The 57,035-nt window shown below is 70.1% G+C and carries 47 protein-coding genes and 3 tRNA genes (2 of these 50 running past the window's edge); 21 read left to right on the forward strand and 29 right to left on the reverse strand.

The annotated features are described in order from the left end of the window. The 4 genes in view from AC3AOF_RS14295 to AC3AOF_RS14310 are tightly spaced (at most 5 nt apart) and all read left to right on the forward strand, a layout consistent with a single transcriptional unit that may run on beyond the window. A protein-coding gene (locus AC3AOF_RS14295; protein ID WP_488348877.1) for an STM4014 family protein crosses the window boundary here: on the forward strand, positions 1-1,005 show its 3' portion. The gene continues 138 nt to the left of window position 1, outside the view; the window shows 1,005 of its 1,143 coding nt (coding positions 139-1,143); the start codon falls outside the window, past its left edge; it ends in the stop codon at positions 1,003-1,005. Further along, a complete protein-coding gene (locus AC3AOF_RS14300) occupies positions 1,002-1,808 on the forward strand; it encodes an STM4013/SEN3800 family hydrolase (RefSeq protein WP_488348878.1) in 807 nt (268 codons plus the stop codon). The genes AC3AOF_RS14295 and AC3AOF_RS14300 overlap by 4 nt, the downstream gene beginning before the upstream one ends. Further along, on the forward strand, positions 1,805-3,136 hold the full coding sequence (locus tag AC3AOF_RS14305; protein WP_488348879.1) for an STM4012 family radical SAM protein: 1,332 nt from the start codon (positions 1,805-1,807) through the stop codon (positions 3,134-3,136). Before AC3AOF_RS14300 ends, AC3AOF_RS14305 begins: the two co-directional genes overlap by 4 nt. Positions 3,137-3,141: 5 nt before the next feature. Then, positions 3,142-4,032 carry an STM4011 family radical SAM protein gene (locus AC3AOF_RS14310; RefSeq protein ID WP_488348880.1) on the forward strand — a complete coding sequence of 297 codons (891 nt, stop codon included), beginning with the start codon at positions 3,142-3,144 and terminating at the stop codon, positions 4,030-4,032. Positions 4,033-4,056: 24 nt separating this feature from the next. Here AC3AOF_RS14310 and AC3AOF_RS14315 read toward each other — a convergent pair whose 3' ends face one another. The 3 genes from AC3AOF_RS14315 to AC3AOF_RS14325 all read right to left on the reverse strand — a co-directional run bounded on the left by AC3AOF_RS14315 (position 4,057) and on the right by AC3AOF_RS14325 (position 6,895). After that, positions 4,057-4,839 (reverse strand): ABC transporter ATP-binding protein, encoded by a 783-nt coding sequence (locus AC3AOF_RS14315; protein WP_488348881.1) that lies wholly within the window; start codon positions 4,837-4,839, stop codon positions 4,057-4,059. A gap of 239 nt (positions 4,840-5,078) precedes the next feature. After that, positions 5,079-5,909 (reverse strand): ABC transporter permease, encoded by an 831-nt coding sequence (locus AC3AOF_RS14320; RefSeq protein WP_488348882.1) that lies wholly within the window; start codon positions 5,907-5,909, stop codon positions 5,079-5,081. Between the two features lie 5 nt (positions 5,910-5,914). Then, the gene (locus tag AC3AOF_RS14325; protein WP_488348883.1) at positions 5,915-6,895 is read right to left on the reverse strand and encodes an aliphatic sulfonate ABC transporter substrate-binding protein; all 981 of its coding nucleotides are present in this window, start codon (positions 6,893-6,895) and stop codon (positions 5,915-5,917) included. A gap of 254 nt (positions 6,896-7,149) precedes the next feature. Between AC3AOF_RS14325 and AC3AOF_RS14330 the strand changes: the two genes are divergently transcribed. Together AC3AOF_RS14330 and grpE are read left to right on the forward strand one after the other, a co-directional pair. After that, positions 7,150-9,987: a [protein-PII] uridylyltransferase gene (locus AC3AOF_RS14330; RefSeq protein WP_488348884.1), complete on the forward strand. Its 2,838-nt coding sequence runs from the start codon at positions 7,150-7,152 to the stop codon at positions 9,985-9,987. Between the two features lie 59 nt (positions 9,988-10,046). Beyond that, positions 10,047-10,640 carry a nucleotide exchange factor GrpE gene (gene grpE / locus AC3AOF_RS14335; protein WP_236990169.1) on the forward strand — a complete coding sequence of 198 codons (594 nt, stop codon included), beginning with the start codon at positions 10,047-10,049 and terminating at the stop codon, positions 10,638-10,640. A gap of 218 nt (positions 10,641-10,858) precedes the next feature. On the opposite strand, the gene AC3AOF_RS14340 is transcribed toward grpE, so the two are convergent. The 4 genes from AC3AOF_RS14340 to AC3AOF_RS14355 all read right to left on the reverse strand — a co-directional run bounded on the left by AC3AOF_RS14340 (position 10,859) and on the right by AC3AOF_RS14355 (position 16,444). Beyond that, the gene (locus tag AC3AOF_RS14340) at positions 10,859-11,965 is read right to left on the reverse strand and encodes a microcin C ABC transporter permease YejB (protein WP_488348885.1); all 1,107 of its coding nucleotides are present in this window, start codon (positions 11,963-11,965) and stop codon (positions 10,859-10,861) included. 4 nt (positions 11,966-11,969) lie between these two features. Continuing rightward, positions 11,970-13,811, reverse strand: coding sequence for an extracellular solute-binding protein (locus tag AC3AOF_RS14345; RefSeq protein WP_488348993.1), 1,842 nt, complete (start codon positions 13,809-13,811; stop codon positions 11,970-11,972). Next, positions 13,811-15,721, reverse strand: coding sequence for an extracellular solute-binding protein (locus AC3AOF_RS14350; protein WP_488348886.1), 1,911 nt, complete (start codon positions 15,719-15,721; stop codon positions 13,811-13,813). The genes AC3AOF_RS14345 and AC3AOF_RS14350 overlap by 1 nt, the downstream gene beginning before the upstream one ends. 183 nt (positions 15,722-15,904) lie before the next feature. After that, positions 15,905-16,444, reverse strand: a complete 540-nt coding sequence (locus AC3AOF_RS14355; RefSeq protein ID WP_236990166.1) for a c-type cytochrome — start codon at positions 16,442-16,444, stop codon at positions 15,905-15,907. Positions 16,445-16,726: 282 nt separating this feature from the next. On the opposite strand from AC3AOF_RS14355, the gene AC3AOF_RS14360 reads away from it, so the two are divergent. Together AC3AOF_RS14360 and AC3AOF_RS14365 are read left to right on the forward strand one after the other, a co-directional pair. After that, positions 16,727-17,470 carry a 3-deoxy-manno-octulosonate cytidylyltransferase gene (locus tag AC3AOF_RS14360; RefSeq protein WP_236990165.1) on the forward strand — a complete coding sequence of 248 codons (744 nt, stop codon included), beginning with the start codon at positions 16,727-16,729 and terminating at the stop codon, positions 17,468-17,470. 20 nt (positions 17,471-17,490) lie between these two features. Next, entirely contained in the window at positions 17,491-18,345 is an 855-nt protein-coding gene (locus AC3AOF_RS14365; protein ID WP_488348887.1) for a prephenate dehydratase, read from the forward strand. Positions 18,346-18,569: 224 nt separating this feature from the next. Here AC3AOF_RS14365 and AC3AOF_RS14370 read toward each other — a convergent pair whose 3' ends face one another. From AC3AOF_RS14370 to AC3AOF_RS14390, 5 genes are all read right to left on the reverse strand, one after another. Further along, positions 18,570-18,866, reverse strand: a complete 297-nt coding sequence (locus AC3AOF_RS14370; protein WP_488348888.1) for a GIY-YIG nuclease family protein — start codon at positions 18,864-18,866, stop codon at positions 18,570-18,572. A gap of 238 nt (positions 18,867-19,104) precedes the next feature. Further along, positions 19,105-19,830 (reverse strand): SOS response-associated peptidase, encoded by a 726-nt coding sequence (locus AC3AOF_RS14375; protein WP_488348889.1) that lies wholly within the window; start codon positions 19,828-19,830, stop codon positions 19,105-19,107. 11 nt (positions 19,831-19,841) lie between these two features. Then, a complete protein-coding gene (gene corA, locus AC3AOF_RS14380) occupies positions 19,842-20,837 on the reverse strand; it encodes a magnesium/cobalt transporter CorA (RefSeq protein ID WP_236990161.1) in 996 nt (331 codons plus the stop codon). A 146-nt stretch (positions 20,838-20,983) separates the two neighbouring features. Then, positions 20,984-21,484, reverse strand: coding sequence for a YbaK/EbsC family protein (locus AC3AOF_RS14385; protein WP_488348890.1), 501 nt, complete (start codon positions 21,482-21,484; stop codon positions 20,984-20,986). Positions 21,485-21,680: 196 nt separating this feature from the next. Continuing rightward, positions 21,681-21,977, reverse strand: coding sequence for a hypothetical protein (locus tag AC3AOF_RS14390; RefSeq protein WP_236990159.1), 297 nt, complete (start codon positions 21,975-21,977; stop codon positions 21,681-21,683). Between the two features lie 196 nt (positions 21,978-22,173). On the opposite strand from AC3AOF_RS14390, the gene hrpB reads away from it, so the two are divergent. The 5 genes from hrpB to AC3AOF_RS14415 all read left to right on the forward strand — a co-directional run bounded on the left by hrpB (position 22,174) and on the right by AC3AOF_RS14415 (position 29,556). Then, a complete protein-coding gene (gene hrpB / locus AC3AOF_RS14395; protein ID WP_488348891.1) occupies positions 22,174-24,678 on the forward strand; it encodes an ATP-dependent helicase HrpB in 2,505 nt (834 codons plus the stop codon). A 108-nt stretch (positions 24,679-24,786) separates the two neighbouring features. Next, on the forward strand, positions 24,787-25,383 hold the full coding sequence (locus AC3AOF_RS14400; protein ID WP_236990157.1) for a hypothetical protein: 597 nt from the start codon (positions 24,787-24,789) through the stop codon (positions 25,381-25,383). Next, positions 25,383-25,631, forward strand: a complete 249-nt coding sequence (locus AC3AOF_RS14405) for a helix-turn-helix domain-containing protein (protein ID WP_236990156.1) — start codon at positions 25,383-25,385, stop codon at positions 25,629-25,631. Before AC3AOF_RS14400 ends, AC3AOF_RS14405 begins: the two co-directional genes overlap by 1 nt. A gap of 61 nt (positions 25,632-25,692) precedes the next feature. Continuing rightward, a complete protein-coding gene (locus AC3AOF_RS14410; RefSeq protein ID WP_236990155.1) occupies positions 25,693-26,976 on the forward strand; it encodes a peptide-binding protein in 1,284 nt (427 codons plus the stop codon). A gap of 141 nt (positions 26,977-27,117) precedes the next feature. After that, entirely contained in the window at positions 27,118-29,556 is a 2,439-nt protein-coding gene (locus tag AC3AOF_RS14415; RefSeq protein ID WP_488348892.1) for a putative bifunctional diguanylate cyclase/phosphodiesterase, read from the forward strand. A gap of 86 nt (positions 29,557-29,642) precedes the next feature. Here the strand turns inward: AC3AOF_RS14415 and AC3AOF_RS14420 are convergent, their stop codons facing one another. From AC3AOF_RS14420 to aroA, 3 genes are all read right to left on the reverse strand, one after another. Beyond that, complete coding sequence (locus AC3AOF_RS14420; RefSeq protein WP_488348893.1) at positions 29,643-31,265, reverse strand: ABC-F family ATP-binding cassette domain-containing protein; 1,623 nt, start codon at positions 31,263-31,265, stop codon at positions 29,643-29,645. Between the two features lie 185 nt (positions 31,266-31,450). Next, positions 31,451-32,083: a (d)CMP kinase gene (gene cmk, locus AC3AOF_RS14425; RefSeq protein WP_488348894.1), complete on the reverse strand. Its 633-nt coding sequence runs from the start codon at positions 32,081-32,083 to the stop codon at positions 31,451-31,453. Between the two features lie 8 nt (positions 32,084-32,091). Further along, a complete protein-coding gene (aroA, locus tag AC3AOF_RS14430; protein WP_488348895.1) occupies positions 32,092-33,441 on the reverse strand; it encodes a 3-phosphoshikimate 1-carboxyvinyltransferase in 1,350 nt (449 codons plus the stop codon). 169 nt (positions 33,442-33,610) lie between these two features. Here aroA and AC3AOF_RS14435 point away from each other — a divergent pair, with 169 nt between their 5' ends. The 6 genes from AC3AOF_RS14435 to AC3AOF_RS14460 all read left to right on the forward strand — a co-directional run bounded on the left by AC3AOF_RS14435 (position 33,611) and on the right by AC3AOF_RS14460 (position 36,165). Continuing rightward, positions 33,611-34,000 carry a TIGR02300 family protein gene (locus tag AC3AOF_RS14435; protein WP_236990150.1) on the forward strand — a complete coding sequence of 130 codons (390 nt, stop codon included), beginning with the start codon at positions 33,611-33,613 and terminating at the stop codon, positions 33,998-34,000. Between the two features lie 213 nt (positions 34,001-34,213). Further along, positions 34,214-34,289, forward strand: a tRNA-Ala gene (locus tag AC3AOF_RS14440). A 94-nt stretch (positions 34,290-34,383) separates the two neighbouring features. After that, positions 34,384-34,459 (forward strand) — tRNA-Ala (locus AC3AOF_RS14445). 94 nt (positions 34,460-34,553) lie between these two features. Further along, positions 34,554-34,629, forward strand: a tRNA-Ala gene (locus tag AC3AOF_RS14450). Between the two features lie 768 nt (positions 34,630-35,397). After that, a complete protein-coding gene (locus AC3AOF_RS14455) occupies positions 35,398-35,763 on the forward strand; it encodes a transposase (protein ID WP_488348896.1) in 366 nt (121 codons plus the stop codon). Between the two features lie 252 nt (positions 35,764-36,015). Further along, positions 36,016-36,165 (forward strand): hypothetical protein, encoded by a 150-nt coding sequence (locus tag AC3AOF_RS14460; protein ID WP_236990149.1) that lies wholly within the window; start codon positions 36,016-36,018, stop codon positions 36,163-36,165. A gap of 1,019 nt (positions 36,166-37,184) precedes the next feature. Here the strand turns inward: AC3AOF_RS14460 and AC3AOF_RS14465 are convergent. The 10 genes from AC3AOF_RS14465 to AC3AOF_RS14510 form a co-directional block, all read right to left on the reverse strand. Further along, a complete protein-coding gene (locus tag AC3AOF_RS14465) occupies positions 37,185-40,367 on the reverse strand; it encodes a multidrug efflux RND transporter permease subunit (protein WP_488348897.1) in 3,183 nt (1,060 codons plus the stop codon). Position 40,368: 1 nt separating this feature from the next. Continuing rightward, positions 40,369-41,574, reverse strand: a complete 1,206-nt coding sequence (locus AC3AOF_RS14470) for an efflux RND transporter periplasmic adaptor subunit (protein ID WP_488348898.1) — start codon at positions 41,572-41,574, stop codon at positions 40,369-40,371. Between the two features lie 413 nt (positions 41,575-41,987). Beyond that, a complete protein-coding gene (locus AC3AOF_RS14475; RefSeq protein ID WP_488348899.1) occupies positions 41,988-42,962 on the reverse strand; it encodes an HpcH/HpaI aldolase/citrate lyase family protein in 975 nt (324 codons plus the stop codon). A 348-nt stretch (positions 42,963-43,310) separates the two neighbouring features. Continuing rightward, a complete protein-coding gene (locus tag AC3AOF_RS14480; RefSeq protein WP_488348900.1) occupies positions 43,311-46,070 on the reverse strand; it encodes a phosphoenolpyruvate carboxylase in 2,760 nt (919 codons plus the stop codon). Between the two features lie 271 nt (positions 46,071-46,341). Continuing rightward, entirely contained in the window at positions 46,342-47,241 is a 900-nt protein-coding gene (sucD, locus tag AC3AOF_RS14485) for a succinate--CoA ligase subunit alpha (RefSeq protein WP_488348901.1), read from the reverse strand. A 14-nt stretch (positions 47,242-47,255) separates the two neighbouring features. Beyond that, the gene (locus tag AC3AOF_RS14490; protein ID WP_488348902.1) at positions 47,256-48,425 is read right to left on the reverse strand and encodes a malate--CoA ligase subunit beta; all 1,170 of its coding nucleotides are present in this window, start codon (positions 48,423-48,425) and stop codon (positions 47,256-47,258) included. Between the two features lie 131 nt (positions 48,426-48,556). Beyond that, complete coding sequence (fchA, locus tag AC3AOF_RS14495; protein ID WP_488348903.1) at positions 48,557-49,186, reverse strand: methenyltetrahydrofolate cyclohydrolase; 630 nt, start codon at positions 49,184-49,186, stop codon at positions 48,557-48,559. After that, on the reverse strand, positions 49,186-50,046 hold the full coding sequence (locus tag AC3AOF_RS14500; protein ID WP_488348904.1) for an NADP-dependent methylenetetrahydromethanopterin/methylenetetrahydrofolate dehydrogenase: 861 nt from the start codon (positions 50,044-50,046) through the stop codon (positions 49,186-49,188). The genes fchA and AC3AOF_RS14500 overlap by 1 nt, the downstream gene beginning before the upstream one ends. A gap of 83 nt (positions 50,047-50,129) precedes the next feature. Next, positions 50,130-51,068, reverse strand: coding sequence for a D-2-hydroxyacid dehydrogenase (locus tag AC3AOF_RS14505; RefSeq protein WP_488348905.1), 939 nt, complete (start codon positions 51,066-51,068; stop codon positions 50,130-50,132). A 325-nt stretch (positions 51,069-51,393) separates the two neighbouring features. Continuing rightward, entirely contained in the window at positions 51,394-52,581 is a 1,188-nt protein-coding gene (locus AC3AOF_RS14510) for an aminotransferase class V-fold PLP-dependent enzyme (protein WP_488348906.1), read from the reverse strand. Between the two features lie 430 nt (positions 52,582-53,011). Here AC3AOF_RS14510 and AC3AOF_RS14515 point away from each other — a divergent pair, with 430 nt between their 5' ends. Together AC3AOF_RS14515 and AC3AOF_RS14520 are read left to right on the forward strand one after the other, a co-directional pair. Then, entirely contained in the window at positions 53,012-53,353 is a 342-nt protein-coding gene (locus AC3AOF_RS14515; protein ID WP_236990138.1) for a hypothetical protein, read from the forward strand. Between the two features lie 87 nt (positions 53,354-53,440). Further along, positions 53,441-53,731 carry a hypothetical protein gene (locus AC3AOF_RS14520; RefSeq protein WP_488348907.1) on the forward strand — a complete coding sequence of 97 codons (291 nt, stop codon included), beginning with the start codon at positions 53,441-53,443 and terminating at the stop codon, positions 53,729-53,731. A gap of 157 nt (positions 53,732-53,888) precedes the next feature. Here the strand turns inward: AC3AOF_RS14520 and AC3AOF_RS14525 are convergent, their stop codons facing one another. From AC3AOF_RS14525 to AC3AOF_RS14540, 4 genes are all read right to left on the reverse strand, one after another. Continuing rightward, a complete protein-coding gene (locus tag AC3AOF_RS14525; protein WP_488348908.1) occupies positions 53,889-54,677 on the reverse strand; it encodes an ATP12 family chaperone protein in 789 nt (262 codons plus the stop codon). Positions 54,678-54,721: 44 nt separating this feature from the next. Beyond that, positions 54,722-55,384: an HAD-IA family hydrolase gene (locus tag AC3AOF_RS14530; RefSeq protein ID WP_236990135.1), complete on the reverse strand. Its 663-nt coding sequence runs from the start codon at positions 55,382-55,384 to the stop codon at positions 54,722-54,724. Between the two features lie 90 nt (positions 55,385-55,474). Then, positions 55,475-55,861 carry a hypothetical protein gene (locus AC3AOF_RS14535; protein ID WP_236990134.1) on the reverse strand — a complete coding sequence of 129 codons (387 nt, stop codon included), beginning with the start codon at positions 55,859-55,861 and terminating at the stop codon, positions 55,475-55,477. Positions 55,862-56,101: 240 nt separating this feature from the next. Continuing rightward, on the reverse strand, positions 56,102-57,035 hold the 3' portion of the coding sequence (locus AC3AOF_RS14540; protein WP_236990133.1) for an RluA family pseudouridine synthase. The gene runs 584 nt beyond the window's last position; the window shows 934 of its 1,518 coding nt (coding positions 585-1,518); its start codon lies off the right edge, out of view; its stop codon occupies positions 56,102-56,104.

Raw genomic sequence — 57,035 nt, forward strand, 5'->3', positions numbered from 1 at the left:
GCCGAGGCGCCGGACCGGCTCGCCGGCTTTTTCCCGGAGGGAAGCGGCCTGCTGCGCCTCGACTCGCCCGGCGGCGCCTCACGCATCCGCCGGGCGCTCCTGCGCCTCGCCGGCGCCGAGGAAGAATCAGGTGGCGATACGGGCACGCGGCTGCGCCCCGACCATGCCGTGCAGAATGGGCTGTCGGCGGCGATTCGCCTTGCCCGCCGGATCCTGCCGCCCGGAATCGTCGCGACCCACGACGCCGCTGCAGTCGCCCTGCTCTACGACAAGCGCGCCTGCCACGACGCCATGCTGGCGGCGGGACTGCCGGTGCCGCGGGCGCTGCCGCCGGTGGACGATTTCGAGGCCTTGCGCGCGGCGATGCGGGCGGGCGGGCTCTCCCGGGTCTTCGTCAAGCCGCGCTACAGCTCGGGGGCGGCGGGCATCGTCGCGCTCGCGGTCGCCGGCAACGACATCGTGGCGCTCTCCTGCGCCGAGCACGCGCCCGGCGACGGCACGCTGCACCACACCCACCGGCTGCGGCGCCTGCGCGGGCCGCAAGCCGTCGCCCTCGTCGACGCGATCCTGGCGCAGGACACGCATGTCGAGCGATGGGTGCCCAAGGCGGCGATCGGCGGGCGCCCGTGCGACCTGCGGGTGCTGGTGGTGGCGGGCGAGCCGGCCCACATCGTCCTTCGCCTCGCTGGCGGGCCGATCACCAACCTCGATCTCGGCGGGCGCCGGGCCGATGCGGAGGTGTTGCGGGCGCTCGCCCCGCCCGCCGCCTGGGAGGCGATGCTGGCGGATTGCCGCCGCTTCGCCGCTCGTCTTCCCGGCAATCTCCACGTCGCCTTCGACGTCGCGCTCACGGTGGGCTTGCGCCGTCACGTCTTCTTCGAGGCGAACGCCTTCGGCGACCTGATCCGCCGCGTCGCCTTCGCGGGGCACGACCCCTATGGCTGGCAGGTCGCGTGCCTGCCCGCCTGGATCGCCGGGCGCCGCTCGCTGGGGCTTGCCGCGTGATCCGGGCCGCCGACCTTGTGGGCACGCACGACATCCTGCTCGTGACACTCGATTCGCTCCGCTACGACGTGGCGGAGGCCGCGCTCGCGGCGGGCCGGACGCCGAACCTCGCGCGCCTCCTGCCCGGCGGGGCCTGGGAGCGCCGCCATGCGCCGGGCAGCTTCACCTACGCCGCCCACCAGGCGATCCTCGCCGGCTTCCTGCCGACGCCCGCCGCACCTGGGCCCCATCCGCGCCTGTTCGCGCTGGCCTTCGAGGGCAGCCGTACCACCGGGCCGGACACCGCCGTGTTCGACGCGCCCGACATCGTCTCGGGGCTTGCCGGGCGCGGCTACCACACGCTCTGCATCGGCGGCGTCGGCTTCTTCAACCAGCGGACGGCCCTGGGACGCGTGCTGCCGGGCCTGTTCTTGGAAAGCCACTGGCGTCCCGGCTTCGGCGTGCAGGCGCGCGACTCGACCGGCGCGCAGGTCGGCCTCGCGGTCGAGCGGATCGCGGCCCTGCCCCCGGAGCGGCGCCTGTTCCTGTTCGTCAACGTCTCGGCGACCCACGCCCCGACCCGCCACTACCGGCCCGGGGCGAGCCGGGAGAGCCCGGAGACGCAAGAGGCCGCGCTCGCCCATGCCGACGGCGCCCTGGGCGCACTCTTCGCGGCCCTCGGGCGGCGGGCTCCCGCCCTCTGCATCGTCTGCGCGGATCACGGCACCGCCTTCGGCGAGGACGGCTATCACGGGCACCGCCTCGCCCATCCGTCGGTCTGGGACGTGCCCTACGCCGAATTCATCCTGGAGGGCATGCGATGAGCCACGCGGCGGCGATCCTCGCCGGGCCGGTCTATGGCGGTTACCAATATGCCTATCCGCACAAGACCGCCTACCGGCCGCTGACCCGGCCGGTGCCCCTGCGCGAGGTGTGGGCGGAGGAGCCGAAGACCGGACTGTTCCTCTACGTCCACATTCCGTTCTGCCCGATGCGCTGCGGCTTCTGCAATCTGTTCACCCTGACCCGGGGCGAGGGACGTGTCGGACCCTATCTCGATGCCCTGCGGCTCCAGGCCGAGACCGTCGCCGAGAGCCTCGGCCCCCTGCGGGTCGCCCGGATGGCGATCGGCGGCGGCACCCCGACCTTCCTCGATCCGCCCGACCTCGACCGGCTGTTTTGCGACCTGCGGGCCACCTTCGGCGCCTCGCCGGCCCTGGTCCCGACCTCGGTCGAGACCGCGCCCGGCACCACCACGCCGGACCGCCTCGCCGTGCTGCGGGCGCACGGGGTCGAGCGCATCAGCATCGGGGTCGAGTCGTTTCGCGGCGACGAGACCCGGGCGATGGGCCGGCCGCAATCGCGCGACGCCGTCGAGGCAGCGCTCCGGGCGATCCGCGACGCCGGCATCCCGGTGCTCAACATCGATCTGATCTACGGCGCCGCCGGGCAGACGCCCGCGCGCTTCCTCGACTCGGTAGAGGCGGCGCTGGCCTGGGAGCCGGAGGAGCTTTTTCTCTATCCCCTCTACGTTCGGCCGCTGACCGGGCTCGGCCGGCGCGGCGGCTCCACGGAGGACGACCGGGCCTGGGATGCGCGCCGCCTCGCGATCTACCGCGCCGCCCGCGACCGGCTTCGCGCCGCCGGCTATGCCCAGGTCTCGATGCGGATGTTCCGGCGCGAGCCCGAGGCGGTGTGGGGCCCCGCCTATGATTGCGCCCGCGACGGCATGGTGGGACTGGGCGCCGGGGCGCGCTCCTACACCGCCGCCCTGCATTACTCGACGGCCTACGCGGTGGGACAGGCCGGCATCGCCGAGATCGTCGCCGATTACGTCGCCCGCGAGGCCGGCCGGCACGGGCGGGCCGATTACGGCGCCTGGCTCGACGACGAGGACCGGCGCCGCCGCTTCGTGCTGATGCACCTGCTCCAGTGTTCCGGGCTCTCCGTGGGAGCCTATGCCGAACGCTTCGGCACCCCGCTCCTCGACGACCTGCCGGAGCTGGCGGGCCTGATCGAGGCGGGGCTCGCCACGCTGGAGGCCGGCACCCTCGCGCTCAATGAAGCCGGCCTCGAACGCTCGGATGCGATCGGCCCCTGGCTCCAGGCCGCGGGCACGCGCGAGCGGATGCGCGCCTTCGCGCTCCGGTGAACGCCGTGAGCGCCCCTCTCGACATCCTGTACCGGGGCCCGCTCGCGAGCTGCAACTACGCCTGCCCCTACTGCCCCTTCGCCAAGAGGCGCGACAGCCGCGAGACCCTGCACCGGGATGCCGCGCAGCTCGCCCGCTTCGTCGAGTGGGTGGCGGGGCAGAGGCAGCGCAGCCTCGGCATCCTGTTCACGCCCTGGGGCGAGGCCCTGATCCGCCCCGCCTACCGGCGGGCGATGGCCGAGTTGAGCCGGATGCCGCAGGTGCGCCGGGTCGCCGCGCAGACCAACCTGTCCTGGCCGACCGGCTGGCTCGATGCCTGCAAGCCTTCGCGCATCGCGTTCTGGTGCACCTTCCACCCGGGCGAGACCTCCCTCGACCGCTTCCTTGCCCGCTGCGCCGCCCTCGACGGGCGCGGCGTCAGCTACAGCGTCGGAGTGGTGGGCAAGCGCGAGCACTTGCCAAGCATCACGGCGCTCCGCGCGGCCTTGCGCCCCGAGATCTATCTCTGGATCAATGCCTATCGGGACGAGGGCCCGAACCATTACGCCGAGGACGACCTGGCGCTCCTCCAGGCGATCGACCCGCTGTTTGGCATCAACCGGGCCGGCATCCGCAGCCGCGGCCGGGCCTGCGCCACCGGCGAGAGCGTCATCAGCGTCGACGGCGATGGCGAGGTCCGCCGCTGCCACAGCGTCAAGACCCGGATCGGCAACCTCTACGACCCGGATTTCGACGCCGTCCTGGCGCCGCGCCCCTGCCCGCTCGCCCAGTGCCGCTGCCATATCGGCTACGCCCACATGCCGCATCTGGGGTTTCGCGACCTGTTCGGCGACGGGCTGCTGGAACGGGCGCTGCCGATCAGGCCGGCGGGCCCGCGCGCGGCGTCGAAGCCCTGACCGGCGGCATCGGCGGCGGCGATCTCACCACCACATCGCGGCGGCATCCGGCCTCGCGCGGTCGGGCTCGCCTTCCGGGCGCAAGGAGCGGTCGAGGCTCGCCAGGATCGTGCGGGCAGCAGCCTCGCTGCCTGGCGCCGAAGGCTGGCGCGGGCGGCTCAAGGGGAGCGGGATCGTGTCGTCGATCCGGCCGGGCTTCGGGCGCAGCACCACGGCCCGGTCGGCGAGCGCCACCGCCTCGGCGACGTCGTGGGTGACGAGGAGCACGGTCGGCCGGCTCTCCTCCCAGAGCGCCAGGAGGTGGCGATGCAGTCCGGCCCGGGTCAGGGCATCGAGAGCCGAGAAGGGTTCGTCGAGGAGCAGCACCTTCGGGGCGGCGACGAAGGCGCGGGCGATCGCGACGCGCTGTTGCTGGCCTCCCGACAGGTCGCGGGGCCAGCGCCCGGCATGCTCGGCGAGGCCGACGCGCTCCAGGGCGTGGGCGACACGGGTCCGGCGCTCGGCCTTCGCCAGGTCGGCGAGGCCGAAGGCGACGTTGTCGGCGACGTTGAGCCAGGGTAGGAGCCGCGGCTCCTGGAACACGATGCCGACCCCCGGATGCGGCGCCGTGATCGCCTCGCCGTCCAGGCTGATCCGGCCGGCGCTCGCCCGGTCGAGCCCGGCGATCAGGCGCAGCAGGGTGGTCTTGCCGCAGCCCGAGCCGCCGATCAGCGCCACGATCTCGCCGGCCCGGACCTCGAGCGAGAGGTCGGCGAGCGCCCGCGTGCCGTCGGCATAGGTCTTCGACAGGCGATCGAGGATCAGCATGGCGCCTGCGTGGTCTGCGGCGGCGGCATCACGAGGACCTCGTCTCTCCCATTCGCGACCTCATCCTGAGGTGCTGGCGATCGTAGATCGCAGACTGACAGGAGCCTCGAAGGAGGGCTCCAGAAGTCTCTGCGCGCACTGGAGCCCTCCTTCGAGGCTGCTGCGCAGCACCTCAGGATGAGGTCGTGGGTGGGAGTGAACGGGTCGATCACGGCGGACAGTCTCTCGTCATCAGCCTATCAGAGCGCGTCCCGCGCGGTGTCTTGCCAGCGGGCGAGCGGCTGCGTCAGCCCGACCAGTACCGCGTCGCACAGCTTGCCGAGGGCGGCGAAGGCCAGGATCGCCGCGACGATCTGGTCCGGCTTGCCGAGCTGCTGGCCGTCGAGGAGGAGGTAGCCGAGGCCCTCCGAGGCGCCGAGCAGCTCGGCCGCCGCCACGAACATGAAGCCGAGCCCCAAACCCGTGCGGAGCGCCACCAGGGTCGCCGGAAGGACCGCCGGCAGCAGGATCCGCCGCGCCAGCGCGAGACGCGAGAGCCGAAAAACCCGGCCGACCTCGACGAGCTTGCGGTCGACCCCCGCGATGGCGCCCGCCACCCCGAGATAGACCGGGAAGAACACGCCGACCGCGATGAGGGTGATCTTCGAGGCCTCGAAGATGCCGAACCACAGGATGAACAGCGGCACCCAGGCGATCGAGGGGATCGCCCTGAGCGCCTGGAGGCTCGGATCGATCAGGCGCCGGACGAGCGGCAAGGTGCCGGTGAGTGCCCCGACCACGATCCCCGCGACGGCACCGAAGCCGAAGCCTGCCGCGACCCGGGTGAGACTCGCGAGCACGTGGGTCCAGAGTTCGCCGCTCTCGGCCAGGCCCCACAGCGTGGCCAGCACCCGGCTCGGCGGCGGCACCAGCCGTCCCTGCGCCAGCCCCGCCCGCACCGCCGCTTCCCAACCGAGGGCCAGCACCAGCGGCAGGACGAGCCCGGTGAGCATCCGGCCGCCGGGCAAGCGAAAGGATCGGCGCGCGGGACCGGCCGGCGCGGCCGCGAGGGGCAGCGAACTCGCCTCCATCGCCGTTACGGGGCCGCCGGGCCGAAGCGTGGATCGATCAGGGCCTGGACCGCCGCGCCGACATCGGTACCGGCCGGGATCACCCCGGCATCGAGAAGGGCGGTGCCGGCATCGAGGATCGTCTCGGTTTGGCGCTTGCCGATGACCGGCTGCGACAGGTCGGTGCGCTCGAGCTGGCGCGCCACCACCGGCTCGGGGAGCTTCGTCGCCGCCACGAGGATGCGGGTCAGTTCCTTCGGATCCGAGAGAGCGAGTTTTCGCGCCTCCTCGTAGGCGGCCAGCACCTTGCGGGTCAGGTCGGGATTCTGCTTGGCGAAATCCTCGCGGACGTTGAGCACGCCCCAGGTATTGGCGGCGGGATCGCGGTGGAACAGCACGTCGCCGTTCTCGATCTCGGCCGCCGCCATGATCGGGTCGAGCCCGGCCCAGGCATCGACGTCGCCGCGGTCCAAAGCCGTGCGGCCGTCCGGATGCTGGAGCAGCACCAGCTTCACGTCGCGCTCGGTCAGGCCGGCGCCGCGTAAGGACCGGATCAGGAAGATGTGCGGGTCGGTGCCGCGGGTGACGGCGACGCGGCGGCCCTTCAGGTCCTTCACCGCCGTGATGCCGGTGTTGGGGCGCGTCACCAGGGCGGTCCATTCGGGCCGCGAATAGGCGTAGACCGCCTTGATCGGGTTGCCGTTGATCCGCGCCAGCAGGGCCGCGGCGCCGGCGGTCGAGCCGAAATCGATCGAGCCGGCATTGAGGAATTCGAGCGCCTTGTTCGAGCCCAGCGACTGGACCCAGCGCACCGTGATGCCCTCGGGCGCGAGCGCCTTTTCGAGCAGGCCCTTGTCCTTCAGGACGAGGCTGACGGGATTGTAGGTCGCCCAGTCGAGGCGCACTTCCTTCGCGGGTTCCTTGGCGGCTTGCGCGAGGGCCGGACCGGCGGCGAGGCCGATTGTCCCGAGGGCGGCGCCGATGAGCGCGCGGCGATGGATGCGCATCGTCTCTCCCCTTGTCGACCGCGCCGTCACTCCAGGCGGGGCGGATCGGCGCCATAGCTAGGGCGCGGCGTTCGGAGTGTCAAACGATCCGGCCGATGAAGCGGATCAGCCTTTCGGACCGAACGCGTCGTACTGTGGGAGCCTGTGCGCGGCGCGGAAGCGTTGGCTTTCCGCTTGCCGTGATGCGAAACAGGAATCGACGCGACGGGACCCGGCCGCGCTCGCCCCCCGCTCCAGGCCCGAACCCGGCTACCATGTCCGAACCCGTCATCGACCCGTCCGACACCAACGCCGCCCTGAAAGCTCTGCTCGCCGGCATCGACCAGTCCCTGAGCGACCCCACGCGCCTGCGCGAGCGGCTGGTGCCGGAATTGCGCCGCATCATCGAGGCCGGCCGCGCCGAGGCGGAGCGGCGGCTCATGGCCGAGCGCGACGGCCATGCCTGCGCCGGGCTGATCTGCGCCCAGATGGATGCGGTGATCCGGGCGATCTACGACGCGGTGGTCAAGCGCCTCTACCGCTCCGACAACCCGACCGCCGCCGAGCAGATCGCCGTGGTGGCGACCGGCGGCTACGGCCGCGGCCTGCTGGCGCCGGGCTCCGACATCGATCTCCTGTTCCTGCTGCCCTACAAGCAGACCGCCTGGAGCGAGAGCGTCGTCGAGGCGATGCTCTACGTCCTGTGGGACCTCAAGCTGAAGGTCGGTCACGCCACCCGCTCGGTCGCCGATTGCCTGCGCGAGAGCCGCGGCGACATGACGATCCGCACGGCCCTCCTCGAATCGCGCTTCCTGTTCGGCGACCGCGCGCTGTTCGAGGAACTGGAGACCCGCTTCGACCGCGAGGTGGTGCAGGGCACGGCGGCCGAGTTCGTCGAGGCGAAGCTCAAGGAGCGCGACGCCCGCGTCCAGAAGAGCGGCGCCTCGCGCTACCTCGTCGAGCCCAACGTCAAGGACGGCAAGGGGGGTCTTCGCGATCTCAACACCCTGTTCTGGATCGCCAAGTACACCTTCCGGGTCAAGGAGGCGGCCGACCTCGTCGAGGCCGGCCTGTTCACCCCCGATGAATTGCGCCTGTTCGAGCGCTGCGACGAGTTTTTATGGCGGGTGCGCTGCCACATGCACTTCGTCACGGGGCGCTCCGAGGAGCGGCTGGGCTTCGGCCTGCAGCCGCGCATCGCCGAGCGGCTGGATTACGGTGCCCGCGGCGGCCTTGCCGCGGTCGAGCGGTTCATGAAGGCGTATTTCCTGATCGCCAAGGATGTCGGCGACCTCACCGCCATCGTCTGCGCCGAGATGGAGGCGCGCCACGCCAAGCGCCCGCCGGTGCTCGACCGCTGGCTGCGCCGCTTCAAGCAGCATTTCCGCGCGCCCGACCTGGAGGCGGACGATTTCCGCATCCATACCGGCCGCCTGGACGTGCGCGACGATGCCGCCTTCGAGCGCGATCCGGTCAACCTGATCCGGCTGTTCTGGCTCTCCGACCGGCACGACCTCGCGATCCATCCCGATGCCAGCCGGCTCGCGACCCGGTCGCTGGCCCTGATCGGCCCGATGGTGCGGGTCGATCCCGAAGCCAACCGCCTGTTCATCGCGCTGCTCACCTCGCAGAACGCCCCCGAGACGGTCCTGCGGCACATGAACGAGACCGGGGTGCTCGGGCGGTTCGTGCCGGATTTCGGCCGCATCGTCGCGATGATGCAGTTCAACATGTACCACCACTTCACGGTGGACGAGCACCTGATCCGCTCGCTCGGGGTGCTGGCGAAGATCGAGGCCGGGGAGCTGGAGGACGAGCATCCGCTGGCCCACCGCATCGTCGGCACGATCCAGAACCGCCGCGCCCTCTACGTGGCGATGTTCCTGCACGACATCGCCAAGGGCCGGAAGGAGGACCATTCGATCGCCGGTGCGGCGGTGGCCCGCAAGCTCGGCCCGCGCTTCGGGCTGGATGCCGCCGAGACCAGCACCGTCGCCTGGCTCGTCGAGCACCACCTGCTGATGTCGATGACGGCGCAGAGCCGCGACCTCTCGGATCCGAAGACCATCGAGACCTTCGCGGGCGTGGTGCAGAGCCTGGAGCGGCTGAAGCTGCTGCTGGTCATCACCATCGCGGACATCAAGGCGGTCGGCCCCGGCACCTGGACCGCCTGGAAGGCGACGCTCCTGCGCACCCTCTACTACGAGACCGAGATGGTGCTCTCGGGCGGGCGCTCGGAGATCCCGCGCACCGATCGCGTCCGGCTGATCCAGATGCGCCTGCGCGAGCAACTGACGGAGTGGTCGGCGGAGGAGTTCGACGCCTACGCCACCCGGCACTATCCGCATTACTGGCTCAGGGTCGATGCCGGGCGCCAGCTCAAGAACGCCCATTTCATCAAGGCGGCGGCGGCGGCCGGCAACACCGTCGCCACTGCCTTCGAGACCGACCCGTCGCGGGGCGTCACCGAGCTCTGCGTCTACTCGCCCGACCATCCGCGGCTGCTCGCGATCCTCACCGGCGCCTGCGCGGCGTCGGGCGGCAACATCGTCGACGCGCAGATCTTCACCACCGCCGACGGCTTCGTGCTCGACACCATCACCCTGTCGCGGGCCTTCGAGCGCGACGAGGACGAATTGCGCCGGACCGGCCGCATCGCCACGGCGATCGAGCGGGCGCTGAAGGGCGAGATCCGCATCGCCGACCTCGTCGCCGACAAGCACCCGGTCAAGGACCGGCCGCGCACCTTCCAGGTCGCCCCGGACCTGTCGATCGACAACGCGCTCTCGGCCCGCGAGACGGTTCTGGAGATCTCCGGCCTCGACCGACCGGGCCTCCTGTTCGATCTCACCTCGGCGCTCGGCCGGCTCAACCTCAACATCACCTCGGCCCACGTCGCGACCTTCGGCGAGCGGGCGGTCGACGTGTTCTACGTCACCGACCTCACCGGCACCAAGGTGACCCAGCCCGACCGGCAGGCGACGATCCGCCGGGCCGTGATGGCGGTGTTCGAGGCCGACCTGCCCCGCTCCGGGCAGGGCCGGCGCGGCGCCGGCAAGGCAGCCCTTAAGGACGAGCGCAACCAGTCGGCCCCCATCGCCGGCGAAGCTTGATTTCGCCGGCCTCCCACCTGATATCGGAGTCACTCCCCGACCCCTTTTTCGGAATGACGATGACGCCGAACGACACGGAGAACGCCGCGCGGGCTTATGAGCCCGCGGCTGCCGAGGGCGCTCCCGCCTCCGCGCCGGAGGCCGCGACCGCCGACACGATCGCCACCCTCGAGGCCGAGAAGCTCGACCTCAAGGACAAGCTCCTGCGCACGCTGGCCGACATGGAGAACCTGCGCCGGCGCACCGAGCGCGAGGTGGCGGATGCCCGCACCTACGCGGTGACGAACTTCGCCCGCGACATGCTCAACGCCGCCGACAACATCCGCCGCGCGCTGGAGAGCGTGCCGGCCGATGCGCGGGCGAGCGCCGAGGGCCCCTTCAAGGCGCTGGTCGACGGGATCGACCTGACCGAGCGCGACCTGCTCAAGACCCTGGAGCGCCACGGCGTGAAGCGGGTCGAGCCGCACGGGCAGCGCTTCGACCCCAACCTGCACCAGGCGATGTTCGAGGTGCCCAACCCCGACGTCACCTCCGGCACGGTCGTGCAGGTGGTGCAGTCGGGCTACGTCATCGGCGAGCGCGTCCTGCGCCCGGCGCTGGTCGGCGTCGCCAAGGGCGGCCCGAAGGCCGAGGCGAAGCCGACGGAAGGCTGAGGCGCCGCCTTTAACGGGTGCGACGCCTGACCCCTCCCCCCTCTGCGGGGGAGGGTGGCCTGCGGAGCAGGCCGGGAGAGGGGTAGCGCGACGGGGCCGAGTATGGCGCCCGTCAGCGCGGTTCAGTCTTTTCCGGAAACGTCGTCCCCTCTCCCGCCCGGCTCCGCCGGGCACCCTCCCCCGCAGAGGGGGGAGGGTTCAAGAGGGCGTGCTCCGACTTAAGCCGCCCGCGCCTCGAAATCGATCCTCGGATCGATCCAGCTATAGGTCAGGTCGGAGATCAGGTTCACCACCAGGCCCAGCAGCGAGAAGATGTACAGGTTGGCGAACACCACCGGGTAATCGCGGTTCACGATCGATTCGAACGACAGGAGCCCGAGCCCATCGAGGCTGAAGATGGTCTCGATCAAGAGCGATCCGGCGAAGAACGCCGAGATGAACGCGCCCGGAAAACCCGCCACCACGATCAGCATCGCATTGCGGAAGACGTGGCCGTAGAGCACCTGGCGCTCGGACAGGCCCTTCATCCGGGCGGTCAGCACGTATTGCTTGCGGATCTCGTCGAGGAACGAGTTCTTGGTGAGCAGGGTCGAGGTGGCAAACGCCCCGATCGCCATGGCGATGATCGGCAGGGTGATGTGCCAGAGGTAGTCGGTCACCTTGTGCCAGAGCGAGAACTGAGACCAGCCCTCGCTGGTCAGCCCGCGCAACGGGAAGATCTGCCAGAACGAGCCGCCGGCAAACAGCACGATCAGCAGGATCGCGAACAGGAAGCCGGGAATCGCGTAGCCGACGATGACCACGCCTGAGGTCCAGACGTCGAAGGGCGAGCCGTCGCGCACCGCCTTGCGGATGCCGAGCGGAATCGAGATCGCGTAGGAGATCAGCGTCATCCACAGGCCTAAGCTGATCGAGACCGGCAGCTTCTCGCGGATGAGCTGGAGCACCGAGACATCGCGAAAATAGCTTTTTCCGAAGTCGAAGCGGGCATAATCCCACAGCATCTTCACGAAGCGCTCGGGGGCCGGCTTGTCGAAGCCGAATTGCTGCTCCAGGCGCTTGATGAAGGCGGGATCGAGCCCTTGCGCGCCGCGGTAGCGGGAATTCGATTCCCCTCCCCCGGCCTGGGAGGTGCCGCCGCGCCCGGCGAGGTCGCCGCCGCCGCCGGTGATCCGGGACATGGCGGTGTTCTGGCCCTGGAGCTGGGCCAGCACCCGCTCGACCGGTCCGCCGGGGGCGAATTGCACGATCGTGAAGGAGATCAGCATGATCCCGAGGATCGTCGGGATCATTAGGAGCAGGCGGCGGATGAGGTAGGCGGCCATCAGGTCAGGTCCGTCCGATCTTTCGGGCCTTGTTGGCATCGTGCCACCACAGGGCGGGGGTGCCGAGGCTGTATTTGGGCAGGTCGCGCGGGCGGCCGTACATGTCCCAGAGCGCGAGGCGGTGCTGGGCGCCGTACCACATCGGCACCCAGTAGCGGCCGGCGCGCAGCACCCGGTCGAGGGCCCGGCAGGCGGTGGTGAGGTCGGCCCGGGAGGCGGCATCGGCGATGCGGTCGAGCATCGCGTCGGCCGCCGGGTTCTCGATGCCGGCGAGGTTCTGCGAGCCCGGCACCTTGGCGGCCCGGCTGCCATAGACCTCGCGCAAGCCGGCGCCCGGGGTGACCGAGCCGCCGAACCGGGTCGAGACCACGTCGAAATCGAAATCCTTGAGCCGCGCCTGGTACTGCGCCGCATCGACGAGGCGCGAGCTCGCCCGGATGCCGATGAGGCTCAGGTTCTTGATGTAGGATTGCAGCAGCGGCTGGAAGACCGGCGAGGAATCCAGGAACTCGAAGGCGAGGGGCTGGCCGTCCGGCAGCTTCATTACCCCGCCATCGCGGGTGCAGCCGGCCTGGCGCAGCAGCGTGTCGGCCCGGCGCAGGAGCGCCCGGTCCTGGCCCGACCCGTCCGAGCGCGGCGGCGAGACGGGCTCGCCGAACACCTCGTCGGGGACCTTCCCCCGGAACGGTTCGAGCAGCGCCAGCTCTTCCGGCGACGGCATGCCCTCCGCCTTCAGGTCGGAATTCTCGAAGAACGAGGCGGTGCGCCTGTAGGCGCCGTACATCAGGTTCTGGTTCGACCACTCGAAGTCGAAGGCGAGCCCGATCGCCTCGCGGATGCGGGAATCGCGGAAGACAGCCCGGCGGGTGTTGAGGAACCAGCCTTGCGTGCCGGACGGCGTGTGGTCCGGCACCGTCTCGCGCTTGACCCGGCCTTCCTGGGCGGCCGGAAAATCGTAGCCGGTGGCCCAGACGCGGGAGGTGAATTCCTCGCGCCAGGTGAAGGTGCCGGCCTTGAACGCCTCGAACGCCACGTCGCGATCGCGAAAATACTCGTAGCGGATTTCACCGAAATTATTCTGGCCGATCGAGACCGGCAGGTCGGCGCCCCAGTAATCGGCGACGCGCTCGAAGGCGATGAAGCGGCCGACCTCGAACCGGGCGACCCGGTAGGCGCCGGAGCCGAGCGGCGGCTCCAGGGTCGAGGCCTCGAAGTCGCGGCCCCGGTAATAGGCTTCCGAAAAGATCGGCAGGTCGGCGACGATCAGCGGCAGGTCGCGGCTGCGGCCGGGGGCGAAGCGCACCACCACCGCGTCGTCGCCGTCCGGGCTCGCCCCTGCCACGTCGCGGAGCACCGCGGCGATCTGGGGGTGGCCCTTCTCCTTGAGCGTCATGATCGAGAAGGCGACGTCGCGAGCGGTGAGCCGCGAGCCGTCGTGGAAGCGCGCCTGCGGGCGTAAACTGAAACGGTAGGCCAACCCGTCGTCGCTCACCGAGACGCTGCGGGCGACGAGGCCGTAGACGGCATCCGGCTCGTCGAGGGCCCGGACCATCAGGCTGTCGAAGGTCAGGTCCATGCCGGCGGCGCCATCGCCCTTCAGCACGTAGATGTTGAGGGTGTTGAAGGTCTCGAAGGCCTGGTTGCCGGTGGTGGTCGAGAGCTGCGCCGAGAAGGTGCCGCCCTTCGGCGCGAGCGGCTCGACGTAGTCGAAGCGCGGGAAGCCGGCCGGGTATTTCAGGTCGCCGAAGCTCGACAGGCCGTGGCGCTCGGGCGTTTGCGCGCGGGCCGGGAGGCGGGCGGCCAGCAAGGCCGCCCCGCTCGCCGCCAGGAAGCTGCGCCGGCGCATCACCGCGCCGCCCCGGTCTTGGCGGCGAGCGCGGGGTCGTACCACCAGGTCGTCGGGAAGCCCGAGGCGCCGTATTTCGGCAGCACGGCCGGATGGGCGAAGCGGTTCCAGCGCAGGGTCCGCGACACCGGCGAGGACCATTGCGGCACCACGAAATCGTGGGCCAGCAGCACCCGGTCGAGCGCCCGGGTCGCCGCCACCAGATCCTCGCGGTCGCCGGCATAGATCACCTTGTCGATGAGCGCGTCGATGCCCGGATCCTTGATGCCCGCCACGTTGCGCGAGCCCGGCCGGTCGGCGGCGGCCGAGCCCCAGAAATCGCGCTGCTCGTTGCCCGGCGACAGCGATTCGGCCCAGCTGTTGAGCGCCAGCGCGTCGAAGTCGAAGCTGCGGACGAGGTTCTGGTACTGGGCCGGATCGACCACCCGCAACGACACCTTGAGGCCGACGCGCTCCAACGCCGCGCGATAGGGCAGCACCACCCGCTCGGCCGAGTTGTCGTAGCCCAGGAACTCGACCGTGAAGGGCTGGCCGGTCGCCTTCTCGACCATCTGGTTGCCGCGGATCTCGTAGCCCGCCTCCTGGAACAGGCGCACCGCCTCGCGAAGATTGGCGCGCACCGCCTCGGGGCTGCCGTTGACCGGGTTCTTGTAGGGGGTGGTGAAGACGGAGGCCGGGACCTTGTCCTTGACGCTCTCCAGGATCGCCCGCTCGCGCCCCTCCGGCAGGCCGGACGAGGCCAATTCGGTGCCGAAGAAGTACGAATCGACCCGCTTGTAGAGCCCGTAGAACAGGGTGCGGTTCATCTCCTCGAAGTCGAAGGCGAGGTTGAAGGCCCGGCGCACCCGCGCATCGGCAAACTTCTTGCGCCGCAGGTTGAGGGTGAAGGCCTGCATAATGCCCATGCCGGCCTGCGGAAATTCCTCCTTGACGATCCGGCCCTCGCGCACGGCCGGGAAGCCGTCATACGCGGTGGCCCAGTTGCGGGCGATGTTCTCGGTGCGCCAGTCGAACTGGTCGGCCTTGAACGCCTCGATCATCACCGTCGCATCGCGAAAATACTCGGCGCGCTGGGTGTCGAAGTTGTTGGCGCCCCGGTTCACGGCTAAGTCGCGGCCCCAGTAATCCGGCACCCGCTCGTAGGTCGCGGTGCGGCCGGCATCGAAGCGGGCGAGCCGGTAGGGCCCGGAGCCGAGCGGGATCTCCAGCGTCGTCTCGGTCGGGTTGCGGGTCTTTCCGCTCGCGTCCTTGCCCTGCCACCAGTGCTTGGGCAGCACCGGCAGCTGGCCGACGATCTGGGGCAATTCGCGGTTGCCCTTCTCCGCGAAGGTGAAGGTCACCTCGTGCGGGCCGGTCGCCTCGGCCTTCGTCACGTTGTGGTAATAGGCGGCGTATTGCGGGCTGTTCTCCTTCAGCACGTCGAACGAGAACACCACGTCGTCCGGCGTGATCGGCTTGCCGTCGTGCCAGCGCGCCTCCGGCCGCAGGCGGTAGGCGACGCTGCCGAGATCCGCGGCCGGCCTCACGCCGTCGGCGACGAGGCCGTAATAGGTCGAGGCCTCGTCCTGCGCCTGGGCGAGCAAGGTGTCGTAGATCAGCGGGATCTGGCTCTCGAGGTCGCCCTTCACCCCGGCGACGATCATGTTGAAATTGTCGAACGAGCCTTGCGAGCCGAACCGCACCAGCCCGCCCTTAGGGGCATCGGGGTTCGCGTAGTCGAAATGCGTGAAGCCCGCCGGGTATTTCGGCTCGCCGAGGAGCGACAGGCCGTGGCGCCAGCCGTCGCCGGTGGTGCCGCCTGCCGCAAGCGCTCCCTGCGCTTGTGCGCGGGACACTCGAGCCCCGGCCGGCAGGCCGGCGAGGCTCAGGAAGGCAAGGGCGGTGCGGCGAGTGAGGGGGCGTGCGATCACGCGGGGCGATCCTCCATGTGGAAAAGGTCTCCCCGTTCTAGGTCGCGGGAGGCGGCTCCGCCAACCCGGGCGCGTCGGCGCAGGGGCCCCTCACGCAAAAAGGCCCGGCTCTCGACGGGCCCACAGACGAAAAAGGCCGGGCTATCGCCCGGCCTCGTGCCCATGCGGTGATCGCGACGCCGCTCAGGGCTTCGGGAAATCGACCGGCTTGTCGGAGAGGGTGCGCAGATAGGCCAGGATGTCGGCCCGCTCGGCGCCCGAGGGCACGCCGGCGAAGGCCATGATGGTGCCCTGCACGAAAGCCTTCGGCCCGTGGATGAAGTGGTCCAGGTCCTCGTAGGTCCAGTTGCCGCCCTTCGCCTTCATGGCGGCGGAGTAATTGAAGCCTTCGTGGCTGCCCTTCGGCCGCTCGACGACGCCGTACAGGTCCGGGCCGACCTTGTTCGGGCCGCCCTTCTCGAAGCTGTGGCAGGCCATGCACTTCTTGGCCGCGGCCTGGCCCTTGGTGGCGTCGGCGCTGGCGAGGCGGACCGGCAGCGGCTCCTCCTTGGCGGCGGCGGGCGCCGCGGCGCCGGCGTTCTCCTCGGCAGCGGGCAGCGCGTAGCCGCGATCACCCGCCGGCTTCGGCTTGTAGATCAGCTCGGCCAGGAACCCCGTCCCTATCGCGAGGAGCAGGGCGCCGAGCACTGCGCCGGCGATCTTGTTAAGCTCGAAGGAATCCATGTGTCGGCAGCTCCGATGCTCCGGTGAGCAGGGGCGATTCGAGAAGCGGCCCGTCCCCACGCCGCTCTGAAGGTCCGCCGGTGCTTAGCCGTTCTGCGACACCGTTGACAATGGCTCTAAACATCGTCGGTTCGTCGCAGAGCGCCGGCGTGTGGACCGTGCCACGGTGCCCGGGCGCCCGCCCGCCATGACAAGCCCGGCCGGCACTGCTAAGAGCCGCGGCTTGCCGGACGAATCCGTCATCCACAGAGCAAATCCCGCACGGCCCCGAATCATCCCCCCATGTCCGATCCGCTCGTCCTGATCCCCGCCCGCCTCGCGGCGACCCGCCTGCCCGAAAAGCCGCTGGCCGACATCGCCGGCGCGCCGATGATCGTGCATGTCTGGCGCCGGGCGATCGAGGCCGGCATCGGCCCGGTGGTGGTCTGCACCGACACGGCCGCGATCGTGCAGGCGGTGGAAGCCGTGGGCGGCCTCGCGGTGATGACCCGGCCCGACCACCCGTCCGGCTCCGATCGTCTGGCCGAGGCCCTGGAGGTGATCGACCCGGAGGGGCGCCACGACGTGGTGGTGAACGTGCAGGGCGACCTGCCGACCATCGACCCGGCGGCGATCGCCGCCGCGGTCGTGCCGCTCTCCGACCGTGCGGTCGACATCGCGACGCTGTGTGCCGTCATCACCCGGCCCGAGGAGCGGACGGAGCCCAGCGTCGTCAAGCTGGTCGGCTCCGAGATCGGCCCGAAGCGGCTGCGGGCGCTCTACTTCACCCGCGCCACGGCGCCGTACGGCGACGGCCCGCTCCTGCACCATATCGGCCTCTACGCCTATCGCCGCCGGGCGCTTGAGCGCTTCGTGTCCCTGCCGCCGAGCCCGCTCGAGCTGCGCGAGAAGCTCGAGCAGCTCCGCGCACTGGAAGCCGGCATGCGGATCGACGCCGTGGTGGTCGACGACGTGCCGCTCGGCGTCGACACGCCGCACGATCTCGAACGCGCCCGGGCCATCCTGGCCGCCCGGCGCCTGAACTGACCCCCGAAAGCACGTCCGCGATGAACCGAACGATCTCCTACCAGGGCGAGCCCGGCGCCAACTCGCACATCATCATCCAGGAGGCCTATCCGGACTGGACGCCACTGCCCTGCGCCACCTTCGAGGACGCGCTGACGGCGGTGCAGGACGGTGCGGCGGCGCTCGGCATGATCCCGATCGAGAACTCGATCGCCGGCCGCGTCGCCGACATCCACCACATGCTGCCCGCGTCCGGCCTCCACATCGTCGGCGAGCAGTTCCTGCCGATCCACTTCCAGCTCATGGCCCTGCCGGGCGTGAAGCTGGAGGAGATCCGCACCGTGCACAGCCACGTCCACGCGCTCGGCCAGTGCCGCAAGATCATCCGGCGCCTCGGCCTCAAGGCGGTCGTCGCGCCCGACACAGCCGGCGCCGCCCGCCAGGTGTCGGAGGCCGGCGACCGCTCGCGCGCCTCGCTCTCGCCGCGGCTCGCCGGCGAGATCTACGGCCTCTCCATCCTGGAGGAGGATGTCGAGGACGAGGCCCACAACACCACCCGCTTCGTCGTGCTCTCCCGCGAGCCGGTGGTGCCGCCGGTGGATGCGGGCCCGACGGTGACGAGCTTCATGTTCCGGGTGCGCAACATCCCGGCCGCGCTCTACAAGGCGCTCGGGGGCTTCGCCACGAACGGCGTCAACATGACCAAGCTGGAGAGCTACATGGTCGAGGGCCAGTTCACCGCGACCCAGTTCTACGCCGAGGTCGACGGCCATCCGGACGAACCGGGCTTGCGCCGTGCGCTCGACGAGCTGGCCTATTTCTCGAACGCGTTCCGGATCATCGGGACCTATCCGGCCCATCCGTTCCGGGAGAGCGCGCGGCCGCCGGCGGAGTGAGGCGTCCGGGGGTTATTTTCTAGTCCCTCGATCATACCCACAGGGTCGTCCCGGGGCTCGGCGCACGCGAGAACCCGGGATCCAGGACCGCGGAGTATGCAGAACGAAGCGGGCTGCATCCCGGATCTTTCTGTCGGACCCGCGGTTCTGGATTCCGGGCTCCGCTGCGCAGCCCCGGAAGGACCCGGAGGGTGTGGTCATTGCTGAGCCTTGTCGGCGAGACTTCAGATCAGAAGTCCGCCAAGGTCGGATACAGATCGTCCCAAGAGCGGATTGAAGTCCTCGATCAACCGCACCTTCCAATCGCGCCGCCACTTTTTGAGCATCTTCTCGCGCGCGATCGCTTCTTGCACTCGCTCGTAGGCTTCGTACCAGACCAGACGCGTGACTCCGTACCTGGCGGTGAAACTGGCATGACCCTGGCTGCGGTGCTCGTGGGCACGGCGAGCGAGATCGTTGGTGACACCGATGTAGAGAGTGCCGTGCTGTGCGCTCGCCATCATATAGACGTGGTAAACCATGGATTGCGCCGATCCCCTTCCGCAATCCAGGAACAACCTACCATCGTCATTCCCTCAGTGTCATTCCGGGGCCGCGTAAGCGGAGCCCGGAATCCAGAATCGCACGTGGTTCTTCAGATAAGCTGTTCGCGTTCCGCCCTGTTCTTCCAAAACTGAGTGTCTGGATTCCGGGCTCCGCTGCGCGGCCCCGGAATGACGCCGAGGATGGGGTGATCGGGGCCTGAAACACGTTTGCCCCTCAAAACAACGACCCCTGCGCCTCGCTCCTGGGCTCCGGCGCGGGCAGCGCCGGCCCATCCTCGTCCAGCCGCAGCAGCTCCGCCCCGTCGTTGCGTACGTCGTTCACCCGCCGGCTCGCGGGAGCCAAGTCCAGCCACTCCTCCGGCGCCGGGCGGCACAGGGCAGCGGCCCGCCCGGCATCCACGTCCCGCATGTCGAGCCAGGCATTCACCCCCTCCGGCGACAGGATCGCCGGCATGCGCTCGTGGATGCCGGCCAGCAGTCCGTTGGCACCGCAGGTGACGATCGCCGCGGTGTCGATCTCCGAGCCGTTGCTGCTGCTCCAGGTCTCCCACAGGCCGGCGAGCGCCATCGGCCGGCCGTCGGCGCGGCGGATGGCGTAGGGCGCCTGGCCCCGGGGCCCGCCGCGGCGCCACTCGTAGAAGCCGTCCGCCAGAAAGATGCAGCGCCGGTAGCGCAGGGCATTGCGAAAGCTCGGCTTCTCGGAAGCGGTCTCGATCCGGGCGTTGATGACGAGGGGGAAGTCGTCCGGGTCCTTGACCCAGGCCGGCAGAAAGCCCCAGCGCATCAGAACGAAGCGCCGCCGCCCGTGCTCGGAGGTCACCACCGCTACCGGCTGGGTCGGCGCCACGTTGTGGCGGGCCGGGAAGTTCGGCCGGTCGTCGTAGCCGTAGGCCTCGCGAAATGTGTCGGGCGAGGAGGTGGCGAAGAAGCGGCCGCACATCCCTGTGCCCCCTACAGCCAGCGTTTCCAGCGGAAGAAGGCGTAGGGCAGGATGGCTGCCACCACCATCATCACCACCGCCATCGGGTAGCCGAATCCCCAGTCGAGTTCCGGCATCACCTTGAAGTTCATGCCGTACATCGAGGCGATCAGGGTCGGCGGCATGAACACCACCGCCATGACCGAGAACAGCTTGATGATATTGTTCTGCTCGAGGTTGACGAGGCCGAGCGTGGCGTCGAGCAGGAACTGGATCTTTCCCGACAGGAAGCTCGCATGCTCCTCGAGCGACTGGAGGTCGCGCAGGGTCGAGCGGATTTCCTCGCGGACCTCGCGCGGGGCCTTGCTGGCCCGGTAGCTTGCCGAGAGCGAGAGCAGGATGCGCTCGACCGACACCAGGCTCTCGCGCTGCTGCGACAGCAGCTCGTTGTGGCGCCCGAGCGCCCGCAGGGTGTCCTGCAATTCGGCGTTGCGGGCACTCGGATCGGAATGCTCGGCGAAGATCCGGCGCGAGAGCCGGTCGATGCGCTCGCCCTGGAGCTGGAGCACGTCGGCGGCGCGGTCGATGATGGTCTCGATCAGCCCGGCCAGGATCGCCTCGCCGGCCAGCATCACCCCAGCCGGCCGCGCCGCCCGGTGGACGAACATCCGGAACGCCTGCGGATCGTCGTAGCGCACCGTGGCGAGCTTGTTGTCGCGCAGGATGAAGGTGACGCCGGTGAGCATCGCGTCGTCGGTATCGACCCGGCACAGGAGCCGCCCGGTCATGTAGCGGGCGCCGTTCTCGACGTAGAGCAATTCGGACGGCTCGATGTCCTGCATCTCCTCCCGGGTCGGGATCGAGATGCCGAGGAACGCCTCGACCTTGTGGTCCTCCTGGCGGGTCGGCTCGATCAGGTCGATCCAGAGCGCGTCCGGCGGGATCGGCTCGGACATCTCGAGCAGGCGCCGCTCGAGGAGCGGCTGACCGGTGCTGGCGCAGGCATTCGGCTGATGGACGAAGATCAAGGGACGGTCTCTGGCGAGGGCGGGAGAGGCCTTCTGGCCCGGCCGCTTGAAGGCTCCGTGACAGCTAGGTCACGGGCGCCCCGCTTGTCGATGACGCCCGGTCCACAGCCGTCCGTGTTTTCGCTCGAAGGTGCTCTCACCCAGCGTCAGGCCTCCGGTGCCGGCTCGGCCTCGCCCTCCCCGGCCGGCGGCTGGCAGACGTCGATCCATTCGGCCCCGGTCAACGCCGCCATGCGCTCCGGCGTGACCCGCACGGCGCTGTTGGGGGAGCCGGCCGCCGGTACCACTTCGTCGAAAGCCTTCAGGCTGACGTCGCAATAGACCGGCAGCGGCGTGGCGAGGCCGAACGGGCAGACCCCGCCGACGGGGTGCCCGGTGATCGCCTCGACCTCGTCGGGCCCGAGCATCCGCGGCTTGACCCCGAACGCGGCCTTCGCCTTGCGGTTGTCGAGGCGGGCGTCGCCCCGCGCCACCAGCAGCACCACCCGCTCGCCGAGGCGCAGCGACAGGGTCTTGGCGATGCGGGCCGGCTCGACGCCGTGGGCCGCTGCCGCAAGCGCCACGGTGGCGGAACTCGCCTCGGTCTCCAGGACGGTGAGGTCGGGCGCGCGGGCGGCGAGGTCGGCCTTCACGGAAGCGAGGCTCATCGGCGGGCGGTCCCGCGCGGCGGGAGGGAGGCGGTCACGGACGGGCTCTCACGGTTCGAGGGGGCCGGTCCGGCTCCCCTCGCCCGGCGCGGCCACGCGCGCAAGCGTCAAGTTGCGTCCCTACATGATGTCCGGGTAACCCGAAAGACGAAGGGACGCAGGGTCGCGGGCGCGTTCGCCACGCCCGCGATCGGGCTCAATAGCGCGGGCCGCCGGTGGTGTTGCCGAGCTGCTGCTGGTAGCCCGGGCGCGACGGGTTGCGGGCGTTCGGGTCGCCGGCCCGCATGTGGTTGCGGCGCATGTGCCGGCGCATGTGGCGGTCGTGCCGCTTCATGTGGCGATAGTGGTAGTGGCGGCGCATGGCGACGTGCTCGACGGTCGATTCCGACCCGGCCACGGCCGAGGCGGGGCCGGTCACGGCGGCCGAGGCCGGGGTCAGGGCGAGACCGCCCAGCAGCACGCTCGCCGCCAGGGCCAGGGTCAGGGACTTCATCGAGGCATTCTCCGAACGGTGGCCCCCTCGGCCAACCTGTGCATCAAGCGTTCGTCTCGCACCCGGTTCCGCTGCGGCACGAGAAATCCTCGGGAAACTTTTCGGCTCCGATCCCGCGGCCGGGCTGAGTCGGTCGGCCGGGGGCGCATCGGGTCCGGGCTTGCGCCGCCCGGCGGGCTCCGCCATCCCGGCGCCCATGCGCTCCGTCCCTTCCCTGCCGATCGATGCCGTCCTCGGCGACCTCGCGACGCTCCTTTCGGACCCCGCCGGCCGGCCCAACGCGGTGCTGGTGGCGCCGCCGGGGGCCGGCAAGACCACCCGGGTGCCGCTCGCCCTGCTGGAGGCGCCCTGGCGCGGCGACCGCCGCATCATTCTCCTGGAACCGCGCCGCCTCGCCGCCCGGGCGGCCGCCGAGCGCATGGCCGCGACCCTGGGGGAGGCGGTCGGCGAGACGGTGGGCCTGCGGGTCCGCCTCGGCTCCAAGGTCTCGGCCCGCACCCGGATCGAGGTCGTCACCGAGGGCGTCTTCGCCCGGATGATCCTGGACGATCCGGAGCTCGACGGCATCGCCGCGGTGCTGTTCGACGAGTTCCACGAGCGCTCCCTCGACGCCGATCTCGGCCTGGCCCTGGCGCTCGACGCGCAAGGGGCCTTGCGGGAGGATCTGCGGCTTCTCGCGATGTCGGCGACGATCGACGGCGCCCGGGTCGCGGCCCTGATGGGCGACGCCCCGGTGATCCTGTCCGAGGGCCGGGCCTTCCCGGTCGAGACCCGCCACATCGATCGCGACCCGCAGGGCCGGATCGAGGACGCGGTGACCGATGCGGTGATGCGGGCGCTGCGGGCCGAGCCGGGCTCGGTCCTCGCCTTCCTGCCCGGCCAGGCCGAGATCCGCCGCACCGAGGAGCGCCTGAGCGAGCGCCTGAGCGATTTTTCCGATGTCGACCTCGCTCCGCTCTACGGCGCCCTCGACCGGGCCGAGCAGGACCGGGCGGTGCGGCCGAGCCCGGCGGGGCGGCGCAAGGTGGTGCTCGCCACCTCGATCGCCGAGACCTCGCTCACCATCGAGGGGGTGCGGGTGGTGGTCGATTCCGGCCTCGCCCGGGTGCCGGTCTACGAGCCGGATCTGGGTCTCACCCGCCTCGTCACCCAGCGGGCCTCCCGCGCCTCCATCGACCAGCGCCGGGGCCGCGCCGGCCGCACCCAGGCGGGCGTGTGCTACCGGCTGTGGCCGGAGGCCGCCACCGGTGCGCTCGATCCCTTCACCCGGCCCGAGATCCTGGCCGCCGACCTCGCCGGGCTGGTGCTCGACTGCGCCGCCTGGGGGGTCGCCGACCCGACTACCCTGCCCTTCCTCGATCCGCCCCCGGCTCCGGCCCTCGCCGAGGCGCGCGCGCTGCTCTGCGGCCTCGATGCCCTCGACGGCGACGGCCGTCTGACCGCGTCGGGCCGGGCGTTGCGCGCCCTCCCGCTGCCGCCGCGCCTCGCCCGCATGGTGGTGAGCGCCGCCGCGCGCGGGCGGGACGCGGCGCGGCACGCCGCCGACGTCGCGGCCGTGCTGGTGGAGCGCGGCCTCGGCGGCGACGCGCCGGACCTCACCGACCGGGTCGAGCGCTACCGGCGCGACCGTTCGGGACGGGCCGAGGACATGCGCCGCCTCGCCGCCGGCTGGGCGAGGTTGGCCGGCCAGTTCGCCGTGCCGACGGTCGAGTCCACCGGCTCCGCCGAGGCGCCGGATACCGGCACGCTGCTGGCGCTGGCCTATCCCGACCGGATCGCCCGGGCCCGGGGCAAGCCCGGCGAGTACGTCCTCGCCAACGGCCGCGGCGCCGCCCTCGACCCCGCCGCCGCGCTCGCCCGCGAGCCTTTCCTGGCCGTGGCCGAGATCGTCGGCAAGGCCTCGTCGGCGCGCATCCTGGCCGCGGCGCCGATCGCCCTCCCCGCCATCGAGGCGCTGTTTTCCGACCGGATCGAGGCCCGCACCCGGGTCGAGTTCGACGCGGAAGCGCGGGCCTTGCGCGCCCGGGCCCAGCGCCGCCTCGGTGCCGTCTCGCTGGCCGAGCGGATCCTGCCGGTCCCGACCGACGCCGACAGCGCCGCGATCCTCGCCCGCGGCCTCGCCGGCCTCGGCATCGGCGCCCTGCCCTGGTCGAAGGCGGCGCAGCAATGGCGCGAGCGGGTGATGTTTCTGCGCAAAGCCGAGGGCGAGCCCTGGCCCGACCTTTCGGATACCCACCTCGCCGAGACCCTGCCCGACTGGCTCGGACCGCATCTGACCGGACTCACCCGCCTCGACGAGATCGGCGCCGACCGGCTCTCGGAGGCCCTGCACGACCTCCTGCCCTGGTCCCTGCGCGCCCGCCTCGACGCCGAGGCGCCGACCCATCTCGAAGTGCCGACCGGCTCGCGCATCCCGGTCGACTACGCCGCCGAGGGCGGTCCGGCGCTCGCCGTGCGGGTGCAGGAGCTGTTCGGCCTCACCCGCCACCCGACCATCGGCGGCGGCCGCGTGCCCCTGGTGCTCCACCTGCTCTCGCCGGCCCAGCGCCCGATCCAGATCACCCGCGACCTGCCGGGCTTCTGGCGCGGCTCCTGGGGCGCGGTGCGCGCCGACATGCGCGGCCAGTACCCCCGCCACCCCTGGCCCGAGGACCCGACCACCGCCCCGCCGACCCGGCGGGCGAAGCCCAGGGGGACTTGATGAAGGGACTTGATTAGGGAGCACGCGTAGAGCATCACGTTTGGGATTAAAATTATCGTTTTACAGAAATTATTTTTCGTGCGACCAGGATCTTCTGGAGGCACGCCCATGCCCTACGCCGTCGCCCCGTCGCCCCTGCCGGAGGACGAGCCCGCCTCCCGGATACGGCTCCGCCATCTCTCGACCTGGCTCGACCGGCTCTGTGCCGTTCTCATCGTCCTGATGACGGCGTTCGGAGGCGCGGTCCTGATCCTCGGGCTCGTCTGCAGTGGTGCCTTCTTGTGGCTCGCGCCAGATGCCGCCTATCTCGGTGCGGCGCCGGAGGGTGTCGCCGGGCTGGTCCCGTTCGGCTCGCTGCCCTGGCCGACCCGCCTCGCCTATGCGACGAAGTTCGTCCTCGGGCAGATGCCCCTTCTCCTCGCTCTGGCAGCCTTGCGCCGGCTGTTGTGCGGCTTTGGCGAAGGCGCGACCTTTGCAGCGCTCCAGGCAGATCGCCTGCGCCGGATCGCGCTCTGGCTCGTCACCGCAGCCTTGGCACCGGCCCTCGGCGAAATCCTGGTCGCAGCGGTCGGCCACGGCGTAGACCGGGCCTGGTTCCATGCCGGCTCGGCCTACATCCTCCTCGTCGCCGCCCTGCTCGGCGTCCTTGAAGCCTTGCTACGCGTCGGCGCTGCGGTCGAGCGCGACCGGGACGGCTTCGTCTGATGCCAATAATTGTGCGCCTCGACGTGATGCTGGCGCAGCGCAAGCGGCGCGGCAAGGACCTCGCCCGCGCCATCGGCATGACCGAGGCGAACCTGTCGCTGCTCAAGTCCGGCAAGGTTCAAGGCGTCCGCTTCGCCACCCTGGCGGCCCTGTGCCGCGAACTCGATTGCCGGCCGGGCGACCTCCTCGACTTCGTACCCGACGAGGAATCCGGCGAGGCTACACCCGACCTCAGCCGGGCCGGGTGACCGATATCTCGCCTCCATTTCGAGCCACGCCGCCGGCGCTGCGGCGACCGGAGATGTGCGCATGCGAACCTCCTTCCCGTCCTTCACCAAGCTCCTGGCCGCCCTTCTTGCCGCTTGCACCGCATCCTGCCATCCGCCGGCTCGGAAGGACGACATCGCCACCGGCAGGGTAGCCGTGACCTGGCCCCCCGGCCCCGTCCGGCCGGTGACGCTGCCGCTAGTGCAGGCCTCGCATCGCTGGCTCATCGATCTCGTCTTCCTACGGCCGGACGGCAGCGAGCGGCGAGCGCTGGCCTGGGTCAATCTCGGGATGCCGTCCCCGGTCCTGTCGCGGGCGCTCTTCCGCGATCTGGGTCTCGATCAGGGCTGCGACCTCGCGTTCCGCCTCGGCGCCGCCACGGTCCGGCTCGCCGGGAGTTCCGTGGTGGACGGCCCGCGCCTCCCGGGCGGTCAGGATCTGCTGGCGCAGATCTTCGCCCCGCGTCCGGTTGAGGCGGTTCTGCCCGCGGGCGTGCTGCGGGCCTTCGCGGTCGCCCTCGATCCGGCCGCTGGGACATTGACCCTCGGGCTCTCCGGCAGCCTGCCGGCCCGCGGCGTCGCGGTGCCGGTGGCGATCGTCCCGGAGAGCGGCCTTGTCACCGCCGAAGCTGCGGTCGCCAATGAGCGGCTGACCCTCGTCCTCGATCCCGGCGCCTCCTATACCTGGCTGCGTGGCCGCACGGCCGCATCGTGGCGCGAGCGTCATCCAAATTGGGAGCGGGCGCAGGGTGCCGTCGGACGCAGTGCAATTGCGATGGTGGATCTCGGGCTGGAACAAGAGGGCACGGTCCTGCGCCTCCCCGAGATGGCACTCGGGCCTCTGGTGCTGCCGGAGGTCGGCGCGCTTGCGACCGGCCCCCTCGGCGGAGCCGTCGCCGAGGCGGCCCTGGGGGAGATCTTCTGGGACACCTGGCAGAAGCCGGCGGGCCGACAGGTCGACGGCTGGCTCGGCAACAACGTCCTCGGCGACGGTCGCCTGACCATCGACTACGCCGCCGGCTGGGCCCGGTTCGAGCGTCAGCGCCGACCCGATCCGAACGACCTCGACGGGATCGGCCTTACCCTCGTGAGGCACGACGAGGGTTACGCCGTCGGCCGGGTCGTGACGCGGGCCGGTTTCTCCCTCGTCGATGGCGCCGCGCCGGGAGACGTCCTGCGCCGGGTCGATGGCCGCCCGATTGCCGGGCTCGCACCCGACGCCGTCCTCTCCGCCCTATCGGGCCGGGCGGGCACCCGTCGCCGCCTCGATCTGGAGCGGGACGGCGTTCCGCTCCAGATCGAGGCCGAGGCGGCCTCGTTCCGGTAAAGGAAGCGGGTGGAGTGAGTCACGTCACCGCACCGTCGGCCAAGCCGATCCGCAGGTAGCGGGTCCGCCAGTCCTACAACCCGCGAAAGGAAATCGCAGCGAATTTGTGAGAGTCATGGCCGGCCAGAAGAAGACCGCGTGATGCTGCCAGACGATCTCGACATCTTCGCCGCCGACTGGGTCTGGGAGACCGATGCAGACCTGCGGCTGACGAACGTGCGCGGGCGCTACGCGGCGCTGACCGGGGAAGTCGAGCCGGTCGGGCGTTCCTGGCCGGGGCTCGCCGGTGACGAACCGGTCGATGACGGGCCGCTGCGGCGGCCGGTGCCGTTCCGCGACCTGGTCCTGCCGCACCGGCATCGGGACGGGCGAATCCGCTGGTTCCGGTTCGGCGGTGCGCCGCGTCTCGCAGCGGACGGGACGATCGCGGGCTGGCACGGGAACTGCGCCGAGCTATCCGGACCGGCGGTGGCGCAAATCGAGGCGGCGCGGCTTTGCGAGGAGCAGACGCGACGCTTCGAGGCGGTGGTGGCGAACATGCCGATCGGCGTCAGCCTGTTCGACGCCGACCTGCGGCTGATCGCCGTGAACGGGCGGCTTCACGAGATCTTCGGCCTGCCGCCGGAGCTTCTGCGCCTCGGCACACCGCTCGAGCACATGATCCGCACCAGCGCCGGCAGCGGCAACTACCCGCAGATGAACCCCGACGAGGCTTGGGCCTATGCGTCGGCGCGCATCGCGCAGCGGGTCCGCCTGCAGCGCGAGCGGCAGCTGCCGGGCGGCGTCCTGCTCAAGACCACCATCGTGCCGCTGCCGGACGGCAGCACCCTGGTGGTCCACGAGGATGCGACCGACCGGGCGCGGGCCGATGCGCGGCTGGCCGAGCAGAAGAACCGCCTCGACCACGCGCTCACCCACATGTCGCACGGGCTCGTCCTGTTCGACGCCGATCACCGGGTGACCGTCGTCAACCGGCAGTTCCTCGACCTCTACGGCCTGTCGGCCGAGACGGTGCATCCGGGCATCACCGCCGAGGAGCTGATCCACCGCCGCACCGAGGCCGGCAACTTCCCGGGTCTCTCCCCGGAGGAGGCCTGGCGCCAGGTGCGCGAGCGGCTGGCGACCCGCGCCCGCTACCGGCTCGACCAGACCCTCGTCGACGGGCGGGTCATCGCCGTGACCTACGCGCCGACCCCCGAGGGCGGCTTCGTGACGGTGCACGAGGATGTCACGGCCGCCAAGCGGGCCGAGGCGCAGATCGTCCACATGGCCCGCCACGACGCCCTGACCGGCCTGCCCAACCGCGCGCTGCTGCACGAGGGACTGGCCGAGGCGCTGGCCAGGAGCCCTGCGGCGCGGGGCGGCGCCACGGCGGTCCTCTGCCTCGACCTCGACCGCTTCAAGAACGTCAACGACACCCTCGGCCACGCCGTCGGCGACAAGCTGCTGCGCCAGGTCACCACCCGCCTCACCGCCGCGACCTGCGACGAGGCGGAGGCCGGCCACGCCACCCTGGCCCGGCTCGGCGGCGACGAGTTCGCGGTGATCCTGCACCCGACCTCGCGCTTCAAGGCCGGGCGCCTCGCCGCCCGGCTGATCGAGGCGGTCGCGCGCGACTACGAGATCGACGGCAAGCGCGTCGCGGTGGGCCTCAGCATCGGGATCGCGCTCGCGCCGACGGACGCCCGGGATTCGGAAGGGCTCCTGCGGGCCGCCGACATGGCGCTCTACCGCGCCAAGGCCGAAGGGCGGGGCGTCCATCGCTTCTTCGAGCCCGCCATGGACGTGGCGATCCAGGCCCGGCGCGGCGTCGAGCTCGACCTCCGGGCGGCGCTCGCCGAGCAGCAATTCGCCCTGGCGTTCCAGCCCTTCCTCGGCCTGTCGGACAACCGGATCGCCGGATTCGAGGCCCTGGTGCGCTGGCATCACCCGATCCGCGGCGTGGTGAGCCCCGCCGCCTTCGTGCCGATCGCCGAGGAGACCGGCATGATCGTGCCTTTGGGCGAGTGGGTCCTGCGCCAGGCCTGCCGCGAGGCGGCGCGCTGGCCGGACGCCGTCCGGGTCTCGGTCAACCTCTCGCCGGTGCAGTTCCGCAGCGGCGACATCGACGCCACGGTGATCGCGGCGCTCCGCGACGCCGGTCTCGACCCGCACCGGCTCGAACTGGAGATCACCGAGGGCGTGCTCCTGCAGGACAACGCCTCGACCGTCGCCATGCTGCACCGGCTGAAGGGGATCGGCGTGCGCATCGCCATGGACGATTTCGGCACCGGCTACTCGTCGCTCGGCTACCTGCGCGCCTTCCCATTCGACAAGATCAAGATCGACCGCGCCTTCGTGGCCGACCTCTCGGTGCGACCCGACGCGCTGGCCATCGTCCGGGCGGTGACGACGCTCGCCGACAGCATGGGCATGTCCACCACCGCCGAGGGCGTCGAGACGGAGGAACAACTGGCCCACCTGCGCGGGGCGGGCTGCACCGAGGTGCAGGGCTACCTCATCAGCCGGCCGGTCCCGGCCGACGCGGTGGCGCCGATGCTGATGGGAGACAGCGTGGCGAGGGTGCGCCGACGCGTCTGAAGCCCTCGCGGTCATCCCGGGCCGCGCTGCGCGGCCCGGGATGAATGGTCTTGGAGCCGTTGCGGGAGACGCGCCGTCCCTGCCCCTCAGTGCCGCAGGCCCGGTGCCTCGCGCCCGGTCTTCTCGACGTATTCCGAATACCCGCCGCCATATTTGTGGATGCCGTCCGGCGTCAGCTCCAGCACCCGGTTCGACAGGGCGGCGAGGAAGTGCCGGTCGTGCGAGACGAACAGCATCGTGCCCTCGTACTGGGCGAGCGCGGCGATCAGCATGTCCTTGGTGCCGACGTCGAGGTGGTTGGTCGGCTCGTCGAGGACGAGGAAGTTCGGCGGGTCGTAGAGCATGCGGGCCATGGCGAGACGGGCCTTCTCGCCGCCCGACAGCACCCGGCACCGCTTCTCGACGTCGTCGCCCGAGAAGCCGAAGCAGCCGGCGAGGGTGCGCAAGGACCCCTGCCCCGCCTGCGGGAAGGAGTCCTCCAGAAACTCGAACACCGTGCGCTCGCCGTCGAGCGTGTCCATGGCGTGCTGGGCGAAGTAGCCGAGCTTGACGCTGGCGCCGATCGTCACGATGCCCGAATCCGGCGCGGTGGTGCCGGTGGCGAGCTTGAGCAGCGTCGACTTGCCGGCGCCGTTGACGCCCATCACGCACCAGCGCTCCTTGCGGCGGATCCCGAAATCGAGGCCTTCGTAGATCGTGCGGCTGCCGTAGCGCTTGTCCACGGATTTCAGGCTGATCACGTCGTCGCCGGAGCGCGGCGCGGCGGGGAAGTCGAAGGCCACGCTCTGGCGGCGCCGGGGCGGCTCGACCCGCTCGATCTTGTCGAGCTTCTTCACCCGGCTCTGCACCTGGGCGGCGTGCGACGCGCGCGCCTTGAAGCGCTCGATGAACTTGATCTCCTTGGCCAGCATCGCCTGCTGGCGCTCGAACTGCGCCTGCTGCTGCGCCTCGTTCTGCGCGCGTTGCTGCTCGTAGAAGGCGTAGTCGCCGGAATAGGTGGTGAGCGAGCCGGCATCGATCTCGATGATCTTGCCGACGATCCGGTTCATGAAGGCCCGGTCGTGCGAGGTCATCAGCAGGGCGCCGTCGAAGCCCTTGAGGAAATCCTCGAGCCAGATCAGGCTCTCGAGGTCGAGGTGGTTGCTCGGCTCGTCGAGCAGCATCACGTCGGGGTTCATCAGGAGGATGCGGGCGAGGGCCACGCGCATCTTCCAGCCGCCCGACAGGGCGCCGACATCGCCCTCGATCATCTCGGGCGAGAAGCTCAGGCCCGCCAGCACCTCGTGCGCCCGGCCCTCGAGCGCATAGCCGCCGAGTTCCTCGAACCGCCCCTGCACCTCGCCGTAGCGCTCGACCAGGGCCTCCATCTCGTCGGCCCGGTCGGGATCGGCGAGCGCGGTCTCGATCTCGCGCAGTTCCGCGGCGATCTCGCTCACGGGACCTGCGCCGTCCATCACCTCGGACAGGACCGAGCGGCCGGCCATCTCGCCGACATCCTGGCTGAAATACCCGATGGTGATGCCGCGATCGGCCGAGACCTGGCCCTCGTCGGGCTGCTCCTCGCCGGTGATCATCCGGAACAGGGTGGTCTTGCCGGCGCCGTTCGGGCCGACGAGCCCGACCTTCTCGCCGCGCTGCAACGCCGCCGAAGCCTCGATGAAGAGGAGCTGGTTGCCGTTCTGCTTGCCGATCTTGTCGAGGCGGATCATGGGAGGCGGACGTCCGAAGTGAGGGCGCGCCGGATCGCGCGCCATGTCGTTGGATACGCATGCCACGGATTCGTGGCGGCGTGGTGTCGGGCGGGATTCTCGACCGGCTGATGCCGTCGTCACGCTTCATCCCATCCACGACCTCATCCTGAGGTCGGGAATGGGATGAAGCGTCGATAGGGCGCTCAGTCTCTCGCGCCGCCCCGCCCGTCGACCACGTCGATGGCGGCCCGGAAGGCGGCGTCGGCGTCGAGCACCGTGGTGTCGAGCACCACCGCATCCTCGGCCACCCGCAGGGGCGCCGCGTCGCGGTCGGCGTCGCGGGCGTCGCGGCGCAGGATGTCGGAGAGCACCGCCTCGTACGCGACCGCCTCGCCGCGTCCGCCGAGCTCCCGGTGGCGGCGGCGGGCGCGCTCCTCGGCGGAAGCGGTCACGAACAGCTTCACGGCGGCATCCGGGCAGACCACGGTGCCGATGTCGCGCCCGTCGAGCACGGCGCCTTCGGCCGAGCCGGCGAAGCGGCGCTGCCAGTCGAGGAGCGCGGCGCGCACCGCGGCTTGCGCCGAGACGATCGAGGCCGCCTCGCCCATGGCGGCACCGCGCAGGCGCGGATCGGCGAGGAAGGCCGGTTCGAGCCCTCGCGCCGCGGCGGCGGCGGCCTTCGCGTCCGCGAGGTCGCGATTCGCGTCGAGGAGCGTCAGCGCCACCGCCCGGTAAAGCAGGCCGGTATCGAGGTGCGGCAGCCGGTAATGCGCCGCAAGACGCTTGGCGAGCGTGCCCTTGCCGGAGGCCGCAGGCCCGTCGATCGCGATGACCATCGGCCCGTTCATGCCGGGAAGGCGGCGCCGAGCGCCCGCATGTCGGAGAGGAAGGCGGGATAGCTCGTGGCGATCATCGCGCCGTCATCGACCGTCACCGGCCTGTGTGCGGCCATGCCAAGCACGAGGAACGCCATGGCGATGCGGTGGTCGAGATGGGTCTCGACCGTGCCGCCGCCCGCAGGCGCCGATCCATCGCCGTGGACGATCAGGTCGTCGCCCTCGACCAGGTGGGAGACGCCGTTGGCCTTCAAGCCCGCCGCCACCGCGGCGAGGCGATCGGATTCCTTGACCCGCAATTCGTGCAGGCCCTGCATCCGGGTGGTGCCTTCCGCGCAAGCCGCCGCCACCGCGAGCACCGGGTATTCGTCGATCATCGCCGGCGCCCGCTCGGGCGGCACCGTGACGCCCTTCAGGCGGCTGTGGCGCACCCGCAGGTCGGCGACGGTCTCGCCGCCCTCCTCGCGCTCGTTCAGCCGCTCGATGTCGCCGCCCATCTCGAGCAGCGTGGTGAGGAGGCCGGTGCGCAGGGGATTCATCATCACCCCCTCGATCACCACCTCGGAGCCCGGGACGATCAGGCCGGCGACCAGCGCGAAGGCGGCCGAGGACGGATCGGCCGGCACCACCACGTCGGTGGCGGTGAGGGTCGGCTGGCCGGTGAGCGCGATGCGCCGGCCGTGGCCGCCGGGGCCGATCGCCTCGACCTCGACGGTGGCGCCGAACAGGCGCAGCATCCGCTCGGTGTGGTCGCGGGTCGCGGCCGCCTCCACCACCGTGGTGATTCCGGGCGCGTTGAGCCCGGCGAGCAGCACCGCCGACTTCACCTGCGCCGAGGCGACCGGGCTGTCATAGGTGATCGGCACCGCCTCGCGGGGACCGCGCAGGGTGAGCGGCACCCGGCCGCCCTCGGCCTGCTCCACCACCGTGACGCCCATCTGCACCAGCGGATCGAGGATCCGGCGCATCGGCCGCTTGCGCAAGGAGGCGTCGCCGTCGAAGGTCGCGGTCACGGGATGGCCGCCGACCACGCCCATCATCAGCCGCGAGCCGGTGCCGGCATTGCCGAAATCGAGCACGCCCGCCGGATCGGTCAGGCCGCCGACCCCGACGCCGCGTACCCGCCAGCGCCCCTCCCCGTCGCGATCGATGCCGGCGCCGAGCGCCCTGGCGGCGGCGGCGGTGCGCAGAACGTCGTCGCCTTCGAGCAGGCCCTCGATCCGGGTCTCGCCGAGGCTGAGCAGGCCGAGGATGATCGCCCGGTGCGAGATCGACTTGTCGCCGGGCGGCCGCAGCCGGCCCCGCAGGGCCGTCCCGGCCTGGGCGGTGATCGGGGACGGAGTGGAATCGTGCGACACGGGCAGACGGCCTGATTCTCGAGAACCGCGAAGAAGCGCGGGAAAACGGCCGGGTCGTTACCATGCGGGCGCCGCGCCGTCATCCGCCGGCCCGACAGGTATTTGACAGGGCTGGCAGGCGCGACTAACCGGACCCACTCTTAACGACATCGACAGGAACGAAACGACCGTGGCCAGACCGGAACTCGGCTTGAAGCGCCAGTGCATGAGCTGCGGCGCGAAGTTCTACGACCTCAGCAGGGACCCTGCCGTGTGCCCGAAATGCGGCACCGTCTATCAGGTCGCCGCCCTCACCTCATCGCGCGTCCCCGCGCCGGCGATCGCCAACCGCGCCCCGCGCGAGGAGGAGACCGAGGAGGAGGCCGGCGCCCCCGAGATGGTCTCCCTCGACGAGGTCGAGGCCGCCGAGGACGGCGCCGACGTCTCGGTCGACGACGACGATGCCGACGTGGCCGATGCCGGCGGCGACGACGACACCTTCCTGGAGGAGGACGAGGAAAGCGGCGACGACGTCTCCGACCTGATCGACGGCGACATCGAGAACGACGAGGAATCCTGATCCTCTCGGAGGGCGGACGACGGCGGCGCAGGACCGCCGCCGTCACAACCCCCTCAGATCACTGCGGAATTCGCGGCAGTCACGAAAACTTCGCGAAGACCCGCCCCGAGGGCTTGTGTCCGGCGCCACACCCTCATATACCGCCGCTCACCGGCGGCGCCCTCCCCGAGGGCACGGTCGGTTCCGGGACGGATCCCATACGTCCTGCAGCGTGGGGCTTTAGCTCAGCTGGGAGAGCGCCTGCATGGCATGCAGGAGGTCAGCGGTTCGATCCCGCTAAGCTCCACCAAATCTTCCCAGGCTGTGCCGGGGTTGATCCGATCGCGCTGAGCGATCACCGATGACGAGACCCGCAGGCATTCCCAGTGCCGCGGCTGACGGATGGGGCTTTAGCTCAGCTGGGAGAGCGCCTGCATGGCATGCAGGAGGTCAGCGGTTCGATCCCGCTAAGCTCCACCAAATCTTCCCAGGCTGTGCCGGGGTTGATCCGATCGTGCTGAGCGATCGCCGATGACGAGACCCGCAGGCATTCCCAGTGCCGCGGTTGAAGGATGGGGCTTTAGCTCAGCTGGGAGAGCGCCTGCATGGCATGCAGGAGGTCAGCGGTTCGATCCCGCTAAGCTCCACCATCTCCCCCCTCGCTCGAACCGAATGGCAGGAGAGGTCGCCTCGGCGGCCTTTTTGCGTTGCGCTGCGTATCCCGGGAGCGGTGTACCGCCCGCCCCGGAGCACGATCTGCGCCCTCCGAACGGAGACCCGTCGAAGCACTCACCCGATATCCTGTTTCACGGCCGCTGCCTCCGCCTTCTCGCCTGCCCGCAACGAAACGGTGACGGATGCGGGTTGGACGAGCGGCGCTCCCGTCCTCCCTCGAAACCTGCGCATAACCCCGGGCCGCCCTGACAGTGGGCATGTGCCCCAACTGCCGGCGGGCTGTGCGGCCCCCTTCGGTTGTGCGACGCAGCGACAGTCTCGCGAAAATACAGTTATGCAATTTGTAGCGTCGATCACCGCATTTGAATAAATTAGAAACAACTACGATAAATTTTGCCATAATTGTTACAATCTTTAACGTTTTCGCAGCTGACGCTGCGACGCAGCGCACGCGATTTATGGGCTTCTCGTCAGATTTTTTGCTGGCCGGTCAGCCGGTATCATTTAAAAGTATTTACAAACCGAAATATCTAATCTTTAAAGCAATGGTAGGATTAATCCGTTTGGGATCATGTTCGAACACAAACGATATCGGGCCCTTCCCCTGTTGCAGCGAGTCAACAAAGTTCAACCGGCGGTGGATACCCGGATTGAAGAAGCAGATTACCCTTGGTAATATGATTCCCGGCGGAAGCGTGAGCGAGGGGAATTGGATGTTGACGGAGGCGCAGTGGGCCATACTCGTGCCATTGCTCGAAGGCTGCAGGCCTCGCGGCAAGACGCAGCCTCACGATCTCAAGCGGACCATCGACGCGATCCTCTGGCGGCACTGGCACGATACCAATTGGCGCGCCGTCCCGGCGCATTACGGCCCGTGGTGGATGGCGGCCCAGACCTTCATCCGCTGGTCCCGCCTCGGCGTCTGGGAACAGCTCCTGGCCCGCCTCGAACGCTACTTCGAGGAAAGCGGCCTGCCGGTTCCGGGGATCGACCACGACGAGTACGCCTATGGCGGTGCCCGCAAGAAGGAGCTGCAGGACAGCGAGTTGCAGGTGCGCCAGATCGCCAACATGCTGCTGAGCCTGCAGAAGCAGGCCGCGGTGGCCTGAGGGCAGCCGCCACGGCGGGAGGCGGCCCGGACATCCGAATTCCGCACCGCCCGGCAAGGAGGAAAGCCGCCCGATATTCGTCGCCGTCAACGGCGTCCGTCTCGTCGTCGACGTCGGGAATGCCGAGCCCGTTCCCGCGGGCGGCACGATGCGGGAGAAGCCGGCCCTGCCGCTCCTGCATGACGGCCCGGGCTTCGACCACGGCGCCCGCGCGGTCCCGTCCTGGTCATGGGCGGTGCGTACGATTCGCCGGTGGCGCCCTCCGTCAGCGAGACACTCGTCGCCGCCTTGCCGCCCGACCACGTGCGCTTCGGAGGTTTCGCGGAAAGCGGCCACAACCTGTTCGGCGACGAGCCGGAGTGCGCCTTCGCGGTCTTGCGGGAGTTCATCGCGGCAGCGTGAACCGGCAACGTCAGGTGCGTCCGCCTGATCCGTTCGGTGAAGGTCGCGCGCATCTCCCTGACCCGTGCGGGAGAGGGGTGTGCGGACCGGAGAGGCCGCACGAGGGGCGGCGGTCGGGGAACAGGCGCAGAACGTCCCGCGGCCGGCACGACACGCTTCGGCGGAGCGCCGTCCCTCGACGGGGGCGACGACCTCGGGTATTCGGCCAGGATAGCGGCGCGGATTCGTTTTGGATGTGAATGATGTTTAGGCGTGCGCGCAGAGCCAATTTTATTGTAACCGCTCTTACATTCGGCGTGCTCGGTTGTGTGCCGGCGTCTTCGAAGGAAAATTTGGACAGATCTGATCGAGAAGCAATATCGCTGTTCGATCACATCATATCGACGGACAAAAAATTTTTCACGGCCTGCACGATATCGGATAAATGGCTTGTTTATTCTGTTTTTGGCCAAACTGTGCGGACTTACATGAAATACCCGGTCCGTGGCGACCTTTCTCCTCCGCATCATATGACGGTCCCCAAAGATATTATCGGAAGAGGGACGGGCGCAGACCCTTTGATATGCAGCGAGACCGAGCGGTCGGCACGCACGGACGCCGTGCTGAGTGCTCCGACTCATTCGGGAGGCGGGACCTTCAGGGGACAGAAAATCCTTGGATCCGCCAGCACGGTACGGAGAGAGTTCAGTTATCCAATCTTCGATACCGATTACCGCACAGCCTTCGTCGTCCGAGACAACTCACGCGATAACTGGGTCAAGACAGAGAATGAGAAATATCGCAGATTCGGGGACGGAGAAATTATAGTCTTTGTATATAGAAAAAAGCATGGAAAATGGAAATTGAAAAATTATGACGTCTATGCGACTTATCATTAGCTAATATATGAATCTATTGAAATCTAACAAAGCTATCGAATTATAACTCGATTTTATTTTTCGACGAAACAACATCCGCTTTGTCGGAAAAAAGCTCTAGAGCCCGAGCTGAGTGTGACCGTCTGCACGGAAGACGGCTCCCTATTCCGCCGCCTCCCGCAACCGCGACGGCGCCTCCCCCTCCTCCGGCGCGTCGTCCTTCACCTCCGGCCCGTGCGAGCCGCCGGACAGCCACGTCGCGAGCTTGTCGAGGTAGATGTAGATCACCGGCGTGGTGAACAGCGTCAGCACCTGGCTCACCGCGAGGCCGCCGACCATGGCGTAGCCGAGCGGCTGGCGGATCTCCGAGCCGGTGCCGGTGCCGAACATCAGCGGAATGCCGCCGAGCAGCGCCGCCATCGTGGTCATCAGGATAGGGCGGAAGCGCAACAAGGCCGCCTTGCGGATCGCCTCCTCGGGACCGATCCCCTCGGTGCGCTCGGCGACGATCGCGAAATCGACCAGCATGATGCCGTTCTTCTTCACGATGCCGATCAACAGGATGATGCCGATCAAGGCGATCAGGCTGAAATCGTAGCCGAACCACAGCAGCATCGCGAGCGCGCCGACGCCGGCCGAGGGCAGGGTCGAGAGGATCGTCAGCGGGTGGATGTAGCTCTCGTAGAGGATGCCGAGGATCAGGTAGACCACCACCAGGGCGGCGACGATGAGCAGCGGCACCGTCGAGAGCGATTGCTGGAAGGCCTGCGCGGTGCCCTGGAAGCCGGTCGCGAGCGTCGCCGGAATGCCGAGATCCCGGGCCGCCTTGTCGATCGCCGCCGTCGCCTGGCCGAGCGCGACGTTCGGCGCCAGGTTGAAGCTGATCGTCACCGCCGGAAACTGGCCCTGGTGGCTGATCGAGAGCGGGCGCACCGGTACCGTGGTCCAGGTCGCGAAGGCGGCGAGCGGCACTTGCCCGCCGGTGGTCGGGGACTTCACGTAGATGTTGTGCAAGCTGTCCGGATTGCCCTGGAGCGCCGGCAGGATCTCCATGACGACGTGGTAGCTGTTGAGCTGGGTGAAGTACTGCGCCACCTGGCGCTGGCCGATCGCGTCGTAGAGCGTGTCGTCGATCAGCTGCGGGGTGATGCCGTAGCGCGAGGCGGCGTCGCGGTTGATCGTGAGCGTCAGCGTCGTGCCGTCGGTCTGCTGGTCGGTGGCGACGTCGCGCAGTTCCGGCAGCGTCTTCAGCTTGTCGAGCAGGCGCGGCGACCAGGTGTTGAGCTCGTCGAGGTTCGGGTCCTGCAGCGTGTACTCGAACTGGGTGCGCGAGGCGCGACCGCCGGTGCGCACGTCCTGCGAGGCCTGGAGGAAGACCTTCACGCCCTTGAGCTTCGCGAGCTTCGGCCGCAAGCGGTCGATGATCTGGAAGGCGTTGGCCTCGCGATCGTCCCGGGGCTTGAGAGTGATGAACATCCGGCCGGAATTGAGCGCCTGGCCGCTGCCGCCGATCGACATCGCGATGCTCGCGACATCCGGATCGGCCTGGATCACCGCGCCGACCGCCCGCTGCCGGTCCTCCATGGCGGCAAACGAGATGTCCTGCCCGCCTTCCGTGATGCCGACGATCAGGCCCGTATCCTGCTGCGGGAAGAAGCCCTTCGGGATCACCACGAACAGGTAGCCGGTGAGCGCCAGCGTGCCGAGGAAGGTCAGGAACGTCACGACATGGTGGCGGAGCGCCACGTCGAGGGCGGATTCGTAAGCCGACAGCATCCCGTCGAAGACGCGCTCACTCCAGCGGTAGAGGCGCCCGTGATGCTCGGCTTTGTGCTCCTTGAGGAAGCGCGAGGCCATCATCGGGGTCAGCGACAGCGACACGAAGGCCGAGACGCCGATCGTCATCGACAGCACGACGGCGAATTCGCGGAACAGCCGGCCGATGATGCCGCCCATGAGCAGCAGCGGGATCAGCACCGCGATCAGCGACACCGAGATCGACACGATGGTGAAGCCGATCTCGCCGGCGCCCTTGAGCGCCGCCTGCATCGGCTTCATCCCCTCCTCGACGTAGCGGGCGATGTTCTCCAGCACCACGATCGCGTCGTCGACCACGAAGCCGACCGCGATGGTGAGCGCCATCAAGGACAGGTTGTCGAGGGTGTAGCCCGCCATCCACATCAGCGCGCAGGCGCCGAGCAGCGCCAGCGGCACCGTCACGCTCGGGATGATGGTCGCCCAGAGCGAACGCAGGAACACGAAGATCACCATCACCACCAGCGCAATGGTAATGAGGAGCGTGAACTGCACGTCCTCGACCGAGGCGCGGATGGTCTGGGTGCGGTCGCTGAGCGTCTGCACCTTCACGCCGGCCGGCAGCGAGGCGGTGATGCGGGGCAATTCGGCCTTGATCCGGTCCACCGTGTCGATGACGTTGGCGCCGGGCTGCTTGAAGATGACCAAGAACACGCCGCGCTGGCCGTTGGCCCAGGCCGCCTGCTTCACGTCCTCCGGCCCCGCCACCGCCTGGCCGATGTCGCGGACCCGCAAGGGGGCGCCGTTGCGGTAGGCGATGATGACGTCGTTCCAGTCCTTGGCCCGGGTGAGCTGGTCGTTGGCATAGACCGTGTAGCTGCGGGTCTGGCCGTCGAAGCTGCCCTTCGGGCTGTTGACCGTGGTGATCGAGAGCTGGCTGCGGACGTCCTCGAGCGACAGGTCCTTGGCGACGAGCTTCGCCGGGTCGATCTGCACCCGCACCGCCGGCTTCTGCTGGCCGCCGATCAGCACCTGGCCGACGCCCGAGACCTGGCTGATGCGCTGCGCCAGCTGCACGTCGGCGGCGTCGTCGACCTCGATCAGCGGCAGGGTGTCGGAGGTGACCGAGAGCAGCAGGATCGGCGAATCGGCCGGGTTCACCTTGCGGTAGGTCGGCGGGCTCGGCAGGTTCTTCGGGAGCTGCCCGCCGGCGGCGTTGATCGCCGCCTGGATGTCGTTCGCCGCCCCGTCGATGTTGCGGGAGAGGTCGAACTGCACGGTGATCGACGAGATGCCGAGAGCGCTCGTCGAGGTCATCTGGCTGACGCCGGGCACCTGCGCGAATTGCCGTTCCAGCGGTTGGGCCACCGTCGAGGCCATGGTCTCGGGGCTGCCGCCGGGCAGCTGCGCGGTGACCTGGATCGTCGGGAAGTCGACCTGCGGCAGGGGCGCGACGCCGAGCAGCGGATAGGCCACGATCCCGATGAACAGGATCCCGGCCATGATCAGCGAGGTCGCGATCGGAAAGCGGATGAAGTAGCCGGAGATGCCGCCGCGCGCGGCCTCCCCCTGCCCGGTGCCGAGCTGCATGTCAGCGCGCCTCGCTCGAAGCCAAGGCGGCGTTGTCCGCCGAATGGGCCGCGGGACCCGCGGGCTTCGCCTCGGCGACCAGCCCCCCCTCCTGCACCCGCGACTGGCCGCGCCAGACGACCGTCTGGCCCGGCGTCAGCCCCTTGGTCACCTGGGTGCGGCCGTCGGTGGCGCGGCCGACGGCGATCGGCTGCATGTGGGCGTGGCTCTGGTCGTCGACCACGAAGGCGTAGAGGCCCTTCGGCCCGTGCTGCACCGCGTCGTCCGGCACCGTGACGGCGTCGGGGATCGTGCCGGTCCGCATCTTCGTCGAGACCGACACGCCGGGCCACAGGGCGTGATCCTTGTTGGCGAAGGAGGCCTTGAGCCGGATCGTGCCGGTGGCGGTGTCGACCTGGTTGTTGACGAGGTCGAGGCGCCCCTCGGACAGCCGGGTCATGCCGTCGGTGCTCCAGGCCTCGACCGGGACCGGGCCGGCGGCGAGCGCCCGCATCACCTCGCCGAGCTGCTCCTCGGGCGCGGTATAGACCACGAAGATCGGCTCGACCTGGGTGATGGTGACGATCGCGGTCTGTTGCGCGGCGTTGACGATGTTGCCGACGTCGATCAGCCGGAAGCCGGTGACGCCGTCGATCGGCGCCTGGATCGTCGCGTAGGAGAGTTGCGTCGCCGCGTTGTCGATCGCCGCCTGGTCGCCGGCGATCTGGGCGGTGAGCTGGTTGACCGTGGCGCCTTGCGTCTCGGTCTGCTGGCGCGAGGCGTAGTCGCCGAGCTTGGTGTAGCGCTCTAGGTCGGCCTTCGCGTTCTTCACGTTGGCCTCGTCCTGGGCCTTCTTCGCCTTGGCCTGGTCGAGGGCGGCCTGGTAGGGCCGCGGATCGACCTGGGCGAGGAGGTCGCCCTTCTTCACCACCTGGCCTTCGCGAAAGCCGATCTTCAGGATCTCGCCGTCGACCCGGCTGCGCACCTGCACGGTGTTGTAGGCCTGCACCGTGCCCAGCCCGCCGAGCTCCTTGGCGAGCGGGCCTTGCTCGACACGCGCCAAGGTCACCGGAACGGCAGCCGGGGCGCGGGCCGCGGGTTTCGCCGCGGCCGCGTGCTCGCGGGTGTGCCACGCATAGGCGCCGCCGGCGCCGGCCAGGATCGCGAGGGCCAGGAGCCATCCGCCGTGCCGGCGTTTCGTCGGGTCGGCGCCCTGTTCTGATCTCATCGGTTGCACGCTTCCACTGGGGCATCGTCCGATGGTGCAAAAGTAGCGCCATCGGGCCATGCAGCAACGTCGAAGACCGGGAGCAGCGCCGGGCGGTCGGGCGACCGCAGCCGATCCAGTCCAGGGCCGGGTCGCGAGGCGTCTCCGTGTCTCACACACAACTCCCGATCGCCCGCGCCGTTCATTCCGGCAGTATCGGCGCAGCGGGAGTTGTACGAGACACACGTGAACGGCCGCCTAAGCGGCCGCGCGAACCGGTATCTGTCGAACGTATGCCAGTCGACTGTTTCTAGCGTGTGCGAGATCCGTGCGGCGCGTCCGCGCGGTGAGCAAGCCTGGCCCATCACCCATGCAGGGCGGTCGGCTCTCCGTCGTGGAAGAGCCGGCCCGCAGGCCGGCTCTCGCGGTCCCCGTTATGCCTTCGCCATGGCGTCGGCCTTGCCGATCAGCGCCTCGGCCATGCGGATCGACGCGATGTCGATGAGCCGCCCGTCGAGCGAGACGGCGCCGCGGCCGGCCTTGGCCGCCTCCTCCATCGCCGCCAGGATGCGGCGGGCCTTGGTCACCTCGGCCTCGCTCGGGGTGAACACCTCGTTGGCGAGGTCGATCTGCGAGGGGTGGATCGCCCACTTGCCCTCGAAGCCGAGGGCCGCGCAGCGCCGGGCCGCCGAGACGTAGCCGTCCGGATCGGAGAAATCGCCGAACGGGCCGTCGATCGGGCGCAGGCCGTAGGCCCGGCAGGCGACCAGCATGCGGTTCTGGGCAAACAGCCACGGATCCTGCCAGTGGGTCTGGCGCCCGCCCGCCTCGTCCTTGTCGGTGAGCACCGAGTAATCCGGGTTGACGCCGCCGATCACGGTCGAGCGGGCGCGCAGCGAGGCGGCGTAATCGGCGACGCCGAAGGACATCGCTTCCAGGCGCTTCGAGGACTGGGCGATCGCCTCGACATTGGCCATGCCCAAAGCCGTCTCGATCAGCACCTCGAAGCCGAGCTTCTTCTCGCGGCTTTTGGCCTGCTCGATCTGCGTCACCAGCACGTCGATGGCGTAGACGTCCTGCGGCACGCCGACCTTCGGGATCAGGATCATGTCGAGGCGCGGGCAGGCCTCGACGATGTCGACCACGTCCCGGTACATGTAATGGGTATCGAGGCCGTTGATGCGGATCATCATCGTCTTCGTGCCCCAATCGATCTCGTTGAGGGCCTGGACGATGTTCTTGCGCGCCTGCTCCTTGTCGTCGGGCGCGACCGCATCCTCGAGGTCGAGGAAGATCACGTCGGCGGTGGATTTCGCCGACTTCTCCATGAAGGTCGGGTTCGAGCCCGGCACCGCCAGTTCAGAGCGGTGCAGGCGGGGCGTGGCTTGCTGGACGAGGGTGAAGCTCATTCGTGTTTCCTCCTGGGGATCATTTGGCGGTCCGTCGCGGACGGACGCAACGTGGCGGAAGGTGGGGGGTGTGGGGCTATGCGGGGGGAAGGGGGAAGGAGAGGCGCGGGCTCTCCCCCTCTCCCCGCGGGCGGGGAGAGGGCCGTGTCTCTGTCCAAGAGACACGGCAAGCGGAGGCGAAAGCCGGAGCGAGGGTGAGGGGGTCTCGACGAGTGAAACTCCTCCGGAGACACCCCCTCACCCTCGCCCTTCGGGCTTGCCGCTGACCCGACAAGGGGTCAGCGGCCCTCTCCCCGCCCGCGGGGAGAGGAGAAGGGGCGCCTCATCCGGCAACCGGGCGGCAAGACCTCACCCCGTCGCCCCGAACCCGGTGGCGACGCAGTTGATCGACAAGAGCAGCGCCGATTTCAGCGTCTCCCGCTGCGCCTCGTCGGTCTCGGCCCGGAAGCGGCGGAGAAGGTCCACCTGCTCGCGGCTGACCTGGTTGAGCACCGGCAGCCGCTCGGTCAGCCTCCCGCGATAGAGCGGGAAGCGCTCGGCGAGGCTGCGCGCCCCGCTCACCTCCAGGGCCATGGCGCAGGTCAGCCGGTACTCGGCCTCGATCATCGCGAAGACCGCCTCGCGCGCGCCCTCGTCCGGGCACAGGCCGGCGAAGTCGCGGGCGATGTCGAGATCGACCGTGAGCAGGGTCTTCTCGACCTCGTCCATGACCAGGCGGAAGAGCGGCGATTGCTCGAACATCCGCCGCAGCAGCGCCCGGCCGCCATCCCCGCGCACGTCGAGGAGGCTCTTCAAGCCGCTACCGACCCCGTACCAGCCGGTGATGCCGTGGCGGTTCTGGCTCCAGGCGAAGACCCAGGGGATCGCCCGCAGGTCGGCCAGGCTCCGGGCGCCGAAGCGGCGGGCCGGGCGCGAGCCGATGTTGAGCAGCGCGATCTCGTCGAGCGGGCTCGCGGCGCCGAAATAGGTCACGAGGTCCGGATGCGTCAGGAGCTGCGCGTAGGCCGCCCGCGAGGCGCCGGACAGGGCCTCCATCACGTCGTCGAATTCCGGGTTCGCCGGCGGAGGCCCGTTGGCCGCCCCGTCGAGGGCATGGGCCAGCACCGCGGAGGCGAGCAACTCCATCTGGTAAGCGGCGGTGCCGCGGTTGGCGTACTTGAACGACACCACCTCGCCCTGCTCGGTGGTGCGGAAGCGGCCCCGGATCGAGCCCGGCGGCTGCGCCGCGATGGCCCGGGCCGTCGGCGCGCCGCCGCGGCTGACCGAGCCGCCGCGGCCGTGGAAGAACGCGATGCCGATCCCCGCCTGCTCGCCGACCTGGGTCAGCAGCCGTTGCGCCTTGGCCAGTTCCCAGTTCGAGGCGACGAAGCCGCCGTCCTTGTTCGAATCCGAGTATCCGATCATCACCTCCTGCACCCCGCCCTGCTGGCGGGCGGAGCGGCGCACGACCGGGATCTTGAGCAAGGCCCGCATGATGGCGGGGGCGGCGCGCAGGTCGTCGATGGTCTCGAACAACGGCACGATCGGCAGCGGGCAGACCTCGATGCCGGCAGCATCCAGGAAGACGCCGGCGGTCTTCGCCAGCAGGTAGACGCCCAGGATGTCGGGCACCGAATGGGTCATCGACAGGACGAAGGACCCGAAGGCCTCGCGGTCGAGGCTGCCGCGCATCTCCGCCACCAGCCGGAAGGTCGACAGCGTCTCCTGCGCCTCCTCGGGCAGGCTGGAGAGATCGGGCAGCCCGTCGAGCGGGCGCGCCAGCTCGGCCTCGAGCCAGGCGGTCCAGTCCGGGGAATCGACGTCCGGCGGCTCGCCCTCATGGGTGCCGCGCCACAGGGCCTGGAGCGCCCGGGTGGTGCGGGTGGTGTTCTCGCGGATGTCGAGCCGCACGGTCGAGAAGCGGAAGATCTCGACCATCCGGCGCACCGGCCGCACCCGGTTGGCGGCCAGCGACGGGCAGCCGGCCTCGGACAGGCCCTGTTCGAGGGCGCGCAGGTCGGCGATCAGCAGGTCGGCATCGCCGTAGCCGGGACCGGTCGGGGTGCTGTTCTCGGGCGCGGCCGATGAGTCCTCCAGCCCGGCAAACGTCGCGTCGAGGCGGCGGCTGAGGCAGGTCAGGAACTGGCGGTAGGGCTCGCCCGGGTTGCGCCGCGCGATCGCCTCGCCGTCCGGCTGGAGCGCCAGCGCACCGGCGAGCGCGCTCGCGAAGGCATCCGGCACCGGCAGGGCGCGGGCGCTGATCGACAGGGTGCGGGCGAGGCCGGCCACGCCGTCGCGGTAGCGCCGCAGGCTCGCGAGCGCGTTGCGCCGCAGGGTGCGCCGGGTCACCTCGGCGGTGACGAAGGGGTTGCCGTCGCGGTCGCCGCCGATCCACGATCCGAACTGGAAGAAGGGCGGGACCTCGAACCGGGCGCCCGGATAGGCACTCGCCAGCGCCTCCTCGAGCGAGCCGAGGGTCTCGGGCAGCATCTCGAACAGGGTCTCGTCGAAGAAGTGCAGGCCCCAGGCCACCTCCCGGTCGACGGTCGGCTTCTCGAGATGCAGCTCGCCAGTCATCCAGACCAGCTCGACCTCGTCGCGCAGGTCGTCCATCAGGGCCTGGCGCTCGCGCTCGGTCCAGCGCGGCATCTCCAGTTCCTTCAGGATCAGGTAGATGCGCCGGAACTTTTCCAGCACCGTGACGCGCTTGGCCTCGGTCGGGTGCGCCGTCAGGGTCGGGCGCACGCGCAGGGACGTGAGGAGTTCATGCACCGTCCCGGCCGGCACGCCCTGGGCGGCGGCCCGGGCCAGCACGGCGCTGAAGGAATTCTTGAGCCGGTCGCGGCCGGCATTGCGCTCGACATGGCGGCGCCGGCGCATCGCGGTGTTCTGCTCGGCGATCGCGATCAGCTGGAACCAGATGCCCTGGACCTGCAACGCCCGCGCGGTCAGTTCCGGCGACAGCCCGGCGATGTCGGCCTGCCCGCGCAGCACCGCTTCCAGCTCCGGCTGGTGGCGCCGGCAGACATCCACCAGCGAGCGAAAGAGCACGTCGAGGGCGACGCGGTCCTCGGTGCCGGTGATCAGCGGCGGGACGAACGGCGTGTCGGGAACGGGAGTGTGGATCATCTGGGGGGCTCCCCGTGGGGGTCGAGGGTGTGCGCCAGTCTCTCCTCTCCCCGCCGGGCGGGGAGAGGGCTGCTGACCCCTTGTCGGGTCAGCGGCAAGCCCGAAGGGCGAGGGTGAGGGGGTATTTCCGGAGGAGGCTCATCCGGCACCTCCCCCTCACCCTCGGCTGCCGCCTCGCTGTGTCCCCTGAACGGGGACACAGCCCTCTCCCCGCCCGCGGGGAGAGGAGGAATGCGCACGGCCCGAAGCGCGGGCCGAGGGAGGAGCTGGCTCACGCCGCCTTGCGGTGGCCGGACATCACCTGCGCCATGGTGGTCCCGAAGGCGCCCGGGCTCGGGGCCACGGTGAGGCCGTAGGAGCGCATGATCTCGGCCTTCTCCCCGGCGCTGTCGCCGGCCGCCGAGATGATGGCGCCGGCATGCCCCATCTTGCGGCCCTTGGGCGCCGTGAGCCCGGCGACGAAGCCGACCACCGGCTTCTTCATGTTCTGCTGGATCCAGGCCGCGGCCTCGGCCTCCTGCGGGCCGCCGATCTCGCCGATCATCAGCACCGCATCGGTATCGGGATCCTCCTCGAACAGGGCGAGGTGATCGAGGAAGGACGAGCCGTTGATCGGGTCGCCGCCGATGCCGACCGAGGTCGAGATGCCGAGGCCCACCGCCTTCATCTGCGCCGCGGCCTCGTAGCCGAGGGTGCCGGAGCGAGAGATCACCCCGATATTGCCCTTGAGGTAGATGTGGCCGGGCATGATGCCGAGCATCGCCTTGCCGGGGGAGATGATGCCGGCGCAGTTCGGGCCGACCACCATCGGGCGGCGCTCCTTCGGGTAGCGGCGCAGGTAGCGCTTCACCCGCATCATGTCCTGGGCCGGGATGCCGTCGGTGATCGAGCAGATCAGCCGGATGCCGGCATCCGCCGCCTCCATGATGGCGTCGGCGGCGAAGGGCGGCGCCACGAAGGTGATGCTGGCCTCCGCGCCCGTCTCCTGCACCGCCTGGCGCACGGTGTCGAAGACCGGCACGCCGTGCTCGGTGCGCCCGCCCTTGCCCGGGGTGACGCCGGCGACGACCTTGGAGCCGTACTCGACCATCTCGCGGGCGTGGAAGCTGCCCTTGTCGCCGGTGATGCCCTGGACCAGGATCCGGGTCTTCTCGTTGATCAGGATGCTCATCGCGCGTCCCCTCTTCAGTTCTTGGTGCGGATGGCGGCCACCGCCTTCTCGGCGGCCTCCGTCAGGGTGTCGGCGGTGATGAGGTCGAGGCCGCTCTTCTCCAGGATCGCCTTGCCGGCCTCGACGTTGGTGCCGGCGAGCCGCACCACCAGCGGCACGCCGATCTTCACCTCGCGGGCGGCCTGGACGACGCCCTCGGCGATCCAGTCGCAGCGGTTGATGCCGGCGAAGATGTTGACCAGGATCGCCCGTACGTTCGGATCGGACAGGACGAGGCGGAAGGCGGTGGCGACCCGCTGCGGCGAGGCGCCGCCGCCGACATCGAGGAAGTTTGCCGGCTCGCCGCCCGCGTGCTTGATCATGTCCATGGTCGCCATGGCGAGTCCGGCGCCGTTGACGATGCAGCCGATCTCGCCGTCGAGACCAATGTAGTTCAGGTTGTGCTCGGCGGCCTGGGCCTCGCGCGGGTCGCTCTGCGACGGATCGTGCATGTCGGCGATCTGACGGCGCCGGAACAGGGCGTTGTCGTCGAACGACATCTTGGCGTCGAGCGCCAGCACCCGGTCGTCGCGGGTCACGACCAGCGGGTTGATCTCCAGCATGACCGCGTCGCAATCGCGGAACGCCCGGTAGGCGCTCATGATCGTCTTCACGGCGGCGCCGACCTGCTTGATGGTCAAGCCGAGCTGGAAGGCGAGTTCCCGCGCCTCGAAGGGCTGGAGGCCGACGGCCGGCTCCACCACCACTTGCAGCAGCGCGTCGGGATCGGTCGCGGCGATCTCCTCGATGTCCATGCCGCCGGCCTTGGAGGCCACGACCCGCACCCGCTCGACCTTCCGGTCGAGGACGATGCCGAGATAGAGCTCGCGCTCGAACGGATCGGCGGTCTCGATATAGACCCGCTGCACCGGCTTGCCCTCGGGGCCGGTCTGGTGGGTGACGAGGCGCCGGCCGAGCAGGTCGTTCGCCGCGTCGCGGACCTCGTGGGTGGTCCGGCAGAGGCGGATGCCGCCGGCCTTGCCGCGGGCGCCGGCATGGATCTGCGCCTTCACCGCCCAGTGGGCGCCGCCGAGCTCGGTGGCGGCATAGACCGCCTGGTCGGGGCTGAAGGCCACGGCGCCCTTCGGGATCGGCACGCCGAAGCTCGCGAGCAATTCCTTGGCCTGGTACTCATGCACGTCCATGGCGTCCTCCTGTCGTTTCAGGCAAAGGCTTCCCGTTCCGGGCGCGAGGGGGGTCCCTCGCGCCCGGCTCAAAAAGCGCGGTTGCGTTGCTTCAAGTGATCGCCCGGATACCGATCCAGGCGCGCCGACCCTTAGGTCAGCTTCGACTTCACCAGCCCGTAGACCCGCTCGGTCAGGGCATCGGCGCCGTCCAGCGCCCGGGCGAGGTCGGCGAGACGGCCTTCCGCGAAGGTCCGGTCCTCGATCGCCTTGGCGTTGACGTAGACGTTGAGGGCGGCGCTGCGCAGGCCGGCCTGGGCCGCCAGCACGGCGACGCCGGCATCGCTGACCACGTTGAGGTTGCCGCGCTCGGCGACGCCCTCGCACAGGTCGATCACCGCCCGGCAGGTCCTGGCGCAGGCGAGGGGCACGTCGGTGGCGAGCCGCAGGGCATCCTGGATGGCGGCCGCGCGGGCCGCCTTCTCGTCGTCGCTCGCCTTCGGCAGGCCGTAGGCGCCCATCACCGCGTCGAACGCCGTCACGTCCTCGGCGATCATGCCGGTGAGCTGCGCGCGGAGCGCTTCGGCGCGGTCGCGGGTCGCGATCATCTCGGCCTCGACCTCGGCATACTTCTTCTTGCCGATGGTGAGATTGCAGACCATCGAGACCAGGGCGGCCCCCATGGCGCCGGAGATCGCCGCGGCCCCGCCGCCGCCGGGGGTCGGGCGCTCGCTGGCGAGCGCGTCGAGGAAGCCTGGGATCGTGTCGTCGGACTGCGCCATCACGCCATCTCTTTCGCGAGCGCGTAGATCTCTTCCGCGTCGAGGACCAGTTCGCTGCTCTCGAACAGCTTGGCGACGCAGGCGCGGTGCAGCTTGAGCTTCAGGCCGCCGATGCCGAGCGCGCCGAACACGACCTTGCCGTGGCGCTCCTTGCCCTTGTCGGTCGCCTCGATCCCGCCGAAGCCCAGCGGCGGCTGCGCGTTGTAATCCGCGATGAAGCTGAGGCTTCGCGCCTCGCTCCACTGCGCCTCGGAGGCGAGTTCGAGGCCGATGGCACCGGCGGCGAAGGCCACCTCGGCCTCGGCCAGAGCCGCGCCGCGGGATTCGGCATCCGCGGTCTCGATCGCCCGGATCGCGACCTTGAAGCGGGACTCGATGGTCTTGGCGGCCTCCTGCGCCTTGGCGAGGTTGCGCCCGGCGAGCGTCACGGTCGCGCCTTCCTTGGCGAGGAGCGCCGCCGAGCGCATGCCGACCGGGCCGGTGCCGGCCAGCACCAGGGCGCGCTTGCCCTCGAGCGAGCCCGCCGCCTTGGCGACGAGCGCCACGCCCGCCGCCGCCGTGGTGTTCGAGCCGTTGGAGTCGAGCATGCACGACACCCGGAACGGGCCGAAGAAGCGCTTGCGCACCGCCTTGAACACCGCCTCGCCGGCGGCCATGCTGCCGCCACCGACGAAGATCGCGGTCGATTTCTTCTCCGAGCCGCCGCGGGTGTAGATCGTGCCGTCGACCAGCGCCCCGACATTCTCAGGCGTCACGTTGGGGTAGCCGGTGATGATGTCGGCGCCGCCATCGTAGCCCACCACCACGTCGAACACGCTGGGCATCGGGTCGGTGTCGAACTGGAACAGAAGCTTCTTCATCGTGATCCTTTCCGCCGCGGGCGTCCGAGCCGGCGCGGGGCATCCATTCGGTTGGCGAGAGCGGGGTAGCCGTCCCTCCCGCCCTACTCCACCACGTTCTGCGGCCGGCCGGCCACGAAGGCCTCGATGTTGTCGACGAGCTGGTCGGCCAGGATCTGCATGGCTTGGCGGCTCGCCCAGGCGACGTGGGGGGTGATGATGAGGTTCGGCAGGTCGAGGGCGAGCAGCGGGTTGTCGTCCCTGGGCGGCTCGCTGGTGAGCACGTCGAACCCGGCGCCGCCGATCGTGCCGGCGGTCAGGGCCTCGGCAAGCGCCGCCTCGTCGACGAGGCCGCCACGGGCGGTGTTGATCAGGATCGCGTCGCGCTTCATCCGCGCCAGCTCGTCCCGCCCGATCATGTTGCGGGTCTCCGGCGTCAGCGGCGCGTGGAGCGTGATCACGTCGCTCTCGCGGATGATCGTGTCGAGATCGACGAGGCCGGGTTGGGGCATCACGTCGTAGGCCAGAACCCGCATGCCCAAGGCCTCGGCCCGCTGGCCGATCGACTTGCCGAGCGCCCCGTACCCGACGATGCCGAGCGTCGAGCCGGCCACGTCGCGGATCGGGTAGTCGAAGTAGCAGAAGTGCCGGGCTTTGCCCCAGTCGCCGCGCCGGACCGAGTTGGTGTAGGGCACGATCGCCCGCCGCAGGGCGAAGATCAGCCCGATGACGTGTTCCGGCACGGTGTTGAAGGCGTAGTTGCGGATGTTGACGACCGTGATGCCGCGGGACTTGGCGAAGGCCTTGTCGACCACGTCGGTGCCGGTCGCCGCGACCGCGATCAGCTTGAGGTCCGGCAGCTGGGCCAGGGTCTCCTCGCGCATCGGCACCTTGTTGATGATGGCGATCTGGGCGCCTTGCAGCCGCGCCACGATCTCGTCGGGCGCCGTCACGGCGTGCTCGACATACTCGTGCGGGAAGCTCGGGGGCCGCACGGTCGCATCCAGGGTCTCGCGGTCGAGGAAGACGATGCGGTGGGACATGGGGCGGCGTTCTCCGGCAGACTTTTCGTGATCCCCGCTCTCGGGGCGGGCGGGGCGTTGCATCAATGGCATGCCGGGCCGGGTCCCGGCAGCCGGTTTTGGGAATGGAGCGCCCCTTCTCCTCTCCCCGCGGGCGGGGAGAGGGTCACGACCCCCTTGCCGGGGTCGTGACAAGCGGAGGCGAAGCCGGAGCGAGGGTGAGGGGGTGGTGCCGGAGGAGCCTCGTCCGGAGACACCCCCTCACCCTCGCCCTTCGGGCTCCCCGATCACCCGACGAGGGGTGATCGGGCCTCTCCCCGCCCGCGGGGAGAGGAGAGACCCGTGCCTACACTTCCCGCGTATTCCGGAAATGCTCCGTCGCCGCGGCGACGCCGCTGCCGGGGGTGATGCGGATGCCGGCATCCTGCATCGCCATCTCGACGCCGGCCAGCGCCCCGAGGAGCATCAGCTCGTTGAGGTCACCGATATGGCCGATGCGGAAGAGCTTGCCCGCCACCTGCGACAGGCCGGCGCCGAGGGCGAGGTTGTAGCGGCGATAGGCGATGTCGATGACCTCGGCGCCGTTGATCCCCTCCGGCACCATCACGGCGCTCACCGTGTCGGAATGCCACTTGGGCTCCTTCGCGCACAGCGTCAGGCCCCAGGCCTTGACCGCCGCGCGGGTGCCGTCGGCGAGCCGGCGGTGGCGGGCGAAGATGTTCTCCAGCCCCTCGTCCTCGACGCAACGCAGGGCCTCGCGCAGGCCGTAGAGCATCGGCACGGACGGCGTGTAGGGGAAGTAGCCGGTGGCGTTGGCCTTGGCCTGGTCGGCGAAGTCGAAAAAGACGCGCCGGCACTCGGCGGTCTTGGCGGCCTCCAGCGCCCGCTTGCTGACGCAGACGAGGCCGAGGCCCGCCGGCAGCATCAGCCCCTTCTGCGAGCCGGTGATGGCGCAATCGACCCGCCACTCCTCGGCCCGGAAGTCGATGCTGCCGATCGACGAGACGCCGTCGACGTAGAGCATCGCCGGGTGGTTCGCCGCGTCGAGAGCCTTGCGCACCGCGCCGATATCGGAGGTGACGCCGGTGGTGGTCTCGTTGTGGACGACCAGGACCGCCTTGATCCGGTGCTCGCGATCGGCGCGAAGGGCCTCCTCGATCCGCTCGGGGTTGGCGCCGGTGCCCCACTCCTCCTCCTGGACCTCGACGTCGAGGCCGACCCGGCGGGCCATGTCGATCCACAGTGTGCTGAACTGGCCGTAGCGCGGGGCCAGCACCCGGTCGCCGGGCGAGAGCGTGTTGGTGAGCGCCGCTTCCCAGGCGCCGGTACCGGTCGCCGGGAAGAGAAAGACCTGGCCCTCGCGGGACTTGAAGACCTTCTTGGTCTCCTCGAACAGCGGCAGGGTCAGCTCGGGGAAGGACAACGAGCGATGGTCCTCGGACGGCACGATCATCGCGCGCGCGACCCGATCCGGGATGTTGGTCGGACCCGGAACGAAGAGGAAGTTGCGTCCCGGACGTCTCGATCCAGCCATGGTGTCTCCTCCGGCCCCTACGGCCTGAACATCCCGGACGTTGCCCGTCCGGTCTCGTGAATTCGGGTGCGCGCCGCCGGCACGATGCCGGCTCGGGTCGGCGCAGGCGCGGCGCTCGGGAAGCAGGCGGTTCGTCGCCGCCGGCTGCCCCGGATCGCCGTGTCGAGGGCGACTATGCGGGCCCGCGCGGACCAAGGAAAACTGAAAAAACTGAGCCCCACCTTCAAAATTTTGAAATGCCGGCCAACAGCTTGGCCTAAAGGGGTAGGCGGCTGCACCTTCCGCCGCACGGATCAATCCAGGCTATGCCGTATCGGCAGTATTGCATAGAAAAGTCGCAAATCTTATCGAATGTGATCAGCGGTTCCGGTCCTGGCGGATATGCATCGGCCCCAAGATGCAACCGGCCGAACCCGGGGGGAGACACACCATGATTGCGAGCAGTGCGGGCCCGGGGCTCACACGCGGGGAGTTCGGCCGGCCTTGGCCGCGGACGGTACGGCGCTGGCCGACCTACAATCTCTTCCGTCGGCGCGAGGAGCCGGACCTGGTCTGCGCGGTGCCGAACGACTTCCCGGTGCCGGCCTTCGTCACCGGCGAGGCCTGGACCTATGCCGGGAGCATCGAAGCCCCGTCCGAGGCGCCGCCCGGCTTCTCGGCCGAGATCGCCGAGCGCGGCGCCGAGACAAGCGGCTTCCACCTGTTCCACCAGTTGCCGGCCGCGGCTCCCCGGGAGCCGCTACCGCGGGAGGGTTGGCGCGCCGCCGGATAAGCTTTTTTGGAGAACCGCGGCCGGGGTCTGCGCATTGTCTAGCCAAGAAACCCTTAGCAAGACCTGCCTCGCACCGGAGACACCGAGATGCTTCTCAAGACCGTCATCGCGGCCGGCCTCGTTCTGGCCGGCTCCGCCGCCGCGCGCGCCGAGGGCACCACCCTGGATCAGGCCGGCATCCCGGTCCTCGACGTTCCGGGCTTCTCGGCCAGCGTGCCGGCCGGCATGCCGCTCTTCGCCGCCCTGCCCCGCATGGCGCCGGGCGCCGAGGTGGATGTCCGCGGGATCGACGCCAGCGGCCTCGTGGCCTTCGGCCCGTCGGTGCCGTCGGCGATGGACCCGAACGCCGACATCGCCACCGGCTCGCTGAAGAAGTGATACGAAGTCCGGAAAATTATCTCCGGACCTCGTATCACCAGCCCGCGACGGCGGAGCTTTGCTCCACACGCCTGAGCGAGGCCGATTTCCGCATCGCGAAGCGATCGGTCGGAAATCGTAGCAGGTCGCGCGGCCGGGGCGCAGCGCCCCGGCCTGATCACGCGCTGAGCGCCGCGACCCGCGCCGCGGCTTCGAATTCGGTCCGCCGCCGGGCCAGGCGGTCCTCGGCCTCCGCATCCCGACCCCAGAGCTCCGCCTGGAACGTCTCGTCGACATGGGCCGCGGCCCAGCCCGCCTGCGGCGTCAGCCGGCCGCGGAGAACCGCGAGCGCGATCAGAACCGAGCCGGTCAGGGCCGTCATCGAATGAAGTCCCGCGAGGGCGGTCGGGCTCGCCACCGCCTCGATGGCGCATCGGATGGCGGCCAGCGATTCCGCCGGTTGGGTAACGTGCATCACCCCTTCGCTCAGCATGAACCGCGCGTTCAAGGCTTCGTGCGCCCAGTCGAGCACCGGGTCCCAGGCCGCCGCTTGTGCCGCCACGAGCCGGGCGGGGTCCCCGGCCCGGTAGACGACGAGGTCGGTCCCCGCATAGGCCGCGAGATCGTCGACCACCGCCTCGCGCCGTTCGGCTACGCCGTCGAGCGCCGAGTTGACGAGGCGGGTGAGCGGCATCCGGGCGGGGTCGATGAACTCCTCTTGCGCCCCCCATTCCTCGGCCAGGGCCTTGGCCAGCGCCGCCTGCGGCACCGCGAGGTAGCGGCGGGCGGGGGTGCGGGCCGGGCGGCCGTCGAGGACCAGGCGGTAGCCGTCCTCGGCCGGCGCGATGCCGGCTTCCGTGTAGAAGCGCTTCGGCAGCGCGGGCTTCGCCGATTGGCGGGCGGCGCGGACCGGATCGGGCGCGCCCTCCGGGTCCCCGAGCCAGTCGCTGGTCACGTCGTTGCTCATGAGCGGAAAGATAGGGCCTCGGGACTTGGGTTGCGAGACGGCGATCAGGCCGCCGCGATCCGCCGAAACAGGTCGGCTTCGAGCGCGGAGACGCTCTCCATCACCGCATGCGCCCCGGCGGCCCGCAAGGCCTCGGGCGTGTGGTAGCCCCAGGCGACGCCGAGCGCGGCGACCTTGGCGCCGCGCGCCATCACCATGTCGTAGGTCGAATCGCCGATCATCACCGTCCGGTCCGGCGCGGCGCCGGTCTCGGCCATCGCCTGCTCGAGCATCGCCGGATGCGGCTTCGAGGGAGCGTCGTCGGCGGTCTGCACGGTCGAGAACCAGCCCTCCCAACCGTGGACGGCAACGAGATGGTCGACCCCGCGGCGGGACTTGCCGGTGGCGATGCCGAGTTGCACCGCCGGCTCGCGGTTGAGCCGGGCGAGGAGGTCCGCGGCGCCGGGAAACAGCGATTCGCGGATCTCGGCCTTGGCCCGCAGCCGGCCGAAGGCCTGCTTGTAGGCGTCCGACAGGGCCACGACCGGCCCGTCGGCGCCGACGAGGGCGGTGAAGGCCTGCGGCAGCGACAGCCCGACCACCGACAGCGAGCGCTCCCGCGTCGGCGCCGGCAGCCCGACCGAGGCGAAGGCCTCGCGTTGCGCCGCCACGATCAGGTGCTGGCTGTCGACGAGGGTGCCGTCGACGTCGAAGACGATCAGGATCATTGCAGGATCATTGAAGAATCTTGGCAGGACCTCGGCAGGATCTTTGGGGGTTCGGGCCGCGCTGTCGCACCGGGCGCGGCCCGCCGCCGTTCAGGGCCTGGCGCGTGCCGGCTGGCCCGGTTGGATCCGCTCATAGCCCAGGCGGCAGCGGATCAGGAAGCGGCGCCGTGCGCCGCCATGCAGGCTGCGCCGCTGGGAGGCGCGGTTGCAGGCGGCGTAGCTCGGCCGGCGGCGGCGATGCGTGGTCCGCTCGGGCGCGGCCGGCTTGGCCGCCGCACCGCCCTCCGCGGGGGCGTTCCGTCCGTCCTGCTGGCGCCCGTCCGGCCGGGTCGCCGCGGCCTTGCCGTCAGGACGGGCGACGGGCGCCGCAGGAGCGGCGGCCGGTGCCGGGGTGGCGGGGGCGGGCTGGGCCTGCGCCGTCCCGGCGAAGGCGAGGAATCCGATCAGGCCGAGGCTGGCGAGCGCGGCGGGTCTCATCTGGCTTGTCTCACTCCCGGACGGAGCCGCTGGAGCATTGTCCGACGAGGTGGATACCGGTTCGTCGGAGACAATGCGGCACAATCGAAGACCTGGATCGGCGTCCGTTCGCAACGCGAGCGGACGCTAATCCAAGCCCGCGCTTCTGCCGTGGTCGCGGCCCACCTTGAGAATAAGGCGCGCCGCCGTCCTGCCAAGGGCTTGCCCCGATGGTCCGGCCTAGGCTGGACGGCCGTAGCGTCAGCTCTCCGGCGCCTCGACGATCGGGTCGTAGCGCGCGGCGTCGAAGCCGAGCAGGTTCCAGCTCTGCACCATGTGGGGCGGGAGCGGCGCCGTCACGTCGATCGGCTTGGCGGTGCGCGGATGCGGGATCACGATCCGCCGGGCGAGCAGGTGCAGGCGGTTCTGGATGCCGCCGGGCAATTCCCAGTTCTCGATGTCGAAATATTTCGGGTCGCCGATGAGCGGGTGGCCGATATGGGCCGCATGCGCCCGCAACTGGTGGGTGCGGCCGGTGACCGGCTTGAGCGACAGCCAGGCGAGCTTCTGCCCGGCCTGGTCGACCAGCGCGTAGTAGGTCAGGGCGTGGCTCGCCCCCTCGTCGCCGTGCTTGGCGACCCGCATGCGGGCATCGGCGTCGCCGATCTCCTCCTTGGCGAGATAGGTCGAGATCCGGCCCTGGCGCACCTTCGGCACGCCGGCGGCGAGCGCCCAGTAGATCTTGCGCGCCGCCCGCGACCGGAAGGTCTTGGCGAGCGTCGCCGCGGCGAGCCTCGTCTTGGCGATGATGAGGCAGCCCGCCGTGTCCTTGTCGAGGCGGTGGACGAGGCGCGGCTTCTGGCCGTCCTTGTCGCGCATCGCCTCGAGCAGGCCGTCGACGTGGCGGGTGGTGCCCGAGCCGCCCTGCACGGCAAGGCCGAAGGGCTTGTTGAGCACCATCATGTCCTGGTCCTCGTAGAGGATCAGGGAGCGCAGGAAGGCGAGGTCGCCCTCCGCCCGGGGGGAGTTCGGGGCGGGTGGGCGCGCCTCCAGGCTGAGCGGCGGCACGCGGACGCTGGCGCCGGGCTCGACCCGGTCGGCAGCCTTGGCGCGCTTGCCGTTCACGCGCAGTTCGCCCTTGCGCACCAGGCTCTGGATGCGGGTGAAGGGCAATTGCGGGAAGCGGGCCGAGAGG

The sequence above is a fragment of the Methylobacterium sp. 142-1Y genome (assembly GCF_057747795.1).

Excerpts from the sequence above, each read along its gene's own strand:
- AC3AOF_RS14305 (WP_488348879.1), top strand. The coding sequence starts at position 1,805 with ATGAGCCACGCGGCGGCGATCCTCGCCGGGCCGGTCTATGGCGGTTAC.
- AC3AOF_RS14315 (WP_488348881.1), bottom strand. The coding sequence starts at position 4,839 with ATGCTGATCCTCGATCGCCTGTCGAAGACCTATGCCGACGGCACGCGG.
- AC3AOF_RS14320 (WP_488348882.1), bottom strand. The coding sequence starts at position 5,909 with ATGGAGGCGAGTTCGCTGCCCCTCGCGGCCGCGCCGGCCGGTCCCGCG.
- AC3AOF_RS14325 (WP_488348883.1), bottom strand. The coding sequence starts at position 6,895 with ATGCGCATCCATCGCCGCGCGCTCATCGGCGCCGCCCTCGGGACAATC.
- AC3AOF_RS14330 (WP_488348884.1), top strand. The coding sequence starts at position 7,150 with ATGTCCGAACCCGTCATCGACCCGTCCGACACCAACGCCGCCCTGAAA.
- grpE (WP_236990169.1), top strand. The coding sequence starts at position 10,047 with ATGACGCCGAACGACACGGAGAACGCCGCGCGGGCTTATGAGCCCGCG.
- AC3AOF_RS14340 (WP_488348885.1), bottom strand. The coding sequence starts at position 11,965 with ATGGCCGCCTACCTCATCCGCCGCCTGCTCCTAATGATCCCGACGATC.
- AC3AOF_RS14345 (WP_488348993.1), bottom strand. The coding sequence starts at position 13,811 with ATGCGCCGGCGCAGCTTCCTGGCGGCGAGCGGGGCGGCCTTGCTGGCC.
- AC3AOF_RS14355 (WP_236990166.1), bottom strand. The coding sequence starts at position 16,444 with ATGGATTCCTTCGAGCTTAACAAGATCGCCGGCGCAGTGCTCGGCGCC.
- AC3AOF_RS14360 (WP_236990165.1), top strand. The coding sequence starts at position 16,727 with ATGTCCGATCCGCTCGTCCTGATCCCCGCCCGCCTCGCGGCGACCCGC.
- AC3AOF_RS14365 (WP_488348887.1), top strand. The coding sequence starts at position 17,491 with ATGAACCGAACGATCTCCTACCAGGGCGAGCCCGGCGCCAACTCGCAC.
- AC3AOF_RS14370 (WP_488348888.1), bottom strand. The coding sequence starts at position 18,866 with ATGGTTTACCACGTCTATATGATGGCGAGCGCACAGCACGGCACTCTC.
- AC3AOF_RS14375 (WP_488348889.1), bottom strand. The coding sequence starts at position 19,830 with ATGTGCGGCCGCTTCTTCGCCACCTCCTCGCCCGACACATTTCGCGAG.
- AC3AOF_RS14385 (WP_488348890.1), bottom strand. The coding sequence starts at position 21,484 with ATGAGCCTCGCTTCCGTGAAGGCCGACCTCGCCGCCCGCGCGCCCGAC.
- AC3AOF_RS14390 (WP_236990159.1), bottom strand. The coding sequence starts at position 21,977 with ATGAAGTCCCTGACCCTGGCCCTGGCGGCGAGCGTGCTGCTGGGCGGT.
- hrpB (WP_488348891.1), top strand. The coding sequence starts at position 22,174 with ATGCGCTCCGTCCCTTCCCTGCCGATCGATGCCGTCCTCGGCGACCTC.
- AC3AOF_RS14400 (WP_236990157.1), top strand. The coding sequence starts at position 24,787 with ATGCCCTACGCCGTCGCCCCGTCGCCCCTGCCGGAGGACGAGCCCGCC.
- AC3AOF_RS14405 (WP_236990156.1), top strand. The coding sequence starts at position 25,383 with ATGCCAATAATTGTGCGCCTCGACGTGATGCTGGCGCAGCGCAAGCGG.
- AC3AOF_RS14410 (WP_236990155.1), top strand. The coding sequence starts at position 25,693 with ATGCGAACCTCCTTCCCGTCCTTCACCAAGCTCCTGGCCGCCCTTCTT.
- AC3AOF_RS14415 (WP_488348892.1), top strand. The coding sequence starts at position 27,118 with ATGCTGCCAGACGATCTCGACATCTTCGCCGCCGACTGGGTCTGGGAG.
- AC3AOF_RS14420 (WP_488348893.1), bottom strand. The coding sequence starts at position 31,265 with ATGATCCGCCTCGACAAGATCGGCAAGCAGAACGGCAACCAGCTCCTC.
- cmk (WP_488348894.1), bottom strand. The coding sequence starts at position 32,083 with ATGGTCATCGCGATCGACGGGCCTGCGGCCTCCGGCAAGGGCACGCTC.
- AC3AOF_RS14465 (WP_488348897.1), bottom strand. The coding sequence starts at position 40,367 with ATGCAGCTCGGCACCGGGCAGGGGGAGGCCGCGCGCGGCGGCATCTCC.
- AC3AOF_RS14470 (WP_488348898.1), bottom strand. The coding sequence starts at position 41,574 with ATGAGATCAGAACAGGGCGCCGACCCGACGAAACGCCGGCACGGCGGA.
- AC3AOF_RS14475 (WP_488348899.1), bottom strand. The coding sequence starts at position 42,962 with ATGAGCTTCACCCTCGTCCAGCAAGCCACGCCCCGCCTGCACCGCTCT.
- AC3AOF_RS14480 (WP_488348900.1), bottom strand. The coding sequence starts at position 46,070 with ATGATCCACACTCCCGTTCCCGACACGCCGTTCGTCCCGCCGCTGATC.
- sucD (WP_488348901.1), bottom strand. The coding sequence starts at position 47,241 with ATGAGCATCCTGATCAACGAGAAGACCCGGATCCTGGTCCAGGGCATC.
- AC3AOF_RS14490 (WP_488348902.1), bottom strand. The coding sequence starts at position 48,425 with ATGGACGTGCATGAGTACCAGGCCAAGGAATTGCTCGCGAGCTTCGGC.
- fchA (WP_488348903.1), bottom strand. The coding sequence starts at position 49,186 with ATGGCGCAGTCCGACGACACGATCCCAGGCTTCCTCGACGCGCTCGCC.
- AC3AOF_RS14500 (WP_488348904.1), bottom strand. The coding sequence starts at position 50,046 with ATGAAGAAGCTTCTGTTCCAGTTCGACACCGACCCGATGCCCAGCGTG.
- AC3AOF_RS14505 (WP_488348905.1), bottom strand. The coding sequence starts at position 51,068 with ATGTCCCACCGCATCGTCTTCCTCGACCGCGAGACCCTGGATGCGACC.
- AC3AOF_RS14510 (WP_488348906.1), bottom strand. The coding sequence starts at position 52,581 with ATGGCTGGATCGAGACGTCCGGGACGCAACTTCCTCTTCGTTCCGGGT.
- AC3AOF_RS14515 (WP_236990138.1), top strand. The coding sequence starts at position 53,012 with ATGATTGCGAGCAGTGCGGGCCCGGGGCTCACACGCGGGGAGTTCGGC.
- AC3AOF_RS14520 (WP_488348907.1), top strand. The coding sequence starts at position 53,441 with ATGCTTCTCAAGACCGTCATCGCGGCCGGCCTCGTTCTGGCCGGCTCC.
- AC3AOF_RS14525 (WP_488348908.1), bottom strand. The coding sequence starts at position 54,677 with ATGAGCAACGACGTGACCAGCGACTGGCTCGGGGACCCGGAGGGCGCG.
- AC3AOF_RS14530 (WP_236990135.1), bottom strand. The coding sequence starts at position 55,384 with ATGATCCTGATCGTCTTCGACGTCGACGGCACCCTCGTCGACAGCCAG.
- AC3AOF_RS14535 (WP_236990134.1), bottom strand. The coding sequence starts at position 55,861 with ATGAGACCCGCCGCGCTCGCCAGCCTCGGCCTGATCGGATTCCTCGCC.